The organism is Phreatobacter aquaticus, from assembly GCF_005160265.1.
Lineage (GTDB): Bacteria > Pseudomonadota > Alphaproteobacteria > Rhizobiales > Phreatobacteraceae > Phreatobacter > Phreatobacter aquaticus.
In genome coordinates, this window is sequence record NZ_CP039865.1 from 3719058 (window position 1) to 3775564 (window position 56507).

Here is a 56507-nt window from a genome sequence, read left to right on the forward strand (position 1 = left end):
ACGTCATAGTCGAGGCGGGCGGCGCGGATAGCGCACTGCCTCTTGTCATTGGACAGGTTCGTATTGGCTTCGGCGGTGGCGATGGCTTCGGCAAGCTGGCGCTGGCAGCGTTCGGCCTCGGCGCGATCTGCGGCGGTCACGCCACGCTCTGCGGCCATCTGGCGGCGGTAGTCCCGCTCAACCTCGGCGGCTGCCTTCAACTCGGCTTCGATGACGGCTGGGTCTCGGTGATCGGCGCAGAATGCCTGCGCAGCGCGGCGGGCGGCAAGCTCGATGCGGTCGGCGGTCGTGAGGTCGAAGGCGAAAAGGGCTGCCCTCATGTCGTCATAGGACAAGCTGGCGTCGCCCTCGATAGCGGCCCGCTCGGCGGCGATCTTGGCGCGCTCGATTGCGGTGGCAGCTTCGGCTTCAAGCCGCGCGGAATCTGCGAACGGCGCGAGGTCGGATTCGGTGAGCAAGGGGAGGGCATTAGCGGGCGGCAGGTCGCCTGCGGGCAGTTCCACGTCACCGGCGATGACGGACACGACATGCTCGCCGAAATGCCATCCGCGCTCGCTGCAGCCGAACGTCAGGGCAAAAGGATCGGCGGAGCGGAACCAGCGCACCTCGCGGCAGTCATTGGCGTCCGGCGGAATGGTTGCGGGGCTCTCGGGGAGGATGAAAAGGTGAGCCGGTGACGTCACCACGAGGGCGACATAAAAGTCATCGGGGACGTGGGTCCGCACGGCGGCGGCAGGCAGGCATTCGGTATTCACGGCATCGTCTTTCTGGCTGAAAATGTTGGCCAGAGAGGCTTGAAAACCGGTGATCGCTTACCAAATCAGGTCTGCGTCTTCCGCGCTTTCTGAGCCCTTCTTTGCACCAGCATCAGCCCGGTCCCATTTGCCGTGGGGCCGGGCATTTCTTTGCGCGCCGTGCGGGTCATCCGCCGGCATCGATCCGCAAGTGGGTGCCTGCGGAAATTTTCACAAGAACCCCGTTGACATTTATCTTGCAGTGTGATCCTGCCGCGTGTTCCCGGCAAATGTAACTGATCGTAACATGTAATTCCTTCCCCGGTTGATGATCTTGCCGATCCTTTCGATTTTTTCTTTCGAGCATATCTCATGGTCACCGGCAGCAAAGCCGAGGCAAAGAGAGACGGATATGACACTTCCCGAAAATTTTCTGACAGGTCAGGCGGCTGTGATCGCCAATGAAGCCGAAGCCGAATTGGCCAAGCTCAGCAACGAAATCATCAAGGCACTGAGTCTGCAGGTCTACGATGCTGCGGCACGCGATGAGTTCCACCGAGTTCATGTTATCGCTCACAAGCTGGCGCGCATCAGCGCGATCATGTTGGAGGACTGACATGGCCATCAATATCGCAGGCCGGCAGATGGTCGGCCTTCCCGAAATCGTTGACGAGACCGGCCTCACGCGGACGGTCCTTGCCGGCGCTGCGGAGCGCGCTGGCGTAACGCTGCGCAAGCTCGGCGGTCGGTATTGGTTCGATGCCGAAGCGCTCGCCGAAACGCTCTCAATCGAGCATGCCGACGCGGCCAAGATCATCAGCAGCATCGCAGCCAAGGAGTCGGCCCGATGAGCATCGTTTGCGCAATCGCCGAGGGCATGGACGAGGAACGGCTGCACGAGGTCACGGACGTCTGCAGGGCTTACAACGCTGCTTGTGCTCGGCTCGGAATCCAGTCGATCAAGCTCGCTGATCGTATCGAGGAACTGCACAACGTCGGCGTTCACGTCCGCAATGCCAGTCAGCGCGATCCCGATCTGGATGGACGCAAGGACTTCGTGTCGATCAACCGCGTCGCCGACGCGCTCGATTGGAGCCCCGAACTGATGGCCGAAGTCGGTCGCAGCCTTCGGGACGAAGATGACGACGTGTTCGGCTACCTGCAGCCGCTCAATCGCGATGACCGGCGCGCTTACCGTGACGAACAGCAGGAACTCGCGCTCAAGGGGCATGACCGGAAGTCCCGCACGATTCAGCTCATTGGCGCGCGCGCCTACGAATCCATCAACTTCTGAGGAGCCAACCATGGCCAAGATTCCCTATGACCGGGTCAGCGACTCGATCCGTACCTCTCACAACGGTGCACCGCTCGGTGCACCTCGTTCGACCGAAGGCCAGCGCGCGGTGCCGTCGACTCCGCGTGAACAGCCCCGCAATGAGCTTGGGTCAGGCCCCAAGCCGAGCTTTGCGCCGAGGCGCGCATGAGCGTCGCGGCATCGAATACCGTCTCGTACATCGTCGCCCAACGCCTGTGGCGCGAAGGGAAGGGCACGAAGCCCGATCCCGCTGCATTTGGCATGGATCAGGTGCCACAGGGTGCCAAGGCAGCCACGGTGACGGCCAAGGCGGCTGCCCCGGCACCATCGAAGTCACCGGCCCCGGTCGCGGCTCCCGCGGTCCCTCTGGCGGCTTCCGTGGCACTGCAGGCGGCAGCACTGGCACCGGCACGGCCGGCGGTCGATCCGCAGGCGGCACGGCTCGCTGAAATCAAGGCGAATATCCCGGCACACCTCCGCCGCAAGTCACCGGCCCGGCAGCTTGCCAAGGTCGAGACGGCCAACCCGGCGCATGCCGGCGGCATGTCAGCGGATCGTCTGGCGGAAATCCGAGCGGCGACTCGCTCGATTGGGCGCGGGCGTCGGTGACGCAGCGCTGATGCGAGCCGAGCCCGGATGAACGGCCGGCCGCATCGAAATTCCCTCGTGCTGTCAGCTTAATCCTCTGGAACAGTACGAGGTCTATGCAAGGCCCCGGACGCGGCGAACGTCCGGGGTCTTCGCATATCAGGCTGCCTGCTTGTCACTGCCAATCCAGAGGCAGGCCGCGTCGAGGCCCTGAGAAGCTGCCACGTCGCGCAAGGCGTCCATGGCAAGCACGATGGCTGCAGCGTTCGGCAGTGACAGGCGCGTGAACCCGACAACCTCGTCAAGCAGGCGCTCGCCGAGTTCGCGGCTGTCGATTGCCGGGATGTCGCGGGCAGGGGCGGTGTGGTGGATTTCGATGATCGTCATAGGTCTCGTTCCTTGGTTTGGTGACTGACAGGCTGACCATCGCCTCCCGGCTTAATGGCGTCAACCCATTGAAATGGCAGATGAAATTTTGACAGATTGGCAGGATCAGTGCAGCGATGCGAAGCGGCTGACGCTGGCGTCGGTGATGCGCACACCGGCCTTGCCGATCTTGATCTTATCGAGCCGGCCATCCTTGCAGAGACGCCAGAGCTGAGTGCGGCTAATTGAGAGGCGGCGGCAGGCTTCGGAGACGGTGTGAAGCGTGCGGCTCGGATTGTCGGGCGTCATGGGCAGGTCCCTTTGCGTTGGTGACCTGATGGAAGCTGACGAGTGCGCGTTCGGTTCGTCAATCGCTGGCACCGCAGAAAGCCGGCAAATCACGTCACCGGATGTCGCTCGCCGTCCAGCCGTGGCAGAATCGTGACACCGGGCTGTCGCACGTCGTTTCGGGCTGTAGCGCGCAACGGTGGCCCTGTGGTGGCCCTGCGAAACCGAAACACGTAATGATTTCAATAGATTGTGGCGGAGGAGGTGAGATTCGAACTCACGGTGGGCTTGCACCCACGGCGGTTTTCAAGACCGCTGCCTTAAACCACTCGGCCACCCCTCCGGACGGGCCTGTCTAGGGCGAGACGCCATGCCGCGTCAATCAGCGCCGCAAGGGATAGGCGCAGCCCATCCCGGGTATCGCCGGCAGGGGAGAAATGTGCGGGGGGTTGTGCTGGCAGCAGGCCCGTCGGAATGCGGGAAACATTAACCTCCGACTGCCATTCTGCGGCCCCCCGGGAGATTCCATGGTCGCATCGAACGCAACCCCGTCGCTGAAACTTCACCGGCACTTCCGGCCTCTTGCTCTGGGGTTGATCGCGCTGGTCTGCCTCTCGTTCCTCGGGCTCGGCTCCTGGCGCGAATGGGTCTTGCGCGATGTCGAGTTGCGGGGCGCCGAGACCGAGATCAGCAATCTGTCTCAATCGCTCATCCGTCACGCCGACGACACCGTCGAAATCGCCGATATCGTGCTGAGCGGGCTGGCGCTGAGGCTGGAGATGCAAGGCACCTCAGCCCCGGCGCTGCGGACGCTGAAGGACTTCATTGTTTTGCGCAAGCAGGCTGTTGGCCGCCTGCGCGGGCTATTCGTCTACGATTCCACCGGCAGGTGGCTAGCGGCCTCGGAGGAGGTCGATCTCAACCGCTTCAACAATGCCGACCGTGACTATTTTCGTCATCATCAGGCCAACTCCTCCAGCACCGTCCATGTGGGGCAGCCAATTCGGAGCCGTTCTGGCGGGCAGTGGATCCTGCCGATCTCGAAGCGCTTCAACAATCCGGACGGGTCGTTTGGCGGCGTCGTTCTGGCAACGATCGATGTCACGTTTTTCTCGGACTTCTTCCGCACGTTCGACCTTGGGCAACATGGCGTGATCGCTCTTGTCGCGGCGGATCGGGTGATACTGGCGCGCCATCCCATCGATGAGCAGGCGCTCGGTCGTCAGATCGGCATGACCGTCGCGGGGAGGGCGGAACCCGGTGAAACGGTCCGCCTGGTGACCCTGGTCTCGCCCGTCGATGGCGTCGAACGCGTCAACGCACTGCGCCGCAGTTCGATCAACCCCTTCTATATCGTCGTCGCCATGTCGCGCGACGATATCCTCGCGGCCTGGCGAAAGGGCGCAGCTGAGCGCATGGCGCTTTCGGCAGTGCTCACACTGATTGTCGCGCTCCTGGCCATATCGACGGTCCGCCGCGTCGACGAGCGGCACAAGATCCTGATGGCGCTGGCCTCAAGCGAAGCCGAGTTCCGGCTGCTGGCCGAAGGCGCCAACGACATGGTGACGCGGATCAATCCCGACGGAACGGTTGCCTATGCCTCGCCATCCTCGCTCGACGTGATCGGTTTGCACCCGGAGCAACTCGTGGGGTCCTCGACGCTCCCGAACATCCACCCGGACGACCAGCAGGCCGTGGCGACGCTGATTGTGGCTCTGCGCAGGGGCGATCTGGTCAAGACCAAGATCAGCCACCGGATGCGCCATTTGGAACGCGGCGAGATCTGGGTTGAAAGTTCACTGCGTGTCACGCGTGGCGGTGTTGACGGCAAGGTCAACGGCGTCATTGCGGTCACGCGCGACGTCACTCAGCACAAGCTGCGCGAGGTAGGGCTCGCCGACCTTGCCGGCAAGGATGGGCTGACGGGCATTGCCAATCGCCGGACGTTCGATCAGACCTTGGCGACCGAATGGCTGCGCTGCCAGCGCGAGCGTCAGTGCCTGTCCCTGCTGATGATCGATGTGGATCATTTCAAGCGCTACAATGATGCGCACGGCCATCAGGCGGGTGATGAATGCCTTCGCCGGGTCGCATCGGCGCTTGGCGTAACAATCCTAAGGCCGGCGGATCTTGTCGCGCGCTATGGCGGCGAGGAATTTGCGATCCTTCTGCCTGGCACCGATGCCGCTGGCGCTCGCGAGGTCGGCGAAAAGGTGCGCGCGGCCGTCGAGGCCCTGGCGCTGCCGCATGGCGCGGGAGGCTCGTTGCCTTTCGTCACAGCCAGCATCGGCTGCGCGACAGCCTGGCCAAAGGTGCTTGACCCGCTTTCCCATAACGATCTGGTCGAGGCAGCCGACAGGGCGCTTTACATGGCCAAGCATGCCGGTCGCAACCGGGTCGAGACCTCCCCGGAGCTGATCGGGGCGGGGCAACGGCGCCTCAGCGCCTGAGGATCAATGGCCGCCGCTGCCGGTGCCTGCGGGCTTGGCCCGTCTCATGAGCAGCACCAGCAGGACCATGGAGACGAACAGCACCGTCAGCACGGTGAACACGTCGCCAAGCGCCATGACCAGCGCCTCGCGCCGGACAATCGCGGCCATCTGCTTCAGCGCAGCGGCCTCCGCATCGGAGCCGAGTGACTGGAACTGCAGGGTGAGGGCGGCAAGCGTTTCCTCGGCGCGGAAACGGCCCCAGGCGACCGAATCCCTCAGCCGTTGCAGGTGAAGGTCGGTGCGATCGTTGATCAGCTGGTTGATCAGCGCGAGCCCCACCGCGCCGCCGAGATTGCGCGTGAGGTTATAGAGCCCCGCCGCGTTCTTGATGCGGGTGAGGGGCAGGGTGCCGAGCGTCAGGTTGTTGATCGGCACCATGCACATCATCAGGGAGAAGCCGCGCAGCACCTGTGGCACGATCAGTTCGCCGAAGGTCCAGTCCTTGGTGACGTAGGAGGCCTGCCAGGTGCCGGCGGCGAAACCCAGAAACCCGATGGCCATCATCAATCTGAGGTCCACCCGCGTTGACAGGCGGCCGACGATCGGGGCGGCGAGGAACATGCAGGCACCGGTGAGGAACATGGTCTCGCCGATCATCAAGGCTGAGAAGCCACGGACCCGGCTGAGATAGACCGGATAGACATAGGTGAGGCCGTAAAGCCCGATGCCCATGACGAAGGAGGCGAGGCACCCCGTCCAGAAATTGCGATTGGCGAAGGCCGAGAGATCGACGATCGGCAACTCGCGTGTGAAGGCCCGCCAGAAGAACACGATAGCGCCGCCGCCACAGGCGATGCCTGCGATCAGCACGGCCTCGTCGCGAAACCAGTCATGACCGGGGCCTTCCTCAAGCACATATTCGAGCCCGCCGAGGAAAAGCGCCATGGCGCCCAGGCCCCACCAGTCGAAATGCTTGAGGATCGAGAATTCCGGCTTGTCGAAATCGATATAGCGCCAGACCGTCGCCGTGATGATCAGGCCAGCCGGGACATTGACCAGGAACAGCCAATGCCAGGAGAACAGATCGGTGAGATAGCCGCCGACCGTCGGGCCTATCGTCGGCGCCATGGTCGCCACCATGCCGATGAGCGGCGAGACGATCGAGCGCTTGGACGGGGGAAAGATCGTGAACGAGGTGGCGAACACGGTCGGGATCATCGCACCCCCGACAAAGCCTTGCAGCGCGCGCCAGACGATCATCTCGCCGATCGACGACGACATCGCGCACATCAGGCTCATCAGGGTGAAGCCGGCGGCTGAGGCCGTGAACAGGATCCGCGTCGAGAAAGCCCGCGACAACAGGCCCGACAGCGGGATCATGATGACCTCCGCGATCAGATAGGCGGTCTGGACCCAGGAGATCTCGTCGGCGCTGGCACCGAGCCCGGCCTGGATCTCGGCGAGCGACGCCGAGACGATCTGGATGTCCAGGATGGCCATGAACATGCCGAACACCATGGCCGCGAAGGCGATGATGTGGCCGAGCGGAACGCGCTCTACGGCAGGTGCCGGTGCCGCCGGCGCCGGGATCGTCGATGGACTGGCGGCGGCAGCGGTGCTCATGCTCGCATCCCCGCAATGACTATCGCGACACCTGTCCGAGGCGGGCAGGCTCTGCTTCGCGATCGGTACGGATGGAGACCACCACCGACATGCCGGGCCTCAGACGTCCGGAGGCGACGGTCTGGGGATCGAGGACGATCCGTACCGGAATGCGTTGGACAATCTTGGTGAAGTTGCCGGTGGCGTTTTCCGGCGGCAGCAGCGAGAAGGTTGCCCCCGACGCCGGCGCGATGCTCTCGACCCGGCCCGTCAGCGTCTGCTCCCCGAATGCATCGACCTTCAGGGTTACCGGCTCGCCGGGACGCACGCGGGCGAGCTGCGTTTCCTTCAGGTTGGCTTCGACATAGATGGACGCGGTCGCCACCACGGCCAGCAGGCGCGTGCCGGGCTGGACGAACTGGCCGACCTGCACCGCGCGGTTGCCGACCACGCCGTCGACGGGCGAGCGGACCAGCGTGAAGTCGAGATCGCGCCGGGCGCGGGCGAGCGCATTGGCGAGTTCGACCTTCTGGGCCTCGGCCTCGGCACGCTGGCCGTTGAGGACACCAATCTGGGCCTCGGCGCTGGCAACACCCGCCTTGGCCTGTTCGACCTGGGCCAGGATGCGATCACGATCGGCCTTGGCCGTATCGAGCGCAGCCTGACTTGCGAACTCGTTGCGGATCAGCTGCTGGGCGCGCGCAAGAGCTGCTGTCGTCCGTTGGATATCCACCTCATAGACGCCAAGCTGCGCGCGGACCTGCTGCACGGCGGTCTGCTGGGCGGCGATCTGGGCATCAACACGGGCGAGAACCGCGTCCTGTGTCGCGACCTTGGCGGCCGCCGCCTCGACGGCGAGCCGATAGTCGCCGTCGTCGATCTTGGCGAGAATTTCTCCGGCCTTCACAGCCGAATTGTCGCGGACCAGCACTTCGGTGACATAGCCGGAGGCCTTGGCGGCGAGAATGGTCGTATCGGCCCTCACATAGGCATCATCGGTGGAGACGATGAACCGGCCCGTGGTCCACCAGTCCATGCCATACCAGCCGCCGGTCGCAACGGCGGCAAGGGCGATCAGGGCCAGAATGCGTTTGCGGCCCGTGCCGCGCCGGGCAGGGGGCGTGGCAGGCGCTGCCGGCGCCACAGCTGCTTTGGCGGGTCCGGCGGAGCGCGTCGGCTGCGCCGTTTCCGCGACGGGGGCCCCTCCCGGTACGGCCGGCTCATGAAGCGATGCATCGGACTTGGCGGCGGAGGAATCCAGCACGGAGGTGGTGTTCCGGAATGCGAGACGCGGGCAGGGTGCCGCCTCATGGTCCTTGACACATAGCACGTTTCCCTTGATGCTCAAGATCGAACCGAACGGTTCGGTCGGCATTCTCGCACAGGGCGACCTGTGCAGGGCGCATGGCTTGGACGCGGCCCACCCCGTTGTCCACCAGCTCACTTGAGGAATTATACGTAGGCATGTCCGACGATTTGGCCCTGATGCCCGATGCCGTCAGCCCGGAGCCCGGGAGCGGGGACGCACGTGCCGATGCGTCCGACACCGCCAAGAAGCGCCAGATTCTCGATGGCGCACGTCGCGTGTTCTTCGAGCATGGCTTCGAGGCCGCGAGCATGAACGACATCACGCGGGCGGCCGGCGTGTCGAAGGGCACGATCTACGCCTATTTCCCCAGCAAGGAGGCCTTGTTCGAGGCGCTCGTTAATTTCGAGCGCGAGGAACAGGTGGATCGGCTGGTGGCTTTCGATGTGACCCGCCGGGATATCGATCAGGTCCTGCACGAATTCGCGGTCAGGCTGGTCTCCGCCATGACCGATCCGCGATCGGTTGCGCGCCTGCGCATGGTTGTCGGCGTTGCGCCACGCTTTCCCGAGATCGGCCGCAAGTTCTTCGAAGCCGGCGCGCATATTTCGCGACGCAAGCTCGGCGACTTTCTGACGATCAAGGCGGAGGAGGGCCTGTTGGTGCTCGATGACCCCTCCGTGGCGGCACGGCAGTTCCTCGACCTAACGGTGGCCGACATCGTGCGGCGGGTCATCTTCGGCCTGGATACCGACCTGGGCGGCGAGGCAATCGCTCAGAATGCCACCCAGGCCACCGCGATGTTCCTCAAGGCCTATGGACCTGCCGCCACATGACAACGGCGAAAGCCCGGACTGACACACTGGAGCCAGGCTGATGATCTCGCACCTGTCGTTCGGCGTTGCCGACCTCGTACGCTCCCAGGCCTTCTACGACGCGGCCCTCGCGCCGCTTGGCGTGGTCAGGGTCTGGGATAACGCGAAGGGGGCGGGTTACGGATTGGCCGGCGGCAATGACAAGCTGGCGCTGTTCGCCAGACCCAACGACGTGTCGCCGCCAGGGCCTGGCTTCCACCTGGCCTTCGACGCTCCGAGCCGTCAGGCCGTCCGACTGTTCCATGCTGCGGCACTTGCAAGTGGCGGCCGTGACGATGGCGGCCCTGGCATCCGGGCGCATTACGGGCCGACCTATTACGCAGCCTTCGTGATCGATCCCGATGGCTACAAGCTCGAGGCAGTTTGCCAGCACGCATTGGACGCATGAGGGGAAGGACCGGACCCAGGGAGCAGTCCTGACAGCCCCATCCGCGATTCGCATAAGGTATATTATGGAACCACGATATGTGCCGCATTGGCTGGTGGCTGGCTTTGAAGCCGCGACGCTGGGTCTTCCGACACTGCCAGGCCGACAGCCGCATTCATCAATGACAGCCCGGCTGTGTCACGCGAGATCGATCGCCAGCGTCATTCCGTCATAGGCCGGCACAACGCCATCCGGCAGCCGCGCGGCCAATTGGCGATAGTCGACATCGGTATGGAGATTGGTGAGCACGGTCTGCTTCGGTCGATAGCGCGCGACAATGGCCAACGCCTCGTCGATGCTCAGATGGGTCGGATGCCGTGTGAAGCGCAACGCGTCGAGAATGAGCGTGTCGAGGCCTTCAAAATAGCACGAGGATTCATCCAAAAGAACATTAATATCAGGACAGTACACAACGTTGTTAAACCGAAACCCAAGCGCCTGATATGGCGCGCCATGCATCACCGGGAACGGAGTCGCGGCGATCTGTCCGCCGGGACCGGCAATTGCCAGCGGTTCGTGTGCTGTCATCGGATGCAGATTGATGATCGGCGGATAGTCGCTGCCCGGTGGCGAGACGAAGCAATAGGCGAAGCGCTGTGTCAGTGTGTCGGTTGTCGCTGTATCTGCATAGACTTCCACCCGTTTCCGCATGTGAATGGCGAGCGGCCGGAGATCGTCGATCCCGTGGGTGTGGTCGGCATGGTCGTGGGTGTAGAGAACGCCATCGAGACGGGTCACGCCTGCGCTCAGCAATTGGTCGCGCAGGTCCGGGCCGGTATCGACCAGCACCGTCGTGGTGCCGTCTGGCCCGCTGCGCTCGACCAGGATGGAACAGCGCCGGCGGCGGTTGCGCGGCTCGTGGGGGTCGCATTCCCCCCAACCCGATCCCACACGCGGCACGCCGCCCGAGGAGCCGCAGCCGAGGATGGTGACCTTTGCCGTCATGTCGGTCAGTCCGCGGCGAGCACTTGGGCGCGGTCCGCCTTGGCGAACAGCCGATAGAAATTGTCGGTGGTCTGGCGCGCCATCTCTTCCGGCGACACGCCCCGCGCCTCGGCGATCGCCTTGCCCGTCTCCACAACGAAGCTCGGCTCGTTGGTCTTGCCGCGGAACTTGCCCGGCGCGAGATAGGGCGCGTCGGTCTCGATCAGGATCCGGTCGGCGGGCAGCCTGGCTGCGATGTCGCGCAGGTTCTGGGCGCTGCGGTAGGTGGCGATGCCTGAGAAGGAGACATAGAGCCCGAGCTCGATGCCGGTGATGGCCAGCGCCTCGGACGCCGTGAAGCAGTGGAGAACGGCCTTGAAGGCCCCCTTCCCCATTTCCTCGGTCAGGATCGCCGCCGTCCGGTCGTCCGCGTCGCGCGCATGGATCACCAGTGGCAGGCCGGTTTCGCGCGCGGCTGCGATATGGGTCAGGAAGCCTTGTTCCTGAGCGTCACGCGGCGACTTGTCATAGTGATAGTCGAGGCCTGCTTCGCCGATCGCAACGACCTTCGGATGGGCCGACAACCGCACGAGATCGGCAACCGTCACGTCCAGTTCCTCGTGGGCATTGTGCGGATGGGTACCGACAGAGCACCAGATGCCAGGATTGTCTGCGGCAATCGGCAATATCTGGTCGAAGCGGCGCACCCGCGTCGAGATGGTCACCATGGACTGGAGGCCCACCGCCTGGGCGCGCGCGATCAGCCCGGCGCGATCAGCGGCCAGTTCCGGGAAATCGAGATGGCAATGGCTGTCGACCCACATCAGGCCGCTGTCTCCGGCTCGACATAGCGCGGGAAAACGCCCTGCGGCGGCGGCAGCGCGATGCCGCCGACGAGCGGCGTAGCGAGGCTCGCAAAGTCGCGCGCGTCCTCCGGCAGTGCCAGCAGGTCAAGCAGCTTCGGCGCGCCGATCGGCAGCGCCGGCTGGGCGAGGATCGCGGCCTGGCGGATGACTTCCGCCGTCACGTAGAGCACGGTCTCCATGCGGGCGAAGTCGGTCTTGCGGAGCGCCCAGGGCGCCTGCGCCGCGAAATAGCGATTGCACTCGGCTACCACGATCCACACGGCTTCCAGCCAGCGATGGATCTGCTGGGACCCCATCGCCTCGCGTGACGCATCGATCATGCCGCGCGCCTGCGCCAGCATGGCCTCGTCCTCGGCGGTGAAGGCGCCGGGTATCGGCAACACGCCCTCGCAGTTCTTGGCGATCATCGACAGCGAGCGCTGGGCGAGATTGCCGAGATCGTTGGCGAGATCGGCATTGGTCCGCGAGACGATCGCCTCATGCGAATAGGAGCCGTCATTGCCGAAGGCGACCTCGCGCAGCAGGAAATAGCGCATGGCGTCGACGCCATAGCTCTCGGCCATGACGAAGGGATCGACGACATTGCCGATCGACTTCGACATTTTCTCGCCCCTGTTGAACAGGAAGCCGTGGCCATAGACGCGCTTCGGCAGAGGCAGATTGGCCGACATCAGGAAGGCCGGCCAATAGACCGCGTGGAAGCGCACGATGTCCTTGCCGATGACGTGGAGGTCGGCCGGCCAATAGGCCCATTTCGGATCGGTCTCGTCGGGGAAGCCTGCGGCCGTGATGTAATTGGTCAGGGCGTCCACCCAGACATACATCACATGGCCATCGGCACCGGGCACCGGCACGCCCCAGTCGAAGGTCGTGCGCGACACCGAGAGATCGGCGAGGCCGCTCTTCACGAAGGAGATCACCTCGTTGAACCGGGTGTCCGGTCCGACGAACTCGGGATTGGCCTCGTAGAAGGCGAGCAGGCGGTCCTGATATTTCGACAAGCGGAAGAAGAAGGTCTCTTCCTTGGTCCACTCGACCGGCGTGCCCTGCCCGCCGACCCGCACGCCATCGGCCCCGACGGAGGTTTCCTCCTCGCCATAATAGGCCTCGTCGCGGACCGAGTACCAGCCCTCGTAGCCGCCGAGATAGATGTCACCGGCCGCCACCATCCGCTCCCAGATCGCCTGGCTCGCCTTGTAGTGCCTGGGCTCTGTCGTGCGGATGAAGTCGTCGTTCGAAATGGCGAGCGTCTCCGCCATGGCCCTAAAGCGATCCGAATTGCGGTCCGCCAGTTCGCGCGCGGTCAGATCCTCGCGCGCCGCGGTCTGCACCATCTTGAGGCCGTGCTCGTCGGTGCCGGTCAGGAAGAACACGTCCCGCCCGTCGAGCCGCATGAACCGCGCGATCGCATCCGTCGCGATCACCTCATAGGCATGGCCAATGTGAGGGGCGCCGTTCGGATAGGAAATGGCAGTCGTAACGTAGAAGCGAGGCTTCGCCATGGGATCGGTTCAAGCTGTTCGTCTGGGTCAGGTCGGGCGGCGGCCGGCTTCGGCAAGCCAGCCGAAAACCTGAAAGACGAAGGGCTTGCGTTCAAGATTGAACGCTTTGACCTGCGCCGATACGCCTTCGACCTTCTCCCATACCTCGGATAGGGGTGCAAGGCGGCGGGCACCAAGGCTTGCCTCCGCCACCAGGCGGCGATGCATGTGGTCGTTCACCGAGCGCACGAACAGTTCGAAGAGCGCGTCGTCGCGGCGCGCCAGCTTGTCGCCCAGTGCATGGAGCATGATTGGATCGGTTTCTGGCAACCTGGCGAGCGCCGCATCCAGCGCATCGGCGAATTCCGCCTGGCCACCATTGGCCAGCATCAAAGCCTGCCGAAGGCTGCCCTCACAGTGCCGGGCGATCATCGCGGCCTCGTTGGCGGGCACCTTGACGGTCTCGAAGCTCTGAAGCCCTTCGAGAATCTGGGCTTCGCTCAACGTTTGCAGCGTCAGGCTGCGGCAGCGCGAACGGATGGTCGGCAGGAGCCGGCCCGGCATGTGCGACACGATCAGGAACAGCGACCGCGCCGGCGGCTCCTCGAGCAGCTTGAGCAGCGCATTGGCGCTGGACCGGTTCATCTCGTCGGCGGAATCGACCAGGCAGATGCGCCAGCCGCCCTCGCCCGCCGTCGAACCGAAGAACCGGACGATCGCGCGCATGGCGCCGACCGAGATGTCCTGCGGGATCTTGTCCTTGCCCGCTTCCGCGATGCGCCGGAGCGCCAGCAGGTCCGGATGGGCGCCCGCGATGATACGGGCAGCGACCGGATTGTCGGTGGCGACCGACAGGTCGGTTGCCGCCTGAATGCGGTTCGGATCGGGATTGGCCAGGACGAAGCGGGCAAAGCGGTAGGCAAGCGTCGCCTTGCCGATCCCCTCCGGGCCGCCGATCAGCCAGGCATGGTGCATGCGCCCGCCGCGATAGGCATCGAGCAGTGTCTGTTCAGCCTTGTGATGGCCGATCAGCTGGAAGCGCTCGCGCGGATGCGGTGCGCCGTCCAGGCGGTCAGCGGCTTCCTCATCGATCATGTCGCGACCATACGCGGTGCGAGTTCGAAATGCGCGATCACCGTCTCGCGGATCGCGGCCGCAACGGCCGAGGCATCGCCGGTGGCATCGATCAGCTTGCACCGGTTGGGCTCGGCCTTGGCCAGCGCCTTGAACCCCTGGCGCAGCTTGGTGTGGAAGGCGAGGCCCTCGCGCTCGAACCGGTCGAGCGCGCCGTCGGAGCGGCGGGCGACACGGGCGAGCCCCACCTTCGGTGGCAGGTCGAGGATCAGCGTCAGGTCGGGGCGATCAGCGCCCACCGTGGCCCGCTCCAGCTTCAGAATGAAGTCGAGATCGACTTTGCCGGCAACGCCCTGATAGACCCGGGTCGAATCGGAAAAGCGGTCGCAGATCACCCAATCGCCGCGCGCCAGGGCCGGCAGGATGGTCTGATCGAGATGATCGCGGCGGGCACTGGCGAACAGGATGGTTTCCGCCTCGGGGCCGAAGGGGGCCGCAGCACCCGACAACAGCACTTCGCGCATGATTTCCGCCCCGGGCGAGCCACCGGGCTCACGGGTCATCACGCAGCGGATGCCGCGGTCTGCCAGCTCCTGCACGAGAAAGCGCGCCTGGGTCGACTTGCCCGCGCCCTCCCCGCCCTCGAAGGTGATGAACCGGCCGCGCCGGGCTGTTTCGCTCACGGCCGCGACAGTCCGGTGCGGAGCCAGCCTGAGGCGAGTTCGAGCGCGCCCTGCATGGCGCGCTGGGTCAATGTGCCGACCTCGACGCTTTCCGCCGCATAGACCGGGATTTCCAGCGCCAGCTGGCTGCCGCGCAGGACGCGCAGCTTGCCGACTTCGGTGCCGGCAGCAATTGGGGCCCGGATCGGGCCGCGATAGACGATCTGGGCACTGACGCGATCCGACTGGCCGCGCGGCAGGAGCAGCCGCACCAGCCGGTTGGCGGTCACGGGCACTTTGGACGCGGCCCCGCCGAAGACATTGACGCTTTCCAGGACCTCGCCCTCGGAGAACAGTTCACGCAACTCGAACGACCGGAACCCCCAGTCGAGCAGCTTGCGCGCCTCGTTCGAGCGTTCCTGCAGCGATCGGGCGCCCATGACGATGACGATCAGGCGCTGGCCGTTCTGCACGGCGGACCCGGCGAGGTTGAAACCGGCTTCCTCGATATAGCCGGTCTTCAGGCCATCGGCGCCAGTATAGGTGCCGAGCAGCGGATTGCGGTTCTGCTGGCGGATATTGTTCCAGGTGAACTCGCGCTCGCCATAGATCCGGTACTGCTCCGGATAGGTGCGGATGATGTGGTCGGCGATCTTGGCAAGTTCGCGGGCAGTCGAACGCTGCTCGGGATCGGGCAGGCCCGTCGCATTGCGGAACACCGAGCGCGTCAGGCCGAGATCGCGGGCGCGGCGCGTCAGCAAGGGCACGAAATTGGCCTCGGTTCCGGAAATCGCCTCCGCCAGCGCGATGGACGCGTCATTGCCCGACTGAATGATGGCGCCGCGGATAAGATCCTGCACCTTCACGCGCGAATTGACCGCGACATACATGGACGAGGTGCGGGACGGGGCCCCTCCCCGCCGCCAGGCGTCCTGGCTGATGACGACCTCCTGATCGGCCGCGAGGCGGCCCTGCCGCATCTCCTCGAACACCACCGCCAGTGTCATCAGCTTGGCGAGGCTGGCAGGCGCCTGAAGCTCGTCGGCGGCTTTCTCGAACAGCACCGATTCGGTGCCGACATCGACGAGGATGGCGTTGCGGACGCTGGTCTGGAACGCCTCCTGCGCGCGGGCATGGCTCAGTGGCACGAAAAGGCCAGCGAACGTCAATGCGGCCGCCAGCCCACCCGTGCGGAGCCAACCCGTCCCAACCTGCCGCGACCTGTCCATTGGCCGTCCCATGCCCTGCATGATCCATGCATGGGACGCCGCAGCCGCGAAATCAAGCGGCGCGGCAGAGCTGCGTCATATTCCCGGTGGAGATGGAGCGTCTTGGATCAGTAGAGGCTGCCGGCACCGAAGGCGGCGCGCGGCGCGGGCGCGCCCGGCATGGCGGCGAGGGCCGGAGCCTGGGCGGGTGCCGGCGCATAGGCGGTCGATGTCGGCAGCGTGACCGGTCGCGACGAGGCCGATGCGAGTGACGGCGCGGCCGGAGCGGCAACGGCGGCGGGTGCGGCAGCAGTCGTAACGGTGACCGTGCTGGAACCGCTCGTGCGGGTGGTGACAGCCGGCGGCTGGCTGACGGCGACCTGCGTGGTCATCACCTGCGCCGGCACCTGCTGGCGGGCGACCGTCGTCGTCGACGTGGGTTGGGCAAGCCCAAGGTCAAACGGCCGCTCGGGCGGCAGCGGCATGCCGCCAGCCAGCGGGCTGACGGGCTGGGCGGTCTCGACGATAGCCGGCTGGGCCGGGCCGCGTGGAACGAAACGCGGCTCGGCCGACGCGATCATCGTGTTGGAGAGGTTGGCCGGGCGCGGAGCAGCGGAGCCATCGGTGCGCAGCGTTGCCATCAGCACGCGGTCGTCGGATCCCTCGAGCGGGGCCCGGCCGACATATTCAACCTTGACCCGCGCGACGCCATGACCGCGAAAATCCAGCAGATGGGCGGTGCGGCTCGACAGGTCGATGACGCGGTTGGCATGGAACGGACCGCGATCATTGACGCGCACGATCACCGAATGACCGTTGCGCATGTTGGTGACGCGGGCATAGCTGGGCATCGGCATCGTGCGGTGGGCTGCCGACAGCCCATGCATGTCATAGGCCTCGCCATTGGCCGTCAAACGGCCGTGAAACTGGCGTCCGTACCAGGACGCGACGCCGACTTCGGCATGACCTTCCGGCTTTTCAAAGGGAACGTAACGGCGGCCGGCGACCGTATAGGGACGTCCGACGCGATAGACGCCGCCACCGCGGGGCACCGGCTGGCCCTCTTCGACGACCCGCGGGCTGGAGGCAACGCCGAGGCGCTGGTTGTAGCGATCGACCGGGCCGTTCTGTGTCGCGAGACGATCCTGCGTGCCACAGCCGCTCAACGCGATGCCGACGCCGCACAGCAGCGCCAGCCGAAGCGCAGCGGAGCGATCGCCAAACACGGATACGCCCGAAAGGGCGCGCGAGACGGTGGTCGTCGCGGATGATGTCAAGCCGTTCGCTCCATGCCCGTGCGGACTCATTGGACCGCATTGCGCCGGTGGTCTTAACCGACCTTTAGCGCCGGTCCCATGTTGGGGTCAAATGGGTCCAAATCGTGGCACCTCTCGGGCCGCGGGGCCATGATGGTTAATGGGAGGTGTGCGGCCACCTGCCCGCTTCCTGTGGATGCAGGCCTGCCAAAAGCTTGCATTCGCCGCGTTTTGGCAGCCCATGGGAGCGAAACAGGCGGAAAACATCATGGACCAGCCAAACTCTGCCCTTGCGCCGTTGCCGCCCCTGGAGGACATGGCGCCGTCATCCGACATCCGGCGTTTGATCGAGATCATGGCCTGGTTGCGGTCGCCGGTTGGCGGCTGCCCCTGGGACCTGGAGCAGGATTTCGCATCGATCGCGCCCTACACGATCGAGGAAGCCTATGAGGTGGCCGAGGCGATCGAGCGTGGCGATTTCGCCGATCTCCGCGACGAACTGGGCGACCTTCTGCTTCAGGTGGTCTTCCACACACGCATGGCCGAGGAGCAGGGCCTGTTCGCCTTTCCCGACGTGGTCCGCGCCATCACCGAGAAGCTGATCCGCCGCCACCCCCATGTGTTCGATGCCGCCCATGACCTGTCGCCCGAGGAGGTGAAGGGCCAGTGGGACAAGATCAAGGCCGAGGAGAAGCGCGCCAAGGCCGCTGAACGCGCCAAGCTCGGGCTGGCCGAACCGGTTGCCGCCGGGATTCTTGCCGGCATCCCGCACGCCATGCCTGGGCTGATGCGCGCGCTGAAGCTGCAGGAGAAGGCTGGCAAGGTCGGCTTTGACTGGAACGATGTCGGCGCCGTGCTCGACAAGATCACCGAGGAAGCCCGCGAGATTGTCGAGGCGCGCGCGTCAGGCGCCGGCCAGGCGGCGATTGCCGATGAGGTCGGCGATCTCCTGTTCGCCGCGGTCAATCTCGCCCGTCACCTCGGCGTCGATCCGGAGGCGGCTCTGCGCGGCACCAATGCCAAGTTCGAGCGGCGCTTCGGGTCGATCGAACAGGCGCTGGCCGCACGTGGCAAGAGCCCGCAGGAGGCTTCGCTCGACGAGATGGATGCGCTCTGGAACGAGGCCAAGCGCCAGGAGCGCGAGACGCGCTGATCAGTCGACGGCCGGCAGCCGCCGTTCCAGCTGGCCGCGCTTGGTTGGCGCGATGCGCAGCGTCACCTCGGTTTCGCCGCTCTCGAGCGCGCGGCGGCTCTCGACTTCCGCATTTTCGTGGATCCAGTGCAGCGTCCCGCCATCGGCAGCCGGCACCGTCACCACCATGCGCTCATGGGCGGCCCCCACCTTGGCCTCGATGGCCGAGAGCAGTTCGGGTAGCCCCTCGCCTGATATCGCCGAGACGAAATGCGGCCGTTGGTCCGGCTCGAAGCGCGCGGCGCGGTTCAATATCTCGACGCGCTGGGTCTCGTCCAGCAGATCGACCTTGTTCCAGACCTCGATCAGCGCCCGGCTTGCCGGATCCACGCCGAGATCGGCCAGGATCGCCGCGACATCGGCGGCCTGCGCCTCGGTATCGCCGTGGCTGACATCGCGCACATGCAAGATGACGTCGGCCTCGATTACCTCTTCCAGCGTCGCGCGGAAGGCCGCCACCAGCATGGTCGGCAGATCCGAGATGAAGCCGACCGTATCGGAGAGGATCGCCTTCGTGCCATGCGGCAGCTTGAGCTGGCGCAGTGTCGGGTCGAGGGTGGCAAACAGCATGTCCTGCGCCAGGACGCCCCCGGTCGTCAGCGCGTTGAACAGCGTGGACTTCCCGGCATTGGTGTAGCCGACAAGGGCCACGATCGGATAGGGCACGCGCTTGCGGCTCTCTCGGTGAAGCCTGCGGGTGCGCGTCACCTGCTCCAGTTCGCGCTCAATGCGCATGATCCGTTCCTGGATCATCCGCCGGTCGGCCTCGATCTGGGTTTCACCGGGGCCTCCGAGGAAGCCGAAACCGCCACGCTGGCGCTCGAGATGGGTCCATGAGCGGACCAGCCGGCTCTTCTGATAGCTGAGATGGGCCAGTTCGACCTGCAGCGCGCCTTCCTTGGTGCGCGCACGACGGCCGAAGATTTCGAGGATCAAGCCGGTCCGGTCGACGACCTTGGCATTCCAGGCCTTCTCGAGATTGCGCTGCTGCACCGGCGAGAGCGCCGCATCGACGAAGATGAGGCCGGCCTCGTGCTCGGCGACCAGCGCGCCAATCTCTTCCACCTTGCCCTTGCCGATCAGCGTGGCGGGCCTTGGCGTTGCCAGTGACACGATCAGCGAGGCCGCAACCTCAAGCTCGATGGCCGCGGCAAGGCCAACCGCCTCGTCGCGCTTGGCTTCTGATGACCGCGCGCCCTCGCCTGCTTCCGTGGCGCGGCCGCGCGCGGGCCTGACCGGCACCACGACGACGACCCGCGTCGGTTCGCCGCGCGGTTCGTCGGCACCCTCGGGGTGCGATCGGGCAATGATGTCAGGCCGGCGTATGTCCAAAGGCTGCTCGCTGGGAGTTGATCAGCCCTTGTCGTCTCCGTCCTGCGGTTCGAACAGCTGGACCGGCGCGCCGGGCATGATCGTTGATATGGCGTGCTTGTAGACCAATTGCGAGTGGCCGTCGCGCCTGAGCAGCACGCAGAAATTATCGAACCAGGTGACCACGCCCTGCAGCTTGACGCCGTTGACCAGGAAGATGGTCAGAGGGACCTTGTTCTTGCGAACGTGGTTGAGAAAGGTGTCCTGGAGGTTCTGAGCTCGTTCCGCCATTGTCGTTGTCCGTTTGTTGCCGCGGCTGAAGGCTGGCCGCGAAGGTTGGTCGTTTGGCTTGGGAGACTGCCTGCGACTGAATGATCTTCTTGAGAGTGATGCACTGCACGTCTTGGCCGGCCCCGCCATTCCAGCGCACGGGGCCGATGGAGGAAGAAAGGATCAGGCCGCGACTTCCGCGACCTCGTGGAACTTGGCCCTGAGGCCGGTCGCGATGGACCCCGGCGCACCATTGCCGATCGGACGCCCGTCGATCGAGACGATGGGCATGACGATCGTCGTGGCCGACGTGAGGAAGCACTCACGCGCTTCCTGGGCCTCGGCGACCGTGAATTGACGCTCCTCGATCTTCACACCTTCGCGGGCGCAGAGGTCGAACAACGTGGTGCGCGTGATGCCCTTCAAGATGCCGAAATCGGTGAAACGGGTGACCAGCACGCCGTCCTTGGTCACGATCCAGGCATTGGTGGACGAGCCCTCGGTGACGAAGCCGTCCTTGTCGACGAGCCAGGCCTCATAGGCGCCAGCTTCGCGGGCCGCCTGCTTAGCCATGCAGTTCGGCAACAGGCCGACTGACTTGATGTCGACGCGCTCCCAGCGGTTGTCGGGGCGGGTAATGACGCCGACGCCCTTGGCGGCATTGGCCTCGCCCTTGCGCGGATCGACCGACTTGGCGGTGACGACCAGCGCCGGCGGCGTGCCGGGCTTGGGGAAGGCGTGGTCGCGACGGGCGACGCCGCGCGTCACCTGCATGTAGACCAGGCCTTCGCGGACGCGATTGCGGCGCACGGTCTCGCGGAGCACGATGCCGAGCGCCTGACGCGACATCGGCATGTCGATGCGCAATTCCTTCAGCGAGCGCTCCAGCCGGTCCATGTGGCGGGTCTCGTCGATCAGGTGGCCATGCCGGATCTCGCAGACCTCGTACACGCCATCGGCGAACTGATATCCGCGATCCTCGATGTGAACGGCCGCCTCGCCATGAGGCACATAGCTTCCGTTGACATAGGCAATGCGCGACATCTGCGCCTCCTTGTTTTCGTTACGAAGGATACGCCGGCTCGGATGATCGGATCAGACCGAAGTCGCGTCGCATCGTGCGCAATGCGCTGGGTGCACTGCAACACCAATCTTGCACGCTTTGCCTGTCCGCCAAAGAGGCACCGCGCAAAATATGCGCAAAGCGGCCCTGTCGAATTTGCGGGGCGACGCCATTCCTCGGCACACAACGATGTGAAAGCCGCGCGTCTTCCGGGGCGCCGGTGATTGTTGGATGGTCCTCACGAACGGCCGCGGGCGGCCGGCATTGATCGGGAGACAGGAATGGACAGGCGCACATTCGGACTGGGACTGGCCGCGGTTCCGGCTGCTGCGGGTGCAGCCTCGGCGCAGGCATCGACGCTGGAAGCCAACAAGCGCACCGTGGTCGATTTCTACGAAAAAGGCTTGAACCAGAAGGACTTCGAGGCAGCTGCCGTCCATTTCGGTCCGCGCTACATCCAGCACAATCCGGTGGCACCCGACGGCATCGAGGGCTTCAAGGCTTTCATCGCCTTCCGCAAGGAGCGCACGCCGCAGGCACGCGGCGAGATCAAGCGCGTCTTCGCCGAGGGCGACTTCGTCATCCTCCATGTCCATGCCAAGCGCGATGCCAATGACCGCGGCACGGCCATCGTCGACATCTTCCGGCTCGAGGCCGGCAAGATCGTCGAACACTGGGACGTGATCCAGCCGATCCCGGAAACTATGGCGCACGGCAACGGCATGTTCTGACGAGGGCTGCCGTCAGTCGACGCCCAACGCCTTCAACTTACGGTGGAGCGCCGAGCGCTCCATGCCGATGAATTCGGCGGTGCGCGAGATATTGCCGCCGAACCGGTTGATCTGGGCCGCCAGATATTCCCGCTCGAAGGCCTCGCGTGCTTCGCGCAGCGGCAGCGCCATCAGGTGCTCGCCGCCATGGCCATTGGGCATGGAGGGCGCGGCCGAGCCGACATCGGGCGGCAGCATGGACACGTCGACCACCGCGTCGGGATCGCCGCCGGCCAGGATCAGCACGCGCTCGATATTGTTGCGGAGCTGGCGGAGATTGCCCGGCCAGTCATGCGATTGCAGCACCGCCATGGCGTCGTCGCCGATCCGCCTGCGCGGCAAGCCCGAGACGGTCGCCAATTGCTCGACGAAATGCTCGACCAGTTCGGGGATGTCCTCGCGCCGCTCGGCAAGGGACGGCACCTTGATCGGAACAACCGCCAGCCGGTGGAACAGGTCCTCGCGGAAGCGGCCCTCGGCAATCTCGGTCTGCATGTCGCGCGCCGTCGACGAGATGATCCGCACGTCGACCTGCACCCTGGTCGTGCCGCCAAAGCGCTGAAAGCTCTGGTCCACGAGAACGCGCAGGATGCGGTTCTGCGTCTCGCGCGGCATGTCGGCCACTTCCTCGAGAAACAGCGTGCCGCCATGGGCCTCTTCCAGCGCGCCGACCTTGCGGACAACACCCTCGCCGGCCTCGGTGCCGAACAGTTCGATCTCGAAGCGCTCAGGCGTCATGGCCGCGGCATTCAGCACGGAGAAAGGACCGTTGGCGCGCGCCGATGTCGAGTGAATGGTGCGTGCGGTCAGTTCCTTGCCGCTGCCGGACGCGCCGAAGATCATGATCCGGCTGTTGGTCGGCGAAACCCGCTCGATCGTCTGGCGCAACTGGTTCATCGCGGTCGACCGGCCGACCAGACCTGCCGCCTGCCCCGAAATCTGCCGGAGCTCACGGATCTCGCGCCGGAGCCTCGACGTCTCGATCGCCCGCTCGGCCACCAGCACCAGCCGGTCCGACTTGAACGGCTTCTCGATATAGTCATAGGCGCCGCGCTTGATGGCGGAGACGGCGGTCTCGATATTGCCGTGGCCCGAGATCATCACCACCGGCATGTCCGGGTGGCGCTCACGCACCACGTCGAGCAGCTGGAGGCCATCGAGCTTGCTGCCCTGCATCCAGATGTCCATGAAGATCAGATTCGGACGCCGGGCCTCGATCGCCGCCAGAGCCTCGTCGGAATGACGCGCCGTCCGGGTCCGGTAGCCCTCGTCGTCGAGAATGCCGGCAACCACGTCGCGGATATCCGCCTCGTCGTCGACTATCAGGATGTCGCCTGCCATGGGTCGATATCCGCTCCGTTTCTTATTCTGCCGCCACGACGGATGTCGCGGAGGTCTTTTGGTCCTGGAAGCTCAGCCGGATGCAGGCGCCGCGCTGGCGCCCATCGGCGTCCGGCGGGGCATCGAACAGGCCGAGGCCGCCGCCGTGTTCCTCCAGGATCTTGCCGACGATCGCGAGACCCAGTCCGGTCCCCTTCTCGCGAGTCGTGACATAGGGTTCGAGCAGCCGATGACGGTTTTCCTTGGGCAAACCGATCCCGTTGTCGATGACATCGATGGAGAAGTGCGGCGCATTGGCGGTCAGCCGCACGATGATGCGGCCCTTGCCGCGATCCGCTTCGGGCACGCCGGCAATGGCCTCTGTGGCGTTCTTGATGATGTTGGTCAGCGCCTGGCTGATCAGCCGGCGATCGAAGGCTGCAGGAAGCGCGCCCTCGGGGACATCATCGATGATGTCGATCTCCGGATAGCCGACCCGCATCAGGAACACCGCCTGGCGGACCGTGTCTGCGACGTCCTCGCGTTCGAACACCGGCTTCGGCATCCGCGCGAAGGATGAGAACTCATCGACCATCCGTCCGATATCGCCGACCTGGCGGATGATCGTGTCGGTGCACTGGTCGAACACCTCGCGATCTTCGGTGATCACCCGGCCATAGCGCCGTTTCAGCCGCTCGGCGGAGAGCTGGATCGGCGTCAGCGGGTTCTTGATCTCGTGGGCGATGCGCCGGGCAATGTCGGCCCAGGCCGAGGTGCGCTGCGCGACCACCAGATCGGTGACGTCGTCGATCGTCACCACGGCGCCATGCTCGCCGGCATCGTCGGCTTCGGGCGCCACCCGCACCACCAGCGTCTTCTCGCGGCCACCGCGCACAACCATGACCTGGCCCTGCACGATGACGGCGTCGCCGGCCAGTGCCCGGGCGATCAGTTCGCCGAGCTCCGGCGCCTTTTCGGCCAGCACCTGGCCATTCAGTTCGATTTCCGTCAGCCCCAACAGCTCGATGGCAAACCGGTTGAGCAAGGTCACCCGGCCCTCCGGGTCGAGGCCAACCACGCCAGCGGTCACGCCGGCCAGCACGGCTTCCGTGAACCGCCGGCGGCTGTCGATCTGGTCGCGGGCGCTGATCAGGTCTTCCCGCTGCTCGCGCAGCTGGGAGGTCATTTTGTTGAACGTGTCGCCGAGATTGGCGAGATCGCCCTCGGACTTGCGAATATGGACCTCGACATTGAGGTCGCCCGCCGCCACCTGGTCGGCAGCCCCGATCAGCCGGCGGATCGGCTGCACCAGCCGGTTGGCGAAGCTCAGGCCCAGATAGACCGCCGACAGCGTGACCAGAAACGCGATCAGCGCGAACATCAGCGCGAAGGCGACCTGCAGGCCGAACCGGCGTTGGTCGAGCTGCTGATATTCGAGCAGGCCGAGCTGGGTTGCCCTCAGATGCTGTCCGATCTGCTGGTTGATGGGGCGTACGACATAGACATATTCGTCGCCGCCGCGTCGCAGCTTCCAGATCGCCTCGATGAAGTCGCGGTCGCCACGCGAGGCCACGTTGATGATGATGTCGTCGGTCTTGGCGACCTCTTCCAGCACGGCGGCTGGCACGTTGAACTCGCCCTGGACCGGAGTTTCCGCCCGCTCGATCACCGTCCCGTCGGGGCGCAGCAGGCGCAGCACCGGGAAGGCGCGGACCATGGCCTGCGCCGACAGGTAACGCCGCATGTCGATGGCCGGGTTGGCGGCGGCCCGCATCCGCTCGATGTCCTGCGTCAGCGAACCCGCCTGCTCGCGCACCAGCTCCAGCTGCTCGCGCATATAGGCATTGGCGACCTCGGAGGAGGCTTCGACCGCCCGGCGAACGCTGCCGGTGAAAATGCTGTCGAGCCCGCGGTCGAGCGTGACAGCCGCGGCAATGGCAATGACTGCCACCGGAATTGACGCAACGATGGCGAAGAGGCGCACCACGCGTTCATGCAGGCGCGAGGCCGCCTGGCCGGTCCGGCGGGCCCGGCGCAGGGCCAGGATCTCGCGCACGATCATGAAGATCAGTGCCAGGACGAGGACCGCGTCGATCGACAGGACCGTGAGCACAACCTCGTGGGTCGGCACGATCGGCAGGAGGCCGGTCACGGTCAGGAAGGTCATCAGGCCGAAGAGCAGCGCGATTCCGACCAGAATCGGCCCCGCCCGGCGCGACCGGAGCCGCGGCAAGGCCGGAGCCGTGTCGGTGCTCGGGGCTGGCAGGGGCAGGCTCTGTCCTGTCATGCGGTCATTCGTCTCCCGGGCGACGCCGCGGCGCCATCAGCGGCATCCGCGACCCTGCCCCAGCGGAATCGTGCGGCTCTCATACAACAGCTGTGACAGAAAAGTCACGCGACAGGGGGACACAGCTGCGCGAGCCGAACCATCACCAGCCATGCGGCACGCACAGGCGCACGGCCCGAAAAATGCCGTGTTCCATTGGGCAGCTGACGCCCCGCCGCACCTGCCCTGCAACGTCAGGCAGGCCTAGGAAGCCGGCTGCCTGACGCTTCGGATCCGGATCACCTGGACGTCCGGATCACCTGGATATCGAGGTCGCGAACCTTCTTGCGCAATGTGTTGCGGTTGACGCCCAGGAGGTCGGCCGCCTTGATCTGGTTGCCACGGGTTGCAGCCAGCGCTGCCGAGATCAACGGGATCTCCAGTTCCTTGAGCACCCGGTGATACAGGCCGGGCGGCGGAAGATCGTCTCCGAAGCCCTTGAAATAATTGCCCATATGGCGTTCGACCGAGGCCATCAGCGTCTCGTCCTCGCGCGGGCTGTCGGTGCTGGGCGCGGGCTCCGGCGTCGACAATTCGTTGTCGACGATTGGCGCGGTGATCACCTCCTGCGGATAGAGCGCGGTCAGGCGGCGCACCATGTTCTCGAGTTCGCGCACATTGCCCGGCCAGCGATAGCGCTTGAGCTTCTCCATGGCGGCCGCGTCGATCTGCTTCGACGGCAGGCCCTCACGCTCGGCAGCAGCGAAGAAGTGGCGCACCAGATCCGGGACGTCGTCGGCGCGTTCGCGCAGCGGCGGCAGGCGCAGCGGCACGACGTTTAGGCGGAAGAACAGATCCTCGCGGAACAGGCCCTGCTGGATCTGCTGGCGCAGGTCCTTGTTGGTGGCCGCCACGATGCGGACATCGGCCTTGATCGGGGTCCGCCCGCCAACCGTCGTATATTCGCCCTGCTGCAACACGCGCAGCAGACGGGTCTGCGCCTCCATCGGCATGTCGCCGATCTCGTCGAGGAACAGCGTGCCGCCCTCGGCCTGCTCGAACCGGCCGGCCGAGCGCGCCTGGGCCCCGGTGAAGGCGCCCTTCTCATGGCCGAACAACTCGCTCTCGATCAGGTCGCGCGGAATGGCCGCCATGTTGATCGCGACGAAGGGGCCGTTGCGGCGCTTGCCGTAATCATGGAGCGCGCGGGCGACCAGTTCCTTGCCGGTGCCGCTCTCGCCGACGATCATCACGGTCAGATCGGTCTGCATCAGGCGGGCGAGGACCCGGTAGATATCCTGCATGGCCGCGGAGCGGCCGACCAGCGGGATGGCATCGGCATCGGAAGGCGCCGCCTTGCCGCTGCCCTTGCCCTTTGGCTCCGACAGGGCGCGCCCGACGATCGCCACCAGTTCCTTCAGGTCGAAGGGTTTCGGCAGATAGTCATAGGCGCCACGCTCGGAGGCCTTGATCGCGGTCATGAACGTGTTCTGCGCGCTCATGACCACCACCGGCAGGTCAGGACGCAGCTTCTTGATCCGCGGCAGCAGGTCGAACGCGTTCTCGTCCGGCATCACCACGTCGGTGATGACGAGATCGCCGTCCCCCTGGGACACCCAGCGCCACAGCGTGGTGGCATTTCCGGTAAGGCGGACGTCGTAACCCGCCCGCGACAAGGCCTGGTTCAAGACCGTCCGGATCGCAGCATCGTCGTCGGCGACCAGGATTGTTCCCGTCGGCATGGAGAAACCTCGTCAGAGAGCTTTGCGGCCATTCATGTCGACTTGCGACACGCGGGCCATGGGCAGAAGGATCCGGAACACTGTCTTCCGGGGCTGGCTGTCACATTCGACGATCCCGCCATGGTCGCCGACGATCTTGGCAACCAGTGCCAGGCCGAGGCCCGTGCCGGAGCTTTTCGTGGTGACGAAGGCGTCGAAGAGATGGGGCACGAGGTCGTCGGGGACGCCCGGGCCATTGTCGCGCACGCAGACCTCAAGCGGCAGGGCGACCCGGCTCGAGACGCCCGGCATTGTCAGCCGGACACCGGGACGGAATGCGGTCGACAGCAGGATCTCGCCATCCGACGTCTGGTCACCGATTGATTCAGCGGCATTCTTGACCAGGTTGAGGAACACCTGGATCAGCTGGTCGCGATTGCCATAAACCGGCGGCAGCGAGGGGTCATATTCCTCGACGAAGCGGATGTGGCGGGCAAAGCCCGACTGGGACAGCCGCTTCACATGTTCCAGCACGACATGGATGTTGACGGGCTCGCGCTCGACCGGCCGCTCGTCGGAGAACACCTCCATCCGGTCGACCAGCTTCACGATCCGGTCGGCCTCGTCGCAGATCAGCCGGGTGAGCGTGCGGTCCTCGTCATTGACCGAGGTTTCCAGAAGCTGCGCCGCGCCACGAATGCCGGAGAGCGGATTCTTGATCTCATGGGCGAGCATGGCGGCCAGCGCGGTGACCGACCGGGCAGCGCCACGATGGGTCAGCTGCCGGTCCATCTTGTCGGCAATGGTCCGCTCCTGGAGCATGACGACGACATCGCCGTTCCGCTCCGGCATCGGTGCGACATAGATGTCGACGACGCGCTCGTGGCCGTTGCGCGGCGTGCCGATGTCCACCTTGTACTCGTTCACCGGCGCACCGCGGTCGCGCACCTGCTCGATCAGCGCCAGCAAGGGCGAGCCGAACGGCACCAGTTCGCGCAGCTGATGGCGGCGCAGCACCGGGATCGACGCCTGGAAGAAGGTTTCGGAGGCGACATTGCCGTCGAGCACGGTGCCGTCAGCGGCAACGCTGATCACCGGATGCGGCAAGGCATTGAGGATCGAGTCGTGGGACACGACCCGCGTGGCGGCGATATTCATGCGGCGGCCTTCCAGGAAAGAGCGCCGAAGGCCTCGGTCAGCGCCTGTGCAACGGCTTTCGGATCATCGGATGTCAGAACCCTGCCGCGCGCCGCCGACAGGTCCTGCGCCGATGCGCCGGTCGCGGCTGCGGCGCTGTCGAGCGCCCAGCCGAGATGCTTGCGGGCATGGCGGACACCGACCGCCAGTCCGTAATGGGTGAGCTGCTCCTCATAGAGCTCAAGCGCCACCGCCAGCTGTTCGGCAAGTGGCGGATCGGCGGCAACAGGGGTGCCGGCAAGATCGGCCGCCACCTGCGCCGGAAACCACGGCCTGCCTTGCGCACCGCGGCCAATCATCACTGCATCCGCGCCGGACGCCGCGAGGGCCGCGCGGGCGTCAGCGCAGGAATTGATGTCGCCATTGACCACCAGCGGCAGCGAAACCGCATCGCGCACCGCGCGCACCGCGGCCCAGTCGGCCCGCCCCTTGTAGAATTGCTGCCGCGTGCGCCCATGAACCGTGATCAGCTGCACGCCAAGCGCCTCGGCACGGCGGGCAAGCTCGGGCGCATTCAGGCTGTCGTGGTCCCAGCCGAGCCGCATCTTCAGCGTGACCGGAATAGACACAGCCGAGACCGTTGCCGCGATCAGACGCTCGGCCTGGTCGAGGTCGCGCATCAGCGCCGAGCCGGCATAACCGCCCGTGACCCGCTTGGCCGGGCAGCCCATGTTGATGTCGATCACGTCGGCGCCGGCTTCGGCCGCGACCCTGGCACCTTCGGCCATCCAGTGCGGCTCGCAGCCGGCGAGCTGGATGACATGGAGATCAAGCCCCTCGCCTTCCGCGCGCAGCCGCGCTTCCTCGCCGCCCTGGGCGAGATCGTCGCCGGGCACCATTTCGGATATGGTCCAGCCGATGCCGAACCGCGCGACCATCCGGCGGAACGGCGCATCGGTGATCCCGGACATCGGCGCAAGCGCAACCGGCGCCGCGATCCCATGCGGTCCGAGAGTGATCGCCACAGCCGGGGGCCTTGTGGTCGAATCATGAGCCATGCCGATGCCTAAATCCTGTGCGCTCTCGCGAATGCCTACACTTTAGCCTTTCTTTATCGCACTGCACAAGTGCGCTGCTCATGATGTCGACAGGAAGACAGCGGCGCTCTGCCGGGCTAGTTAACAACGGCGCAGAATGGGGATTTGAATGAACGGCACGCGCCAGATTGCAGCCTTGGTTGTGGCGGCCGGACGGGGAAGCCGCGCTGGCGACGGGCTGCCGAAGCAATATCGTGTCCTCGGCGGCAGGCCGGTCCTCGCCCATGTGCTCGACGCCTTCATGGACCATCCGGCCGTCGGCGCGGTCTGCGTGGTGATCGATGCAGCCGATGAGGCGCTGTTCAGGGAGGCGGCCGGCGATCATGCGGCCCGCATCATCACGGCCCATGGCGGCGCAACCCGCCAGGCCTCGGTTGCGGCCGGGCTCGCCGCGCTTGGCGGATCGGCCAAGGTGCCAGGCATCGTGCTGGTCCATGACGGTGCCCGGCCCTTCGTCTCGCACCCGCTGATCGACCGCGCCATTGGTGCCATCGAGGCGGGGCATGCGGCAGCCGTGCCGGGCGTGGCTGTCACCGATACGATCAAATTGGTGGACGGGGGGAGCCACGTCACAGAGACACCCGACCGGTCCGCGCTCCGCGCCATCCAGACTCCCCAGGCCTTCGCCTTCGACGCGCTTGTTGACGCCCATCGGGCCGCGGCTTTCGCCGGGACCAGCGTCACCGACGATGCCGGCGTGATGGAAGCGGCCGGCCATCCGGTACTGGTCTTCGAGGGCGATCCAGGCAATATCAAGCTGACCTATCCCGCCGATTTCGAGGCGGCCGAACGCCGTCTCGGGACCCCTGCCATGCCCCCTGCCCTCGACGACATCCGCATCGGCCAGGGCTACGACGTCCACGCCTTCGGCCCCGGTGATCACGTTATGCTCGGCGGCATCCGCATCCCGCACGGCCAGGGCGTCATCGCCCATTCCGACGGTGACGTGGTGCTCCACGCCGCAACCGATGCGCTGCTCGGTGCGATTGCGGACGGCGATATCGGAACGCATTTCCCGCCGAGCGACCCACGCTGGCGGGGTGCTGCCTCCGATCAGTTTCTCGCCCATGCCGCAATGTTGATCACGAAGCGCGGCGGCCGCGTTGCCCATCTCGACATCACGGTCGTCTGCGAGGCTCCGAAGGTTGGCCCGCACCGCGACGCGATCCGGGCCCGGATCGGTGAAATTCTGGGCATCGGCCCCGACCGCGTTGCGATCAAGGCGACGACCTCGGAGAAGATGGGCTTCACCGGCCGCCGCGAGGGTCTGGCGGCGCTCGCGATCGCAACCGTCCGCCTGCCGGGAGCCTGACCGCCATGTTCGACGCGAAGATCACCGCGCTTGCGACCGAAGTTCTCGAACTGGCGCGTGCGCGCGGCCTGATGGCGGCAACCGCCGAGAGCTGCACCGGCGGACTGGTGGCAGCCGCACTCACCGCCATTGCCGGGTCGTCCGACGTCGTCGACCGCGGCTTCGTCACCTATACCAATGAGGCCAAGCGCGAGATGCTCGGCGTGCCCGAGCAGGTTCTCGCGACCGTCGGCGCCGTGTCGCGCGAAACGGCGGAGGCCATGGCGCAGGGCGCACTTCACGCCTCACGCGCCCAGATCGCCGTCTCGATCACCGGCATTGCGGGTCCCGGCGGTGCAACACCTGACAAGCCGGTTGGCCTGGTCCATTTCGCGGGAGCCAGCCGGTCCGGCACGCTGATCCACGAGGAACGCCGCTTCGGCGCCATCGGGCGCGATCAGGTGCGTGCGATGAGCGTTATCGTCGCGCTGGAGATGCTGAAGCGGCTCGCCGTCTCAGGCTGAGGGCAGCGCGGCCCCAGGCACTCCATAGACCTTGTCGGCGCGCGCTTCGAAGGCCTCGGCAAAGCGCCGGAACGCGGCGTCGAACACCGCCCCCATGACCAGGGCCAGGGCGCGGGAGCGGAACTCGTAGTCGATCGAGAAGGTCACCACCGTGCCGCCGCCGGGCTGCGCCACGAAGCGCCAGTGGTTCTCAAGCTTCGAGAACGGCCCGTCGATATATTCCGCCAGAATGTGCAGGCGCGGCCGGTCGAGCGTCACGCGGCTGGTGAAGGTCTCGCGGATGAACTTGTAGGCGACCGTCATGTCGGCGACGAGGATCTCGATGCCGTCATCGCCGGCATTGACCCGGCGGCGCACCTTCAGCGCCTCGCAGAGCGGCACGAAGGCCGGGTATTGGTCGACATCGGCCACCAGATCGAACATCTGCGCGGGATCGTGGCGTACCCGCCGTTCGGTCTTGAACACCGGCATGGATCAGGCCCGTCCCGCAGGTGGAACGGCCGCCAGGAAGGCGTCGGCATCGGCGCGGGTGGTGAAGGTTGCGAGGCGCTGGTCGTCGCGAAGCCCGCCGACATACGCCAGGAGCTTCGGATGCTGGACGTCGCGATAGGTCCAGACATAGCGATAGAAGCCGAAATCGACCTTCTCCGGGCATCCCGGCGCCATCTCAGGTCGCACCCGGCCATAGCTGGCGATGCTGCGCCGGATCACGCCGGCAAGGCAGGTGAGCCGGGGCAGGTCAAAGAGGCAGACCGTATCGGCCCGGTCCCGCCTGATCGCGCCGGCATGGCTGGTATAATTGCCGTCGATGACCCAGGAATCGTGTTCGGTGACGGCTGCGACCTCAGCGGCGAACTCGGCCTTGTCTGGCTCAACCCAGCCCGGCTTCCAGAACATGCCGTCCAGCGACACATAGGGCACAGCGAGACGCGCGGCCAAAGCCGTCGCGAAGGTCGACTTGCCCGAGCCCGAACAGCCCATCACCAGAACCCGCCGCATGGAATGACCGGCACTACCGCCCGAGCCGGGCGAAGCGATTGGCCTTCAGCCGGGCGAAATCCTCGCCGGCATGGTGCGACGAGCGGGTCAGCGGGCTCGACGACACCAGCAGGAAACCCTTGGCATTGGCTATCGTCTCGAAGCCCTTGAACTCGTCGGGCGTCACGAACCGCACGACCTCGTGGTGCTTGCGGGTCGGCTGCAGATATTGGCCGATGGTGAGGAAATCGACGTCCGCCGAGCGCAGGTCGTCCATCAGCTGGAGCACCTCGTTCCGCTCCTCGCCCAAGCCCACCATGATGCCGGACTTGGTGAAGATCGAGGCGTCCAGCTCCTTCACCCGCTGCAGCAGGCGGATCGAATGGAAGTAGCGGGCGCCGGGGCGCACCTTCAGATATTTCGACGGCACCGTCTCGAGATTGTGGTTGAACACATCGGGCTTGGCCGCAACCACCACTTCGAGCGCGCCTTCCTTGCGCAGGAAGTCGGGCGTCAGGATCTCGATCGTGGTCTTCGGCGAGCGGGCGCGGATCGCCCGGATCACCTGGGCAAAGTGCTCGGCGCCGCCATCGGCGAGATCGTCTCGATCGACCGACGTGATGACCACGTGCTCGAGGCCGAGCTTCTCGACTGCAATCGCGGTGTGCTCGGGTTCGTTCGGATCGAGCGGGCCGGGCATGCCGGTCTTCACGTTGCAGAACGAACAGGCGCGCGTGCACGTGTCGCCCATGATCATGAAGGTCGCGTGCTTCTTCTCCCAGCACTCGCCAATGTTCGGGCAGCCGGCTTCCTCGCACACGGTAACGAGGCCGTTTTCCTTCACGATGCGCTGCGTCTCCGCCCATTTGGGCGAACCCGGCGCCTTCACGCGGATCCAGTCGGGCTTGCGCTGGATCGGTTGATCCGGGCGATGGGCCTTTTCCGGGTGCCTCGGGCGATTGTCCCTGCTCAGCGTGTCGATCAGCGTGGCCATGACGGGTTCCGTGGGGCGGATCGCTTCATTAGGCGTGGCATGGGGGCTTTCGCAAGGGCGAAGGCATCAGGCCGCAGGGCTGGCATTCGGGTGGAGCGTGCGGGAGGAAGCCAGAAAGTCCTTCGAGGCTCGGGCTTTCAGCCCTCGCACCTCAGGATGAGGAATGATGAAACTGCGCCCTGTGGAAAGGCAAATCCGGATATCTCCACCCTCATCCTGAGGTGCGAGCGTCAGCGAGCCTCGAAGGATCCTTGGGCCAAGTACAGAAGCGCGATCGACACCTCACCCCCGCTTGGCCGGATCGAACCCCTCGACGAACTTGATCAGCGCGGCCACAGCCAGCCCCATATCGCCGACGGTCGCGAACTCTGCCGGGTTGTGGCTGATGCCGCCCTTGCATCGGACGAACAGCATGGCGAAATCGGTGATCTTGGCCATGGACTGGCCGTCATGGCCGGCGCCGGACACCAGCTTCGGCGCCTTGAGCCCGAGCGAATCCAGGCTCTGTGTCAGCCCGTCCTGAAGCCAGGGCGCACAGGCCGCCGTCGGGCAGTCGTGATACGTGTCATGGGTCATCGAACAGCCGCGCGCGGCCGCGATCGCCTCGGCCTTGGCGATGAACTGCTTCAGGGCCTTCGCGCGGGGCGCATCGGAAGCAGCCCTGAGATCCAGAACGAACTCGACGTGATCCGGGATCACGTTGACCGCACCCGGCATGACCTTGATCGTGCCAACGGTTGCCACCATGGCATCGTCAGGATGGGCCTTGGCGATCGCCTCGGCGGCGAGCGCCATCTCAGCGGCGGCCAGATAGGCGTCCTGGCGGAGTGTCATCGGCACGGTGCCGGCATGGCCGGCGACGCCGCGCACATTCACCCGGGTGCGGTTCTGCCCAGCAATCGAGGTGACCACGCCGAGCGGCAGGTCGCCATGCTCCAGCACCGGCCCCTGCTCGATATGCACCTCGACATAGGCGAGCGCCTCTTCCTGCGTCAGCGCCGCGGTGCCGACCGCTGCCGTGTCGAGCCCGTAATCCGCCATCGCCTTTTCCAGGCTGATGCCGTCGCGGTCCACACCCTTGAGCCAGGCCGTATCGAAGGCCCCCGCAGTCGCCGCCGAGGACGAGAGGACAGTCGGGAACCGGCTCCCCTCCTCGTCGCCGAAGGCCAGCACATCCACCGCGAAGGGAAAGCGCTGGTTCTGGTCGCGGAAATGCTCGACCGCCAGAATACCGGCGACCACACCGAGCATGCCGTCATACTTGCCGGCATTGAGGACCGTATCGATATGCGAGCCGATCAGCAGACGCGGAACCCGGTTGGCGCCTTCCGGCTCGCCATCGCGCGCATAATGGCCGCGCACGGTCCCCAGCGCGTCCTCAGCTGCCACCATGCCGGCTTCCTGCATCCAGCGGCCGACGAGATGGGCGGCCCGCTTGTGCTCGGGCGTCAGGAACCGCCTGGTCAGACGATCGGGCTCTTCCGAGATCGCCGCCAGCTCGTCCAGCATGGCCTCGGCCCGACGGCCGAGGCGCTCGATATCCAGTGTCATTTGATGCTCGCGAGATAGGCACCGAGTTCAGCTCGATGGCTATCGGTCATCCCGCTCTCGTTGCCAAGGGGCATGGCGTTGGATTGCACGGCCTGCTGGACGATCTGCTGGGCATAGCGGCGAAGATCGGCCGCCGTCTCCAGCGTCACGCCCTTCGGCGCCTCGGTGAAGCCTTCATGCTTGGGGCGGCGCGCATGGCAATTGGCGCAATGGGTCGCCGTCAGTTCGAGCGCCCGGGCTTCCGTCACCTGCCCTGCCGCTGCAAGGTCGAGCTTGGGGCGCTGCGCCGTCACGAAGATGGCAACCACAAGGGCGATCGCCGAGACCGGCACGGCCCAGCCATAGCTTTGCCAGGGGTCGCCCGCTTCGTGACGATTGATCGTGTGCTGCACCAGCGCGCCGATCACCACCACCAGGGCCACGACCAGCCAGGAATGGGGATGGCCGTAGAGCATCGGATAATGGTTCGACACCATCATCAGGAGCACCGGCAGGGTCAGGTAATTGTTGTGGGTCGAGCGGGTCTTGCCGATCTTGCCGTATTTCGGGTCCGGTCTGCGCCCCGCGATCAGGTCACCGACCACGATCTTCTGGTTCGGCACGATCACCATGAAGACATTGGCCGCCATGATCGTACCGACGAACACGCCGACATGGATGAAGGCGCCGCGGCCGGAGAACACATGGGAGAAGGCCCAGGCGGCCCCGATGATCAACAGGAAGACGATCGTCGACAGCACGGCAGGGAAGCCGGCGAGCGGCGACTTGCACAGCTGGTCATAGATGATCCAGCCGGCGACGATCCCGCCAAGCGAGATGGCGATCGCCTGCCAGGGCTCGATCTTCGCGACTGTCGGATCGATCAGGAAGCCGCGGGCATTGAAATAATATTGCGCGACCAGCAGGCAGAAGCCGGAGACCCAGGTGAGATAGGCAGCCCAGCGGTGCCAGATCAGGTCCGGCGGCAGGTTGGGCGGTGCGACCAGGTACTTGTCGACATAGTAGAAGCCGCCACCATGGACCTCCCAGGCGGTGCCGCCGGGGCCGCCCGGCGCATCGGCCGGCTTCGGCTTCAGCTGGTAGTCCAGCGACATGAAGTAGAAGCTGGTGCCGATCCAGGTGATCCCCACCGTGATGTGGAACCAGCGCGACAAGAGGTTGATCCAGTCGGCGGCAAGGGCGAAGTCCATCGAAATTCCGTTCCGGCTCTTGTCGTGGTGATGAGGGTCGTCGGGGGCTCGCGGGCGGGGGAGATCAACTCTGGTCGAAGGCGGCAGGGAGGCGGAGCGAGCACTCGCTCCTGTTCCACGAAAGCTCCTGCGCGGGTGTCACGCCGGAGAGGACTCGGATCTCACGATCCGCGATAGGTCGAGTAGCTGTAGGGGGCGAGCAACAGTGGGATGTGATAGTGCTGATCGAGCGCTGATACGCTGAACCTCAGCTCGACAATGTCGAGAAACGGCGGGTCAAGCACCGGCATTCCAGCTGCCCGATGATAGGCTGCCGCATCGTATTGCAAGGCGTATGGGCCGGGTTTGATCGTTGCAGGCGTCAGAAGCGGCTTGTCCACGCGGCCATCGGCATTGGTGGTGCCTTCGGACACCAGCGTGCGGTTCTCGCCGTCCATGCGGTACAGCCTGTAGCGGATGCCGACTGCCGGGCGGCCAAGCGCGACGTCGAGAACATGGGTCGTCAAATGTCCAGGCATGGGCCCCTCAAATGGCACTGATCGCCCATATTGACGGGCCGCCATGGGATTTGCACGACGAAAGTACAGGCATTCCGCAGAGGCAATTCGTATTGAGTTGCCAGAGGCGAAGGCAATGGCAGCGCCCGGCGGGCCCTAGACCTCAGGTTCGAGGTGCCGGATCACGAACCCGATGCCAACGAAATAGACGCTCGCAACCCCCAGCCCAGCCTTGATCCAGAGATTGGGCTGAAGGTCGGTCACAATCGCCGCGAGGGCCGCGAGCGACCAGAGCGCCAGCATGGCCAGCGTCAGCGGCCGGAACCGGCGCACCCGGATCGGATGGACCATCATGATCGGGGCAAACATGGCTGCCACCAGCACCACGATCGCGCCTGCGTTGGCCCAGGACGGCGCATCGAAAGCGAAAATGAGAAAGGCGGCGATGTTCCAGGTGGCTGGAAAGCCACGAAACCCGCCTTCCGGGGTCTTCATCGTCGTATCGGCGAAATAGAACGCGGACCCGATCAGGATCGCGGCCGCCAGCACGCCTTCATAGCCGCGCGGCAGCATGCCGGATGCGAACAGGGCATAGGTCGGAACCACCACATAGGTGGCGAAATCAATCACCAGGTCGAGGATTTCGCCAGAGAAGCGTGGCAAGGCTTGCCGGACATTGATGAAACGCGCGAGCGAGCCATCCACGCCATCGACGATCAGGGCCACAGCCAGCCAGAAGAACATCGCGGCGTGGCGCCCGTCGACGGCGGCCTGCAGGGCAAGCAGCGCCAGCACCGCGCCGGTGGCGGTGAACAGGTGAACCAAAAGGGCCAGAAACCGCCAGGTCCTGAGGATCTGCTTCTCGTCCAACCAACACTCTCCCCGGCCACGAATCCCTGCCGTCGCCGTGCCGCCTTAGAAGCCCCAGCCTGCGGCATCGTCAACCGGCGAACCGGCGCGCCTTTCGCCACCGGCGTCAGAATGATATGTTATGGGCCACGGATCAAAGCAGGAGAGCGTGTCCATGGCGCGCGAAAAAAGTGCCGCCCTCGACGTCCCGACACGGACCGATCTGTGCATCGTGGGCGGCGGTCCTGCCGGTTTTTTTTCTGCCCTCGCTGTCCGGTCGATTGGTCTCGATGTCACGCTTCTGGCGCCGCCGGCAGGCCCTGACCGGCGGAGCAGTGCCCTCATGGATGGGTCGGTGCGCGCACTCGACGCGCTCGGCGTCTGGGCCGCACTGGCCGGCAAGGCGGCGCCTTTGCGGGTCATGCGGCTGGTCGACGATACCGGCCGGTTGATCCGGGCGCCCCTGTTTGAAGGCCGCTCGTCAGAGATCGGCCTTGATGCCTTCGGCTACAATCTTCTGAACACCGATCTGAATGCCGCCCTGCGGCTTGCAGCGGAAAAGGCCGGCGTCACAATCCTCGCCGAAGCCGCAACCGCGATCGAGATTGGCGAGGCCGATGTCGGGATCACGCTGGCGTCCGGCCGGCGGTTGAATGCCCCGCTGGTCGCTGGCGCGGATGGTCGCCGGTCGCTCGTGCGCCAGGCAGCCGGCATCGATATCATCGAGGAACGCTATCCGCAGACTGCCGTCACGGCGAATTTTGCCCATTCCAGGCCCCACAACGACGTCTCCACCGAATTCCATACGCCGTCCGGTCCTTTCACGCTGGTGCCGCTGCCGGGTGACCGATCGAGCCTGGTCTGTGTGGTGACGCCGGACGAAGCCAGCCGGTTGCTGGAACTCGAGGACGCAGCATTCGCGCGCGAGATCGAGCGCCGCTCGCAGGGCATTCTCGGCAAGGTGACCGTGGAGCCCGGTCGCGGCCGCTTCGACCTCGCCGTGATAACCCCGACCCGCTTCGGTGTGCCACGCGTGGCGCTGGTCGGCGAGGCCGCTCACGTCGTGCCACCGATCGGTGCCCAGGGCTTGAATCTCGGCCTGCGCGATGGCGCCGCACTTGCCGATTGTCTGGCGGATGCCCAGCGTCAAGGCACCGATCTGGGAGGCGCCGACACCATGCGCGCCTATGACATGGCAAGGCGCGCCGACATCGTCAGCCGCTCGGCCGCGATCCATGCCCTGAATCGCTCGCTTCTCTCGGAATTCATGCCGGTCAACAGCGCCCGCGGCATGGGTTTGTGGCTGATGGATCAGATCGGCCCGGTTCGCCGCGCCTTCATGCGCGAGGGCCTGCAGCCCAGCCACGCCCTGCCCCGGCTGATGCGGGGCGAGCGGCCACAAGCGGCTTAGCCAGCGAAGAGATTGATCGGCAGAAGGTCATTCTTCACCAGGTAGAGCACGGTCGTCAGCGTGAACACCGAGACGACGGTGCCGAGCAGCACCGCGTTCGACGCTTCCTCCACCCAGGTGTCGTACTGGCGCGCGATGATGAAGACGTTGAGCGCCGGCGGCAGGCAGGCCATGAGCGCCGCGGTGTGGACCCAGGACGGCTCGAACCGCCCGAGCAGCGACAGGATGCCGATCACCAGCACCGGATGAACCAGCAGTTTCAACGCCAGGATCGGTGAGATCGACGCCGCGACCCGGCCGAGTGCCGCGAAACTCTCCATGCGGATGGCGACTGTCACGCCAAGCGTGAAGAGTGCCACGGGCGCCGCCGCGGCCTGCAGGAACGCCAGCAGGCGATCAAGCATCTCCGGTGGCTCGAACTGGACGAAGGCCGACACCACACCGGCAACGGTTGCCAGGATGAACGGGTGGGTCACGATCCGGGTGACGGTCTCGCGCAAGATGGACCAGCCGGACCGCCCGCCCCCTTCCGACAGTGCCATCAGCAAGGGCACCAGCGAGAACAGCAGGATGTTGTCGAAGCAGAAGATCAGCGCGACCGGCACGGCCGCTTCCGGGCCAACGGTCGAAAAGGCAAGGCCAGGCCCCATATAGCCGATATTGCCATAGGCGGCGCAGATGCCGGCGGCCGTGGCAAAGCGCATGTTCCCACGCGATCGCCAGATCATGTAGGCGAAACCGAGGGCGAAGATCAGCCCGGTCGCCAGCGTCGTGCCGGCGATGAACGGGACGTTGTTCAGCTTCTCCAGAGGCGTCTTGGCGAGGATCCGGTAGAACAGGGCCGGTAGCGCGATATAGATCAGGAGGAAGTTCATCCACCCGAGGCCGGCCTCCGGGATCGGCGTTCCGCGCCACATCTTGAACCGGGCGGCACCGAAACCGAGCGCGATCAGCCCGAAGAACGGCATCGCGAGATTGAGAACCTGGATCATCGAGGGCCTTCGGTCGCCGCCCGTGGCGACTGGTCGCGGCGATGGCTAGTCAACCGCGGTGCGCCCGTCAATCCGTGCGGCGGATGGCTCTACTGCAGATCGACCGAGCGTGTGCGGTACTGGCCGGTATCGTCTCGGTCGAACACCTCGTCGACCTGCGGATGGCGGATGGGATCGCCACTGTTGTCAGGGACCAGGTTCTGCTCGGAGACATAGGCGACGTATTCCGTCTCCGAATTCTCCGCGAACAGATGGTAGAAAGGCTGGTCCTTCGACGGCCTGATATCCGCTGGGATCGAATCGTACCATTCGTCGGTGTTGGAGAATGTCGGATCGACGTCGAAGACCACGCCACGAAACGGATATATCCGGTGGCGGACGACCTGGCCGATCTTGAACTTGGCGACCCTGAGCTTGTCCATGGACCTGTCTCTTCGCCGCAGGCGAGCGGGCGGATTTAAGGGGCGGGACAAAACTCCCTCGCCGCCGTCCTGTCAACGCGGCAGTTGGGTCTAAGGGGCTCAGGACCGGTGTTTTCCTGTCCGAAGCCCCTGTTCGGCGATCACATTGCGTAGCGCGCGGCGAAATCCGGGTCCTTGGCGGCAACGATCCGGGCAAGGTCAACCATCACCTTGGCCTGTTTCCAGGTGGCGTCGTCCTGCATCTTGCCATCGATCATCACGGCGCCCGAGCCATCCGGCATGGCCGCCAGGATCTTCGCGGCGAAGGCGACTTCGGCGGGATCCGGCGAATAGACCTGCTTCGCGATGCCGATCTGACTGGGATGAAGGGTCCAGGCACCCGCGCAACCCATCAGGAACGCGTTGCGGAACTGGGTTTCGCAGGCGACGGGGTCGGAGAAGTCCCCGAATGGTCCGTAGAAGGCCTTCAACCCATTGGCGGCACAGGCATCGACCATCTTGGCGAGCGTGTAGTGCCAGAGATCCTGCTGATAGCTCGCGCGGGGCCCCTCGCCCACCGCATCGGCCACCATCTTGTATTCGGGGTGGCCGCCGCCAACGCGGGTCGTCTTCATGGCCCGAGAGGCGGCCAGGTCGGCCGGCCCAAGGCTCATGCCATGCATACGCGGCGATGCCTCGGCGATCTGCTCGACATTCTTGACCCCCTCGGCGGTCTCGAGGATCGCGTGGATCAGGATAGGCTTGCGCACGGCATGGCGCGCCTCAAGCTGGGCCAGCAACTGGTCGAGATAGTGGATGTCCCAGGCACCCTCGACCTTGGGCAGCATGATCACATCGAGCTTGTTGCCGACCTTGGCGACGATCTCGGTGAGATCGTCGAGGATCCACGGCGAGTTCAGAGCGTTGACGCGGGTCCAAACGCCCGTCGATCCAAAATCGGTGGCCTGCACCATCTCGATGAAGCCGTTGCGGGCCGCTTCCTTGGCGTCGAGCGGAATGGCATCCTCGAGATTGCCAAGGACCACGTCCACGGTCTTGGCCAGCTCAGGCACCTTGGCGCGCACCTTGTCCAGATGCGGCGGCACGAAATGGATCATCCGCTCCAGCCTGACCGGCAGTTCCCGGTAGGGATCCGGCGCACCGATGGCGAGCGGTTTGTAGACGTTGCGCGGCAGCTTCATGAGACCCTCCGAGACCCATCCGGTATCGGAGCATCGCACCTCCGGCAATTCGGTTGAAGGGCCGATGTTGCGGCGCAAACAAAAACGGCGCGGACGGGGTCCGCGCCGTTCGGATTGCAGATGGGTATTTGATCAGCGCTGCGGTGGGGCCAGCGGCGCGCCTGCCGGAGCGGGCGGCACGGGGACACCGGGTGCGGGCGGCGCACCGGGCGCGCCACCCTGCTGCTGGAGGCGGCGCTGGGCTTCCTCGCCGCGGCGCTGAAGCTCTTCCGCGAGCCGGCGCTGGCTCTCCTCATAGGCCTTCGGGTCAACCGGCTGGCCGTCATAAGAGGCGGCGAAGCCCTGCAGCGACATCGCAAGCGAAATCGCGCGGTTGTTCATGTTGACGACCTGGATGTTCAGGTTGTTCGAACGCTTCATGCGGGTGAGGAACTCGGGGGCGAGCTCCATCTGGGCGAAGCAGGCATTCGGCAGGCAGACCTCATAGCGCATGGCCTGCGGCTGGGCCTGACCCTGCCCTTCGAGCACCACGCGGATACCGGGCTGCAGCGACATGCCAACTGGCACCGCAATGATCAGGCGCGGCTTCTCACCCTCGAGGTCGCGGATCTGGACCGATGCGAGCATCTGCCCGTTCTCGGCGCGGGTCTCCTGCACGACCATGCAGAGCTTCTTGGTGGTCGGCGGCGTGCGCTCATCGACAGGGACATTGTCGCAAAGCTTGACCCACGGGGTCTGCACAGCCTGCATGTTCTCGGCATTGGCCGCCGCCGCGGCGGCACCGGCCGGTGCTGCGGGCGCCGGTGCGGCCGGTGCCGCAGGAGCGGCCGGACGGGGCTGAGCCGGACGCGGTGGCGTCGTCTGGGCGAAGGCAACAGCCGGCGCGAGGAGAAGCGCGGCGCCAAGCCAGAGGCGGGCCTGGGCGGAGACTGGGCGGGACATCAAGATGGTCCTTTCGGGCTTGTCCCGCGGCGCACGCTTCGAACGGCTGCAGATCGGAACATCGGGAATCTGTTTCGGACGCGCTCTTTCGCCACCGAACATGGCGACACTTGGGCGCTCCCGACCGACGGGTTGATAACGGCTCCCCCGCAGGTTGGAAAGCGGGAATCGCATCGACGTCATGTTAGGCTGATGCCTAACCCTAACGTGAAAACCCATGCACGCTCGTTTTCTGTCTTTTGCTTTCAGTCTTCTTCTAGCCGCGGCGCATGGCGCCAATGCGGCGGACTGGCCGCGCGCCGAAATCCGCCCAGGTATCGCCATGCAGGGCGAACCCGCGACCAGCCCCGACCTCGCCCACAGGCGCTACGTCAATCCGGATGCACCCACGGGCGGCAGGATCGTCTTCGGCAATACCGGCACCTTCGACACGCTCAATCCATTCGCTGTCCGAGGCCTCTCCGTCCCCGGCCTGCGTCCCTATCTCCATGAGACGCTCCTCACCCGCTCCTACGACGAGCCCTTCACGCTCTACCCGCAGATCGCCCGGGGCATCGAGGTCCCCGATGATCGCTCCTGGGCAATCTTCCACGTTGATGAGCGAGCCCGCTTCTCGGATGGCCGGCCGGTCACTGCAGAGGATGTGCTTTTTTCCTTCGAACTGTTGCGCGAACGAGGTCGTCCCAACCACCGGACCTATTATCGCAAGGTCGTACGCGCAGACGTGATCGATCGCCTGACAATCCGCTTCGACCTTTCGGGCGATGACGACCGTGAAATGCCGATGATTCTCGGCCTCATGCCGATCCTTCCGAAACACGCCATCGACGTTGCGACATTCGAAGAGACATCGCTGACGCCGCTTGTCGGGTCGGGCCCCTATGTTGTTGTCGAGGCAAAGCCAGGCGAGAGCCTGCTCATCCGCCGCAATCCCGATTGGTGGGGCCGTGACCTGCCGATCAATCGAGGCATGTTCAACTTCGACGAGATCCGGTTCGATTTCTACCGCGACGCGAATTCGCTGTTCGAAGCCTTCAAGAAGGGCCTTGTCGACGTCCGCTTCGAGACCGATCCGGGTCAATGGGCCTCCGCCTATGATTTTCCAGCGATCCGCGATGGCCGCGTCATCAAGACAACTGTCCATCAGAGTACACCGAAAGGCATCCGTGGCTTTGCGATGAACACCAGGCGCACCGTCTTCCATGACGTTCGTGTGCGTGAGGCGCTCGGTCTCCTGTTCGATTTCGAATGGACCAACCGCAATCTCTATTCGGGTGGCTTCGGGCGCACATTGTCGATCTTTGAGGATTCGCCCCTTTCCGCCCGCCGGCAACCGGCCGGCGATCAGGAGCGTCAGCTGCTTGGGGAGGTTGGCGCCGATGTCCGCGCCGACATTCTCGAAGGCCGATACGACGCGCCACGCTCCGATGGAACGGGGGCTGACAGGACGAGGCTGAGGGAAGCACTCGCTCTCTTCCATGAATCGGGATGGGTGCTTCAGGCAGGTGTGCTGCGCAACCGGTCGACGGGGACACCGTTCTCGTTCGAAATCCTGGTGACGCTGAAGGAACAGGAACGGCTGGCGCTCGCCTATCAGCGGTTTCTGAAGCGTGGCGGCATCGACGCAAGAATTCGCACGGTTGATGCGGTTCAGTATGACCGGCGCGTGCGGGACTATGATTTCGACATGATCGACTACCGGTGGTGGAACGTCTCGCTGTCACCCGGCAACGAACAGGCCTTCTACTGGGGCACCGAGGCGGGACGTTCGCCCGGCAGCCGCAACGTCCCCGGTATCGCCGATTCCGCCGCCGATCGCCTGATCACCCGAATCACCGAAGCCCGCAATCCAGCCGAACTAAACCGCGCCGCCCGCGCGCTGGACCGTGTTCTGATGGGTGGCTTCTACTGGGTTCCGCTGTTTCACCAACCGGCGCAGTGGATTGCGCGCTGGAATCATATTGGAGTCCCTGCCGAATCATCGATTTTCGGCTATCTCACAGAGACATGGTGGCGTGACCAGCCTGGGGGGGCATTGCGGCAGTGATCTTGACCGGACGACGGACGGGAACGGCGAAGACAGCCGAACCGGGCTTTGCTGGCCGGGCGACGGTCGACAGCCTGCTTCGCCGTGCGGCCGATATTCGTCCCGACATCGGGGCGCTGGCCGATGCATCCAATCGCACGGCATTGATCGGCGGCGAGCCTCGCCGGCTCGATTGGGCAAGCCTGGATCGCGCCGTCGATGTGCTGGCAGCCCGGTTTCAGGCGCTCGGCTTCCCGCTTGATAGCGTGATCGCCACTCAGTTCCCCCTTTGCACTGATGCGGTCGTGGGCTTCCTGGCCATTGCGCGCGCTGGGCTGATCTCGGCGCCAATCCCGCTTGGCTGGGGAAGGCGTGAGACGGTCGCCCACCTTCAGCGTGTGGGTGCTCGCGGCATCCTGACCTGCGGACGCGCCGGCCCGCTGGAATGCGCCGACATGATGCGGTTTGCTGCGGCTGAAACCTTTTCCGTGCGCTTTGTGATGTCCATCGGCGGTCCGTCACTCGACGGCGTGGTGTCGCTCGACGACATCTTTGACCACGATGGTCCGGCCGACCGGATCGAGATCACCCGGCCGGGCAATCCGGCGGATCATGTCGTGATGGTCACCGCAGAGACGGCGGCGGATGGGCTGTATCCTGTGCCGCGCAGCCACAACGAACTGATTGCCGGTGGCCTTGGCGCTTTCATGGCTGGAGTTCCAGACGAGACCTCGGTGCTCGCGGCTAGCCTCGCCCCCGACTCGTTTGCCGCCATCGCGCTGCAGATCGTGCCCTGGCTGATGAGCGGTGGTCGTCTGATCGTGCATCCGCCGCTTGCTCCTCGCGTGCTGGCCGACGATCTCGGCCCCGCTGGCGTGACCCACGTCATCCTGCCGGTCGCTGCCGGCGCGATCATCCTGCGTCCTGCGCCCGAGAACCGGCCGGTCTTGCGCCACCTGACGCTGCTCGCTCGGCGGGGTGATGAACTCGGTCTGGCTTTGGCGCTTCGCCCAGAGGGAGTAGCCGTCGATTCCTTCCTTGCCATTGGTGAGGCAGCCCTCACCCGCATCGTGCCGGGAGGTGGCGGCGCCGCCATTCCGCTTGGCCCCGACACATTCGCGACAGGCGCCGGACAGGCGCCGATCCTGGTCGAGACCCGCGTCACCGCGGGAGGAACCCTGGCTGTCAAAGGCGCGATGGTGCCTTCGGCCGCCTTCCCGCCGGGCGCGGAGCGGGATGTGCCGCCGGTCTGGCTGGTCGACGCGCAGGGCTATTTCGATACCCAACTGCCGGTCAGCGTGGACAAGGCCACCAAGACACTGTCCGTATCCGGTCGCACCGCGGGAGTTGTTTCGGTCGGTGGCCGTCGCCTGGCCGAGCGAGACATCAAGCAGGCGTATCAGGACGCCGGTGGCGACATCGCGCCGGTCATCAAGGATGATGCGGTTCTTGGCCAGCGGGTGTCCGGCGTCATCGGCGATGGACGCGCCATCGTGGGCCTCGCGCTGCGCCTTGAGGCGACGGGCCTCACGCCCTTGGGCATTCCGGGCGCCGCTCGGCAAGGCACGCGGGTGCCGTTCGAAGATACCCGGCCGAAGGAGCCGGAGTCCCCTCGCGATGCGCTCGCCGAGACACAGGCAACGCTCGAACAGCTCCTCACCATGGCGCGGACGGCCATCGCACGCTAAACTCGTGGTTTCCTCAGGGAGGCCCGCATGTCCGTTCAGCCGCTCTCGGTCGATGTCATTTCCGACGTCGTCTGTCCCTGGTGCTTCATTGGCAAGCGCCGGCTCGAGAAGGCTCTTGGGCTGGTTCCTGAGATCGCCGTGGAAATCCGGTGGCGCCCTTACCAGCTGGCGCCGGAACTTCCGGCCGGCGGCATTCCCCGGGACGAGTACCTGACGGCCAAGTTCGGCAGCGTGGAGCGCAGCCGCCAGTTGTTCCAACGGGTCGTTTCGGCCGGCGCGGAAGATGGCATTGCGTTCGCCTTCGACCGAATCGCGATTTCTCCGAACACGCTGGACGCGCATCGCCTGATCCTCTGGTCGAGGACTGCTGGCACCCAGGACGCCCTGGTCGAAGCGCTCTTTCGGTCCTATTTTCTCGAAGGCGCCAACCTGGCCGACCGCGACACATTGATCGCGATCGGCGTGGCCCACGGGCTCGATACCGCTCTTTTGACTGAACTGTTCGGCTCCGATGCCGACATCGACCGCACGCAGCGAGATATCGCCTCTGCCCGCAACATCGGTGTCACTGGCGTGCCCTTCTTCATCATCGGCGGCCGCTATGGCATTGCCGGCGCCGAAGCGCCTGAGACAATCGCTGGCGCGCTTCGCCAGGCCGCGAGTGAACAGCACGAAGCAGCCAACGCCTGACGAACAGGCCACCCCTCCAGGCTTGCCCGTTGCAGTGCAAGACATCTGCGGCTACGTCCTGTGCATGGCGCAAGGAACAGTGCTCACCCACCTCGACCCCAGCGGTCAGGCCAACATGGTCGACGTGTCGGCAAAGCCGGCGACCGAGCGTGTCGCTGTCGCTGAAGGCCGCGTCGTGATGCGGCCGGAGACACTGGCCATTGTTCGCGCGGGAGAGGCCAAGAAGGGCGATGTGCTCGGTACGGCCCGTCTCGCTGGCATCATGGCGTCGAAGAAGACCCACGACCTGATTCCTCTCTGCCACCCACTCCTGCTCACCAAGGTCGCCGTCGACATCGTGCCGGACGACGCCCTGCCTGGCGTCCGGGTCAGCGCGATTGTCAAGGTGTCGGGGCAGACCGGCGTCGAGATGGAAGCGCTGACGGCTGTTTCCGTGGCTTGTCTCACGGTCTACGACATGGTCAAGGCCGTCGATCGCGGAATGCGGATCGAGGGCATCCGGTTGATCGAGAAATCCGGCGGAGCCTCCGGACCGTTCCAGGCCGACTGACCATGGCTGACCTCCTGCCGGTTGGCGACGCTTTGGCCCGCATCATCGACGGCAAGGATGCCTTGCCGGAAGAATGGGTGCCGCTCGACCAAGCCGATGGGAGGGTTCTTGCCCGCGATCTCGCCGCCAGGCGGACACAACCGCCAGGCGACGTCTCTGCCATGGATGGCTATGCCGTCCGCGTCGCCGACCTTCCTGGCATTCTCCATGTTGTCGGCGAGTCAGCAGCCGGCAGACCGTTCGCAGGGTCAATTCCCGCCGGCGGTGCGGTCCGCATCTTCACGGGCGCGCAAGTGCCTGAAGGCGCCGACTCAGTCGTGATGCAGGAGGATGCGCATCGTGACGGCTCCGCTGTGCGGATCACCGCGACTTCGACTCCAGGGCGTCATATCCGTCCGATGGGCCTCGACTTCTCCGAGGGCATCGTGGGTCTGCGCGCCGGCACAAGACTCAATCCGCGCAGCCTCTCGCTTGCGGCAGCCATGAATCATGGCGAGCTGCCCGTGCATCGGCGTCCCAGGGTTGCCATCCTCTCGACGGGCGATGAACTCGTCGAGCCGGGATGCGAACCTGGACCAAGCCAGATTGTGTCCTCCAATGCGACTGGCCTCGCTGCCTTTGTCCGGCGCGAAGGCGGCGAGCCCATCCCGCTCGGCATTGTCGCTGACCGGATCGACGACACGCTTGCCGCTGTCAGACAGGCCCGGGCCGCGGGCGCGGACGTTCTCGTGACATCCGGTGGCGCGTCCGTCGGCGAATATGACCTTATCCGTGATGTGATCGCTCGGGAGGGAGCGGCGCTGGGCTTCTGGCGGATTGCCATGCGCCCGGGCAAACCGCTGATGATGAGCGACCTTGGACCGATGCGGTTGCTTGGCCTTCCCGGCAATCCTGTCGCCTCGTTCGTCTGCGCGACGATCTTCCTTGGCCCCTTGCTTCGCAGGCTCTCCGGCCGCAGCGACTGGCAATGGAAGACCGAAGCTGCGACTTTGGGGGCGGCGGTGCGGGCCAATGACTTTCGCGCCGACTTCCTCAGGGCGAAACTGAGCGGCAATGGGCAAGCCTTGATCGCAACCGCCTTTGCCATCCAGGACTCCTCGATGATCCGGGTCCTTGCGGACTCGGACGCCCTCATCATGCGTGCCCCCTTTGCGCCAGAGGCTCCAGCGGGTTCGGCCTGCGAGATCATTCGCCTCGCCGACTAAACTGTTCACGAAATCTCAATGCTTGCGGAACACATAAAGAACGGATAGTGATCGTTCATGATATGTTCGTCCGATTCGATTGGACGTAGCACAGAGGGCCGCATCCCGATGTTGACGCGCAAGCAACACGAACTCCTTCGTTTCATCCAGGAACGGCTGACCGAAAGCGGTGTGCCGCCATCCTTCGACGAAATGAAGGAGGCCCTCGATCTCAAGTCCAAATCAGGCATCCACCGTCTGATCACGGCGCTGGAAGAGCGGGGCTTCATCCGGCGGCTCCCGAACCGCGCAAGAGCGCTCGAGATCATTCGCCAGCCAGAGCAGTCTGCAGGCCCTGTCCGCGGTCGCTTTTCGCCGAGTGTCATCGAAGGGTCGCTCGGGCGCGCCCGCCCCTCGGCGCCCGACGATGACACGGTCATGCCGGTGGCCGTCCCGCTCATGGGCCGCATCGCCGCAGGTGTACCGCGCGAAGCCATTGAGCACCGCGTCAGCACCATCTCCGTGCCCCCTGAAATGCTGACCCGCGGCGAACATTATGCCCTTGAGGTCCGGGGCGACTCGATGATCGATGCCGGCATTCTCGAAGGTGATCTCGCACTGGTCCGCAAGACAGATTCCGCTGAAACCGGAGACATCATCGTGGCCCTGATCGACGATGAAGAGGCAACGCTCAAGCGACTGCGCAAGCGCGGGACCTCGATCGCGCTGGAAGCGGCCAATCCGGCCTACGAAACGCGTGTTCTCGGCCCTGACCGCGTGCGCATCCAGGGCAAGTTGGTGGGGCTGATCCGCCGCTACTGATCTCACTGCGCGGGATCGGCCTCCTCCGTGCTTGGCTCCGCCGCGGCGGGTGCGACGACCACTGGTCCGGCTGTTGTCGGCTCTGATAGCAACGCAGGCATGGCTCCAGAAGGCCGCGGACGGTGCCACGGACGGGCTCCGCCGGCAGCCGGCCGGGCAGTTTCGATCCGATAGTTGGTCCCCGCACGATGAAGGGTGACGGCACCGGTCCAGGCGATTGCGCGCAGGTCGATCACCCGGGCTGCGCAAGGAACTGGCGCCGGTATCCTCGTCACAACGAAACGGGCCTCCCGGCAATCGTCCGCAAGGCCCTCTGGATCCGTCGACACGACGATGCGATCGCCTCCCGGAAGAATCGCACCGCAGCCCTGGGGATCGCAGGTCACTCCTGACCGGATCGTGTCATGGGCCGGCTGTCGCGCATCACCGTCCGACAAGAGCCAGCGTTGCAGCGTGAAGCGATTGCCTCTGGGTGACAGCGCTCGCAGGCGGCCGTCGCTGCCACGGACGGCAATACTGCCGCCTTCGCCATCGATCAGGATATCCGGCGGGTCCCGCAGCGGCAGGACGCCAAGACCGACCAGGAAGATAGGCACTCCGGCCCAACGCAGGGGTGTCGTCAGCAAAGCGAGCAGGATGATGCCGGCCGAGATCAGCGCCAGCGACAAGGGCGAGAACGAGGGCACGACAATGCGTCCGCCCGGCCAGGACGCGACCCATTCCATCAGCCAGACGAACCAGTGGATTCCCGAGCCGACGAGGCTCCACACGGGCTGATCGAACCCGAAGGGCCAGAGCAACAGCGCCAGGATTTCCAGCGGCATCACGACGAACTCGATGATCGGCGCGCCTAGGAGATTTCCCGCGACGCCGAAGAGTTGCAGCGTATTGAAATGATAGGCGGAATAGGGCGTCGTCGCGAGGGATGCGACGAAAGAGCTTGTCGCCAGGCCCGCAATCCCGTTGGTCAGCGAGAGAAGCGCACGCCCGGCCCCTGCCCTGTTCTCGGCGTGGCGCTCGGCCCATGGCCTCAGCATCCCGTACCCCGCGACGAGAGCGAGCGTCGCGGCAAAAGACATCTGGAAGCTCGGACCAATGATGCTTTCCGGGCTCAGGGCCAGCACGACCAAAGCAGCGAGAGCCAGTGTCCGCAACGTGAGCGCACCTCGGTCGAGCGCGACCCCGATGAGAACAACGGCTATCATGATCCAGGAGCGTTGGGTGGCGACCTCAGCGCCGGAAATCACCAGATAGGCCGTAGAAACCACCAGGGCGACCAAGGCTGCCAGTGCCTTCACGCGCCGTCTCAGCGCGAATGACGGGAAGAGGGCGAGCGTTCCCCTGACCAGAGCGAAGACCAGCGCCGCCACCAGCGCCATGTGGAAGCCCGAGATCGACAGGATGTGGTAGGTACCGGCCGCCCGCATGGCCTCGTTGAGACCTTCGGGAATGCCATCCCGCTTGCCTGTGACCAGTGCATCGGCAATGGCGCCCGCGGGTCCCGGTATCGCGGCGCGGATGCGCTCGCTGATCGCCGAACGCAGCCGATCGAGCGCCGCCCGCAGGCGGATTGCCCGAGGGGCCTCGCCGGCATTGGCGGCGGCAACCTGCCCGATAACAAAGCCGGTCGCGCCAACACCCGAATAGAACGCGTCGCGGCCGAAATCGAAGAGGCCGGGTGCGGCTGGATCCGCCGGCGGCCTGAGCCTGGCGGCTATTGCAATCGCCGACCCGGTCTTGGCGCCACTCGCCGCCCGCGCCGTGGCGCGCAGTCGCTCTATTCTGACGGGCAAGGCAGGTTCCGCACTGACCACCAGCAAGGTCAGCCTGTCGCCGCCTTCACGCCGCTCGACGGCTTCCACCCAGGCTGTCAGCCGGACGTACGGAACCTCCGTTCCGAGGACCGGATGTGCCACCCACGCCGATCGGAGCGCACCCACCGTGAAGCCGCAGCTAACCATTGCCGCACCTGCCAGAGCGAGAAAGGTTCCATGGTGCGTGCGCAGCCGGAAGGTCAATCCCGCCAGCAGGATCGTCAGCGCGAGAGGAGCCAACAGGGTTGGTTCGTCAGGAGCCGCGAAATAGATCAGGATGCCGGAGCCGAACGCGATCGGAAGAAACAGGAAAGCGCGGCCACGTTCCAGTTCAAGCGCCCCCCAGACCTGGAGGCGCTGGACCAAGTCCCCGAAGACAGCCGAAGCACCACCCGCGAGCGAAGGGTGTGCCCCCTGCCCGATCACCTGAGCGATGGCGCGCACCCGTGCCCTCAACCCATGCTCCCCAAGCCGTCCGCAACGTGCTACAGGCACGCGCCTCCTGGCCCGAGACTAATGCGGGCCGTACCACTCTGTCCCGTTCGGATGAATCATGACCGTCGTCGCCCGCTTTGCTCCATCTCCGACGGGTTTCCTTCATATTGGAGGCGCGCGTACTGCCCTGTTCAACTGGCTTTATGCCAAGAAGACCGGTGGCAAGATGCTGCTTCGGATCGAGGATACCGATCGGCAGCGCTCGACCAACGAAGCGATTGCCGCGATCCTCGATGGGTTGGAATGGCTCGGCCTCGCATGGGACGACCAGACGATCTACCAGTTTGCCCGCGCCGATCGTCACGCAGCGGTCGCCCGTGACCTGCTGGCCGCCGGCAAGGCCTATTATTGCTATGCCACGCCGGCCGAACTCGACGCCATGCGCGAGCTTGCGATGAAGGAGGGGCGCCCGCCCCGCTACGATGGGCGCTGGCGCGACCGCGATCCCGCCGAAGCCCCGGAGGGCGTGAAGCCGGTCGTCCGTCTTAAGGCCCGGCAGGACGGCGAAACCGTCGTGAACGATCTTGTCCAGGGCCGCGTGGTCATTCCGAACAAGGATCTCGACGACCTCATCCTGCTCCGCTCCGACGGCACCCCAACCTACATGCATGCCGTGGTCGTGGACGATCACGACATGGCGGTCACTCACATCATCCGCGGCGTCGACCATCTCACCAATGCGGCGCGCCAGACCCAGATCTATGAGGCGTGCGGCTGGGCCGTGCCGGCCATGGCGCATATCCCGCTGATCCATGGGCCCGACGGCGCCAAGCTGTCCAAGCGGCACGGTGCGCTGGGCGTCGATGCTTACCGCGCCATGGGCTACCTGCCCGAGGCGCTGCGGAACTATCTTGTCCGGCTTGGCTGGAGCCAGGGCGACCGCGAATTCTTCTCGACCGAGGAGATGATCGAGGCATTCGACCTGTCATCCGTGGGGCGGTCGCCGGCGCGGTTCGACTTCGCCAAGCTCGAGGCGGTCAACGGCCATTACATTCGTCATGCCGACGATGCCCGCCTGATCGCGGCAATCGATACGATCCTGCCGCACATCGAGAATGGCGATGCGATCGCAGCGACGCTCACACCCAAGGTTCGGGAGCAGTTGCTGAAGGCCATGCCTGGCCTGAAGGAGCGCGCCAAGACCGTCCTCGATCTGATCGACGGAGCACGGTTCATCACGGCCATGCGTCCGTTGCCGATGGAAGAGAAGGCAGCAGCCCTGCTGACGCCCGATGCTCGAAGCCACCTCGGCGCCCTGCATACGCGGCTTGCGGCCATGCCGGAGTGGAGTGCCGCGTCAGCAGACGCGGCGGTACGCGCAGAAGCAGAGGCACAGGGCGTCAAGCTCGGCGCCATTGCGCAGCCGCTGCGTGCCGCGGTGACCGGGCGGACCACGTCGCCAGGCATTTTCGACGTCCTCGACGTGCTCGGCCGCGACGAAAGTCTAGCGCGCATAGCCGATCAGATCGGCGGCTGAAACCGCCACTTTTGGGGCGAACGGCGCGCGGTTTGCGCGCGTCGGGGCAACCATGCCCATAAGCGCGGGCCCGCGCTTGCCGCGGTGCGAAAAAGCGTCTATCGGAGCAGAAGGGCACGTCGGGCGATCGGTATCGGCCGCCATAGGCGAGAAGCCAGGATTCGCGACGTATTTTCAAGAGGTTGCCTATGTCCGGAAGCAACAAGACGGCTACTTTGACCTATGGTGACAAGACGGTTCAGTTTCCCGTATCTGAGGGAACCATTGGGCCGTCGACAGTCGACATTGCCAAGCTCTATGCCCAGACCGGCATGTTCACCTACGATCCTGGCTTCACCTCGACCGCCAGCTGCGAAAGCAAGATCACCTATATCGACGGTGACGAGGGCGTGCTCCTCTATCGCGGCTACCCGATCGAGCAGCTCGCCGAACACGGCGATTTCCTCGAGACCTGCTACCTCCTCCTCTATGGCGAGCTCCCGACCGCCAACCAGAAGGCAGATTTCGACTACCGCGTGACGCGCCACACCATGGTCCATGACCAGATGTCGCGCTTCTTCCAGGGCTTCCGCCGCGACGCCCATCCAATGGCGGTGATGGTGGCAGCTGTTGGCGCCTTGTCGGCCTTCTATCACGACTCCATCGACATCGCCGATCCGCACCAGCGCATGGTGTCGTCGATCCGGCTGGTCGCCAAGCTCCCGACGCTCGCCGCGATGGCTTACAAGTACACGGTCGGCCAGCCGTTCGTGTATCCGGAGAATTCGCTCGACTATGCGTCGAACTTCCTGCGGATGTGCTTCTCGGTGCCTGCCGAGGAATACAAGCCGAACCCGGTTCTGGCGCGCGCGATGGACCGGATCTTCATCCTCCATGCCGACCACGAGCAGAACGCCTCGACCTCGACAGTGCGTCTTGCCGGTTCGTCGGGCGCCAACCCCTTCGCCTGCATCGCCGCCGGCATTGCGTGCCTCTGGGGCCCGGCCCATGGCGGCGCCAACGAGGCCGCGCTGAAGATGCTCGGCGAGATCGGCTCGGTCGAGAACATTCCGAAATTCGTTGCCAAGGCCAAGGACAAGAACGATCCGTTCCGCCTGATGGGCTTCGGGCATCGCGTCTACAAGAACTACGATCCGCGCGCCAAGATCATGCAGAAGACCTGCCACGAGGTCCTGGCAGAGCTCGGCATCAAGGACGATCCGCTGCTCGACGTGGCAGTCGAACTCGAGCGCATCGCGCTGTCGGACAGCTATTTCATCGAGAAGAAGCTCTATCCGAACATCGATTTCTATTCGGGCATCACGCTGAAGGCGATGGGCTTCCCGACATCGATGTTCACCGTCCTGTTCGCGCTCGCGCGCACCGTCGGATGGATCGCGCAGTGGAAGGAAATGATCGAGGATCCGGACCAGAAGATCGGCCGTCCTCGTCAGCTCTACACCGGCGAGGCGCGCCGCGACTTCGTGCCGGTCTCCCGTCGCAAGTAAGGCGTCACAACAAGAATGTGTCGGAATGGGGCGCTTCGGCGCCCCTTTTCGTTGGGTGTCAGCCGGCGCTCGACCGGGACGCCGTATGGAGCACGACCCGCGCCGCCTTGCTGCTTGGGTCTTCGCCACCAAAGCCCATGATCGTGTCGAGGCGGCTGAAGGCATGGATCTGCGCATCGCGCGCCGGGCCGTCCAGGATCACACTGGCAAGCGCCGGCGCGATGGCATCGGCGGTCGCGAACTCCTGAAGGAATTCCGGCACGACGTTCTCGCCGATCACCAGATTGGCGAGCACCGCGGTATCAGCGGTGATCAGCCGGCGGGCGATCTGCGCTTCGAGCCACCCAGCGCGATAGGCGACAACATGGGGAACATCCGCCACCGCCAATTCGAGCGTCACCGTCCCGGAACAGGCGAGTGCCGCCCGGGCGCTGCGGAAGGCTTCGAACTTCTGCTGTTCCGTGGTCAGGATGCGCGGCTTGACGGGCCAGCCCGCGACCTCCTGACGGATCAAGTCAATCAGGTGCGGGACCGCAGGCAGCACCCAGTCGATCGGGCCGGCCGATGCGTCGACGCGCTGGAGCACCTCGGCGAAGATCGGCGACAGCCGCGTAATCTCCAGCCGGCGGCTACCTGGCAGCACCAGCACCGAGGGCGGACGTTCTGCACGCCGCGCAGCCTCGGCTATGCCAGGGCGAATGTCGGCGACGCGCTCGGAAATCGGGTGGCCGACATAGGTGCAGGGCGGACCGCCAAGCTTCTGGTGAATGGCTGGTTCGAACGGCAGCAGCGCCAGCAGATGGTCGACATAGGGGCGCATCTCGCGCGCGCGGCCTGGCCGCCAGGCCCACACCGATGGCGAAACATAGAACACGATCGGAATCTGCGGGCAGAGGGTTCGGATCGCGCGGCCGACCCGCCGGGTGAATCCGGGGCAATCGATCAGCACCAGCACATCCGGCGGGTTGGCCTTCAGGGCGGCGACCATCTCGCGCACACGCCTCAGCACCTTCGGAATATGCACGATGATCGAGGTGATCCCGAACAGGGCGATGTCGCTCATCGGAAAGCGCGAAACGAGCCCCCTCGCCTCCATGCGCGGACCGCCGATACCGCGAAAGGTCGCGCCGGCAGGTGCCATGGTGGCCAATGCGTCCATCAGATGCGCCGCGAGCTGATCGCCGGACTCCTCGCCCGCGATCATGAACACGTCGAGCGGCTTCCGATCAGACATGCGCTGCCCTGCCAGCGGGATCGACGCCAACCAGGAACAAGCCATGGCCGTCGGCAATGCGGATCATCTCCTGGGCATCGACCATCAGGGTCGAACCGGCAACGACCGCGATACCGCGCAACTTGGCTTGGGCCGCGCGCTCGACGGTCGCCGGGCCGATAGCTGGAAGGTCAAGCCTGCGATCCTGACCGGGCTTCGGCGCCTTGACCAGAATGCCCGTATCGGAGGTCCAGTTGAGACGTCTCGACTGTCGCATCGCTGCGCATCGCTCAAGCATGCCGTCGGTTCCCTCAGCCCCTTCGACGGCGACGATACGTCTAGCACCGATCACCATGCCTTGACCGACATCATAGGGTCCAAGCGCAGCAATCGCCCCAAGGCCATGGGCAATGTCGGCGGCATCCTCGGCACTTGGCAGCCGCCGTGCGAGCGGACCCACCGGCATGAGCAATTCCGGTGCAACGTCCTGAGCGGCCAGCAACCGGAAGCCCTCGCGCTCGAACAGGCCCGCAATGCCGCGCAGCAGATGGTCGTCGCCACCGCGATAGAGCCGGATCATCTGCGGCGCGATGCGGATGGCCGCAAGGTCGGGGATGGTCGTCCAGAGATTGGGGCGGACAAGCGAGCCGATGAAGACCAGGTCGCGGCAACCGGCGCCCTTGGCTGC

The 56507-nt window shown here is 65.3% G+C and carries 54 protein-coding genes and 1 tRNA gene (2 of these 55 cut by a window edge); 20 read left to right on the forward strand and 35 right to left on the reverse strand.

Features of this window, described 5'->3' with window-relative positions; translation table 11 throughout:
• On the reverse strand, nucleotides 1–755 hold the start of the coding sequence (locus E8L99_RS17645; protein ID WP_137100780.1) for a lipase chaperone. 1441 nt of this gene lie to the left of the window's left edge; the window shows 755 of its 2196 coding nt (coding positions 1–755); it begins with the start codon at nucleotides 753–755; its stop codon lies beyond the left edge, outside the window.
• A gap of 391 nt (nucleotides 756–1146) precedes the next feature.
• Here E8L99_RS17645 and E8L99_RS17650 point away from each other — a divergent pair, with 391 nt between their 5' ends.
• From E8L99_RS17650 to E8L99_RS17665, 4 genes are all read left to right on the forward strand, one after another.
• Nucleotides 1147–1350, forward strand: a complete 204-nt coding sequence (locus E8L99_RS17650) for a hypothetical protein (RefSeq protein ID WP_137100781.1) — start codon at nucleotides 1147–1149, stop codon at nucleotides 1348–1350.
• Nucleotide 1351: 1 nt separating this feature from the next.
• Nucleotides 1352–1585 (forward strand): hypothetical protein, encoded by a 234-nt coding sequence (locus tag E8L99_RS17655; protein WP_137100782.1) that lies wholly within the window; start codon nucleotides 1352–1354, stop codon nucleotides 1583–1585.
• Complete coding sequence (locus E8L99_RS17660; protein ID WP_137100783.1) at nucleotides 1582–2028, forward strand: hypothetical protein; 447 nt, start codon at nucleotides 1582–1584, stop codon at nucleotides 2026–2028. The genes E8L99_RS17655 and E8L99_RS17660 overlap by 4 nt, the downstream gene beginning before the upstream one ends.
• A 186-nt stretch (nucleotides 2029–2214) precedes the next feature.
• Nucleotides 2215–2658 carry a hypothetical protein gene (locus E8L99_RS17665; RefSeq protein ID WP_137100784.1) on the forward strand — a complete coding sequence of 148 codons (444 nt, stop codon included), beginning with the start codon at nucleotides 2215–2217 and terminating at the stop codon, nucleotides 2656–2658.
• Nucleotides 2659–2796: 138 nt separating this feature from the next.
• Here the strand turns inward: E8L99_RS17665 and E8L99_RS17670 are convergent, their stop codons facing one another.
• From E8L99_RS17670 to E8L99_RS17680, 3 genes are all read right to left on the reverse strand, one after another.
• A complete protein-coding gene (locus tag E8L99_RS17670) occupies nucleotides 2797–3024 on the reverse strand; it encodes a hypothetical protein (protein WP_137100785.1) in 228 nt (75 codons plus the stop codon).
• A 105-nt stretch (nucleotides 3025–3129) separates the two neighbouring features.
• On the reverse strand, nucleotides 3130–3312 hold the full coding sequence (locus E8L99_RS17675; RefSeq protein ID WP_137100786.1) for a helix-turn-helix domain-containing protein: 183 nt from the start codon (nucleotides 3310–3312) through the stop codon (nucleotides 3130–3132).
• 232 nt (nucleotides 3313–3544) lie between these two features.
• Nucleotides 3545–3634, reverse strand: a tRNA-Ser gene (locus E8L99_RS17680).
• 184 nt (nucleotides 3635–3818) lie between these two features.
• Between E8L99_RS17680 and E8L99_RS17685 the strand changes: the two genes are divergently transcribed.
• A complete protein-coding gene (locus E8L99_RS17685) occupies nucleotides 3819–5741 on the forward strand; it encodes a diguanylate cyclase domain-containing protein (protein WP_168201714.1) in 1923 nt (640 codons plus the stop codon).
• 3 nt (nucleotides 5742–5744) lie between these two features.
• On the opposite strand, the gene E8L99_RS17690 is transcribed toward E8L99_RS17685, so the two are convergent.
• Complete coding sequence (locus tag E8L99_RS17690) at nucleotides 5745–7346, reverse strand: DHA2 family efflux MFS transporter permease subunit (RefSeq protein WP_137100788.1); 1602 nt, start codon at nucleotides 7344–7346, stop codon at nucleotides 5745–5747.
• Nucleotides 7347–7365: 19 nt separating this feature from the next.
• Nucleotides 7366–8589, reverse strand: coding sequence for an HlyD family secretion protein (locus E8L99_RS17695; protein ID WP_215907012.1), 1224 nt, complete (start codon nucleotides 8587–8589; stop codon nucleotides 7366–7368).
• A gap of 164 nt (nucleotides 8590–8753) precedes the next feature.
• On the opposite strand from E8L99_RS17695, the gene E8L99_RS17700 reads away from it, so the two are divergent.
• Both E8L99_RS17700 and E8L99_RS17705 read left to right on the forward strand, forming a co-directional pair.
• On the forward strand, nucleotides 8754–9467 hold the full coding sequence (locus tag E8L99_RS17700; RefSeq protein ID WP_210421773.1) for a TetR/AcrR family transcriptional regulator: 714 nt from the start codon (nucleotides 8754–8756) through the stop codon (nucleotides 9465–9467).
• A 40-nt stretch (nucleotides 9468–9507) separates the two neighbouring features.
• Nucleotides 9508–9894 carry a VOC family protein gene (locus E8L99_RS17705; protein WP_137100791.1) on the forward strand — a complete coding sequence of 129 codons (387 nt, stop codon included), beginning with the start codon at nucleotides 9508–9510 and terminating at the stop codon, nucleotides 9892–9894.
• Between the two features lie 177 nt (nucleotides 9895–10071).
• Here E8L99_RS17705 and E8L99_RS17710 read toward each other — a convergent pair whose 3' ends face one another.
• From E8L99_RS17710 to E8L99_RS17740, 7 genes are all read right to left on the reverse strand, one after another.
• Nucleotides 10072–10878 (reverse strand): MBL fold metallo-hydrolase, encoded by an 807-nt coding sequence (locus E8L99_RS17710; RefSeq protein WP_137100792.1) that lies wholly within the window; start codon nucleotides 10876–10878, stop codon nucleotides 10072–10074.
• 5 nt (nucleotides 10879–10883) lie between these two features.
• On the reverse strand, nucleotides 10884–11681 hold the full coding sequence (locus E8L99_RS17715; protein ID WP_137100793.1) for a TatD family hydrolase: 798 nt from the start codon (nucleotides 11679–11681) through the stop codon (nucleotides 10884–10886).
• Nucleotides 11681–13225: a methionine--tRNA ligase gene (metG, locus tag E8L99_RS17720; protein WP_137100794.1), complete on the reverse strand. Its 1545-nt coding sequence runs from the start codon at nucleotides 13223–13225 to the stop codon at nucleotides 11681–11683. The genes E8L99_RS17715 and metG overlap by 1 nt, the downstream gene beginning before the upstream one ends.
• Before the next feature lie 27 nt (nucleotides 13226–13252).
• The gene (locus tag E8L99_RS17725; protein ID WP_137100795.1) at nucleotides 13253–14299 is read right to left on the reverse strand and encodes a DNA polymerase III subunit delta'; all 1047 of its coding nucleotides are present in this window, start codon (nucleotides 14297–14299) and stop codon (nucleotides 13253–13255) included.
• A complete protein-coding gene (gene tmk, locus E8L99_RS17730) occupies nucleotides 14296–14988 on the reverse strand; it encodes a dTMP kinase (RefSeq protein ID WP_391527497.1) in 693 nt (230 codons plus the stop codon). The genes E8L99_RS17725 and tmk overlap by 4 nt, the downstream gene beginning before the upstream one ends.
• The gene (locus tag E8L99_RS17735) at nucleotides 14958–16109 is read right to left on the reverse strand and encodes a D-alanyl-D-alanine carboxypeptidase family protein (protein WP_252511145.1); all 1152 of its coding nucleotides are present in this window, start codon (nucleotides 16107–16109) and stop codon (nucleotides 14958–14960) included. Before E8L99_RS17735 ends, tmk begins: the two co-directional genes overlap by 31 nt.
• 167 nt (nucleotides 16110–16276) lie before the next feature.
• Complete coding sequence (locus tag E8L99_RS17740; RefSeq protein ID WP_391527454.1) at nucleotides 16277–17425, reverse strand: septal ring lytic transglycosylase RlpA family protein; 1149 nt, start codon at nucleotides 17423–17425, stop codon at nucleotides 16277–16279.
• A gap of 295 nt (nucleotides 17426–17720) precedes the next feature.
• Between E8L99_RS17740 and mazG the strand changes: the two genes are divergently transcribed.
• On the forward strand, nucleotides 17721–18557 hold the full coding sequence (gene mazG / locus E8L99_RS17745) for a nucleoside triphosphate pyrophosphohydrolase (RefSeq protein ID WP_137102173.1): 837 nt from the start codon (nucleotides 17721–17723) through the stop codon (nucleotides 18555–18557).
• On the opposite strand, the gene hflX is transcribed toward mazG, so the two are convergent.
• The 3 genes from hflX to E8L99_RS17760 form a co-directional block, all read right to left on the reverse strand.
• Nucleotides 18558–19922 (reverse strand): GTPase HflX, encoded by a 1365-nt coding sequence (hflX, locus tag E8L99_RS17750; protein WP_391527499.1) that lies wholly within the window; start codon nucleotides 19920–19922, stop codon nucleotides 18558–18560.
• Between the two features lie 27 nt (nucleotides 19923–19949).
• Complete coding sequence (hfq, locus tag E8L99_RS17755; RefSeq protein ID WP_137100800.1) at nucleotides 19950–20198, reverse strand: RNA chaperone Hfq; 249 nt, start codon at nucleotides 20196–20198, stop codon at nucleotides 19950–19952.
• Between the two features lie 162 nt (nucleotides 20199–20360).
• The gene (locus E8L99_RS17760) at nucleotides 20361–21221 is read right to left on the reverse strand and encodes a D-amino-acid transaminase (protein WP_137100801.1); all 861 of its coding nucleotides are present in this window, start codon (nucleotides 21219–21221) and stop codon (nucleotides 20361–20363) included.
• Between the two features lie 300 nt (nucleotides 21222–21521).
• Here E8L99_RS17760 and E8L99_RS17765 point away from each other — a divergent pair, with 300 nt between their 5' ends.
• The gene (locus tag E8L99_RS17765) at nucleotides 21522–21971 is read left to right on the forward strand and encodes a nuclear transport factor 2 family protein (RefSeq protein ID WP_137100802.1); all 450 of its coding nucleotides are present in this window, start codon (nucleotides 21522–21524) and stop codon (nucleotides 21969–21971) included.
• A gap of 12 nt (nucleotides 21972–21983) precedes the next feature.
• On the opposite strand, the gene ntrX is transcribed toward E8L99_RS17765, so the two are convergent.
• The 5 genes from ntrX to dusB all read right to left on the reverse strand — a co-directional run bounded on the left by ntrX (nucleotide 21984) and on the right by dusB (nucleotide 29512).
• Nucleotides 21984–23351: a nitrogen assimilation response regulator NtrX gene (gene ntrX, locus E8L99_RS17770; protein ID WP_137100803.1), complete on the reverse strand. Its 1368-nt coding sequence runs from the start codon at nucleotides 23349–23351 to the stop codon at nucleotides 21984–21986.
• A gap of 22 nt (nucleotides 23352–23373) precedes the next feature.
• Nucleotides 23374–25617 (reverse strand): sensor histidine kinase, encoded by a 2244-nt coding sequence (locus E8L99_RS17775; RefSeq protein ID WP_137100804.1) that lies wholly within the window; start codon nucleotides 25615–25617, stop codon nucleotides 23374–23376.
• Nucleotides 25618–25895: 278 nt separating this feature from the next.
• Complete coding sequence (ntrC, locus tag E8L99_RS17780) at nucleotides 25896–27338, reverse strand: nitrogen regulation protein NR(I) (RefSeq protein WP_137100805.1); 1443 nt, start codon at nucleotides 27336–27338, stop codon at nucleotides 25896–25898.
• Nucleotides 27339–27350: 12 nt separating this feature from the next.
• The gene (locus E8L99_RS17785) at nucleotides 27351–28475 is read right to left on the reverse strand and encodes a two-component system sensor histidine kinase NtrB (RefSeq protein ID WP_137100806.1); all 1125 of its coding nucleotides are present in this window, start codon (nucleotides 28473–28475) and stop codon (nucleotides 27351–27353) included.
• A complete protein-coding gene (gene dusB / locus E8L99_RS17790; protein WP_137100807.1) occupies nucleotides 28472–29512 on the reverse strand; it encodes a tRNA dihydrouridine synthase DusB in 1041 nt (346 codons plus the stop codon). The genes E8L99_RS17785 and dusB overlap by 4 nt, the downstream gene beginning before the upstream one ends.
• A gap of 148 nt (nucleotides 29513–29660) precedes the next feature.
• Here dusB and E8L99_RS17795 point away from each other — a divergent pair, with 148 nt between their 5' ends.
• Nucleotides 29661–30863: a bifunctional 2-C-methyl-D-erythritol 4-phosphate cytidylyltransferase/2-C-methyl-D-erythritol 2,4-cyclodiphosphate synthase gene (locus tag E8L99_RS17795; protein ID WP_137100808.1), complete on the forward strand. Its 1203-nt coding sequence runs from the start codon at nucleotides 29661–29663 to the stop codon at nucleotides 30861–30863.
• 5 nt (nucleotides 30864–30868) lie between these two features.
• Entirely contained in the window at nucleotides 30869–31366 is a 498-nt protein-coding gene (locus E8L99_RS17800; protein ID WP_210421774.1) for a CinA family protein, read from the forward strand.
• Here the strand turns inward: E8L99_RS17800 and E8L99_RS17805 are convergent.
• The 7 genes from E8L99_RS17805 to E8L99_RS17835 all read right to left on the reverse strand — a co-directional run bounded on the left by E8L99_RS17805 (nucleotide 31358) and on the right by E8L99_RS17835 (nucleotide 37446).
• The gene (locus E8L99_RS17805) at nucleotides 31358–31837 is read right to left on the reverse strand and encodes a type II toxin-antitoxin system RatA family toxin (protein WP_137100809.1); all 480 of its coding nucleotides are present in this window, start codon (nucleotides 31835–31837) and stop codon (nucleotides 31358–31360) included. The two genes, E8L99_RS17800 and E8L99_RS17805, sit on opposite strands and share 9 nt — an antisense overlap.
• A gap of 3 nt (nucleotides 31838–31840) precedes the next feature.
• Nucleotides 31841–32365, reverse strand: coding sequence for a P-loop NTPase family protein (locus E8L99_RS17810; RefSeq protein WP_137100810.1), 525 nt, complete (start codon nucleotides 32363–32365; stop codon nucleotides 31841–31843).
• 13 nt (nucleotides 32366–32378) lie between these two features.
• Nucleotides 32379–33338 (reverse strand): lipoyl synthase, encoded by a 960-nt coding sequence (gene lipA, locus E8L99_RS17815; RefSeq protein WP_137100811.1) that lies wholly within the window; start codon nucleotides 33336–33338, stop codon nucleotides 32379–32381.
• Nucleotides 33339–33620: 282 nt separating this feature from the next.
• A complete protein-coding gene (locus tag E8L99_RS17820) occupies nucleotides 33621–34889 on the reverse strand; it encodes an allantoate amidohydrolase (RefSeq protein WP_137100812.1) in 1269 nt (422 codons plus the stop codon).
• The gene (locus E8L99_RS17825) at nucleotides 34886–36079 is read right to left on the reverse strand and encodes a urate hydroxylase PuuD (protein WP_137100813.1); all 1194 of its coding nucleotides are present in this window, start codon (nucleotides 36077–36079) and stop codon (nucleotides 34886–34888) included. The genes E8L99_RS17820 and E8L99_RS17825 overlap by 4 nt, the downstream gene beginning before the upstream one ends.
• 161 nt (nucleotides 36080–36240) lie before the next feature.
• Nucleotides 36241–36597: a hydroxyisourate hydrolase gene (uraH, locus tag E8L99_RS17830; RefSeq protein WP_137100814.1), complete on the reverse strand. Its 357-nt coding sequence runs from the start codon at nucleotides 36595–36597 to the stop codon at nucleotides 36241–36243.
• 135 nt (nucleotides 36598–36732) lie between these two features.
• A complete protein-coding gene (locus E8L99_RS17835) occupies nucleotides 36733–37446 on the reverse strand; it encodes a CDP-alcohol phosphatidyltransferase family protein (protein WP_137100815.1) in 714 nt (237 codons plus the stop codon).
• Between the two features lie 154 nt (nucleotides 37447–37600).
• Here E8L99_RS17835 and E8L99_RS17840 point away from each other — a divergent pair, with 154 nt between their 5' ends.
• Nucleotides 37601–38836: a UbiH/UbiF family hydroxylase gene (locus tag E8L99_RS17840; RefSeq protein WP_137100816.1), complete on the forward strand. Its 1236-nt coding sequence runs from the start codon at nucleotides 37601–37603 to the stop codon at nucleotides 38834–38836.
• On the opposite strand, the gene E8L99_RS17845 is transcribed toward E8L99_RS17840, so the two are convergent.
• The 4 genes from E8L99_RS17845 to E8L99_RS17860 form a co-directional block, all read right to left on the reverse strand.
• Complete coding sequence (locus E8L99_RS17845) at nucleotides 38833–39828, reverse strand: AEC family transporter (protein ID WP_137100817.1); 996 nt, start codon at nucleotides 39826–39828, stop codon at nucleotides 38833–38835. The genes E8L99_RS17840 and E8L99_RS17845 overlap by 4 nt on opposite strands.
• Before the next feature lie 89 nt (nucleotides 39829–39917).
• Nucleotides 39918–40250 carry a heat shock protein HspQ gene (gene hspQ / locus E8L99_RS17850; protein ID WP_137100818.1) on the reverse strand — a complete coding sequence of 111 codons (333 nt, stop codon included), beginning with the start codon at nucleotides 40248–40250 and terminating at the stop codon, nucleotides 39918–39920.
• A 140-nt stretch (nucleotides 40251–40390) separates the two neighbouring features.
• Entirely contained in the window at nucleotides 40391–41431 is a 1041-nt protein-coding gene (locus E8L99_RS17855; protein ID WP_137100819.1) for an HpcH/HpaI aldolase/citrate lyase family protein, read from the reverse strand.
• 132 nt (nucleotides 41432–41563) lie between these two features.
• Entirely contained in the window at nucleotides 41564–42373 is an 810-nt protein-coding gene (locus tag E8L99_RS17860; protein WP_168201716.1) for an invasion associated locus B family protein, read from the reverse strand.
• Nucleotides 42374–42590: 217 nt separating this feature from the next.
• Between E8L99_RS17860 and E8L99_RS17865 the strand changes: the two genes are divergently transcribed.
• The 6 genes from E8L99_RS17865 (at nucleotide 42591) to lexA (ending at nucleotide 49333) form a co-directional block, all read left to right on the forward strand.
• On the forward strand, nucleotides 42591–44420 hold the full coding sequence (locus tag E8L99_RS17865; RefSeq protein WP_137100821.1) for an extracellular solute-binding protein: 1830 nt from the start codon (nucleotides 42591–42593) through the stop codon (nucleotides 44418–44420).
• Between the two features lie 2 nt (nucleotides 44421–44422).
• On the forward strand, nucleotides 44423–46087 hold the full coding sequence (locus E8L99_RS17870) for an AMP-binding protein (RefSeq protein WP_168201717.1): 1665 nt from the start codon (nucleotides 44423–44425) through the stop codon (nucleotides 46085–46087).
• A gap of 27 nt (nucleotides 46088–46114) precedes the next feature.
• Nucleotides 46115–46777: a DsbA family oxidoreductase gene (locus E8L99_RS17875; protein WP_137100823.1), complete on the forward strand. Its 663-nt coding sequence runs from the start codon at nucleotides 46115–46117 to the stop codon at nucleotides 46775–46777.
• A gap of 64 nt (nucleotides 46778–46841) precedes the next feature.
• Complete coding sequence (gene moaC, locus E8L99_RS17880) at nucleotides 46842–47327, forward strand: cyclic pyranopterin monophosphate synthase MoaC (protein ID WP_137100824.1); 486 nt, start codon at nucleotides 46842–46844, stop codon at nucleotides 47325–47327.
• Between the two features lie 2 nt (nucleotides 47328–47329).
• The gene (locus E8L99_RS17885) at nucleotides 47330–48532 is read left to right on the forward strand and encodes a molybdopterin molybdotransferase MoeA (RefSeq protein ID WP_137100825.1); all 1203 of its coding nucleotides are present in this window, start codon (nucleotides 47330–47332) and stop codon (nucleotides 48530–48532) included.
• A 108-nt stretch (nucleotides 48533–48640) separates the two neighbouring features.
• Nucleotides 48641–49333, forward strand: a complete 693-nt coding sequence (gene lexA / locus E8L99_RS17890) for a transcriptional repressor LexA (RefSeq protein WP_137100826.1) — start codon at nucleotides 48641–48643, stop codon at nucleotides 49331–49333.
• Between the two features lie 2 nt (nucleotides 49334–49335).
• On the opposite strand, the gene E8L99_RS17895 is transcribed toward lexA, so the two are convergent.
• The gene (locus E8L99_RS17895) at nucleotides 49336–51513 is read right to left on the reverse strand and encodes a ComEC/Rec2 family competence protein (protein ID WP_210421775.1); all 2178 of its coding nucleotides are present in this window, start codon (nucleotides 51511–51513) and stop codon (nucleotides 49336–49338) included.
• Between the two features lie 187 nt (nucleotides 51514–51700).
• Here E8L99_RS17895 and gltX point away from each other — a divergent pair, with 187 nt between their 5' ends.
• Entirely contained in the window at nucleotides 51701–53119 is a 1419-nt protein-coding gene (gene gltX / locus E8L99_RS17900; protein WP_137100828.1) for a glutamate--tRNA ligase, read from the forward strand.
• A gap of 188 nt (nucleotides 53120–53307) precedes the next feature.
• Nucleotides 53308–54606 (forward strand): citrate synthase, encoded by a 1299-nt coding sequence (gene gltA, locus E8L99_RS17905; RefSeq protein ID WP_137100829.1) that lies wholly within the window; start codon nucleotides 53308–53310, stop codon nucleotides 54604–54606.
• A 58-nt stretch (nucleotides 54607–54664) separates the two neighbouring features.
• Here gltA and lpxB read toward each other — a convergent pair whose 3' ends face one another.
• Both lpxB and E8L99_RS17915 read right to left on the reverse strand, forming a co-directional pair.
• Nucleotides 54665–55840 (reverse strand): lipid-A-disaccharide synthase, encoded by a 1176-nt coding sequence (lpxB, locus tag E8L99_RS17910; RefSeq protein WP_137100830.1) that lies wholly within the window; start codon nucleotides 55838–55840, stop codon nucleotides 54665–54667.
• A protein-coding gene (locus tag E8L99_RS17915; protein ID WP_137100831.1) for an LpxI family protein crosses the window boundary here: on the reverse strand, nucleotides 55833–56507 show its 3' portion. 186 nt of this gene lie beyond the right edge of the window; only the last 675 of its 861 coding nucleotides appear in the window; its start codon lies off the right edge, out of view; its stop codon occupies nucleotides 55833–55835. The genes lpxB and E8L99_RS17915 overlap by 8 nt, the downstream gene beginning before the upstream one ends.

Coding starts and splice junctions, on each gene's coding strand:
- E8L99_RS17650 (WP_137100781.1), top strand. CDS start 1,147: ATGACACTTCCCGAAAATTTTCTGACAGGTCAGGCGGCTGTGATCGCC.
- E8L99_RS17655 (WP_137100782.1), top strand. CDS start 1,352: ATGGCCATCAATATCGCAGGCCGGCAGATGGTCGGCCTTCCCGAAATC.
- E8L99_RS17660 (WP_137100783.1), top strand. CDS start 1,582: ATGAGCATCGTTTGCGCAATCGCCGAGGGCATGGACGAGGAACGGCTG.
- E8L99_RS17665 (WP_137100784.1), top strand. CDS start 2,215: ATGAGCGTCGCGGCATCGAATACCGTCTCGTACATCGTCGCCCAACGC.
- E8L99_RS17670 (WP_137100785.1), bottom strand. CDS start 3,024: ATGACGATCATCGAAATCCACCACACCGCCCCTGCCCGCGACATCCCG.
- E8L99_RS17675 (WP_137100786.1), bottom strand. CDS start 3,312: ATGACGCCCGACAATCCGAGCCGCACGCTTCACACCGTCTCCGAAGCC.
- E8L99_RS17685 (WP_168201714.1), top strand. CDS start 3,819: ATGGTCGCATCGAACGCAACCCCGTCGCTGAAACTTCACCGGCACTTC.
- E8L99_RS17690 (WP_137100788.1), bottom strand. CDS start 7,346: ATGAGCACCGCTGCCGCCGCCAGTCCATCGACGATCCCGGCGCCGGCG.
- E8L99_RS17705 (WP_137100791.1), top strand. CDS start 9,508: ATGATCTCGCACCTGTCGTTCGGCGTTGCCGACCTCGTACGCTCCCAG.
- E8L99_RS17710 (WP_137100792.1), bottom strand. CDS start 10,878: ATGACGGCAAAGGTCACCATCCTCGGCTGCGGCTCCTCGGGCGGCGTG.
- E8L99_RS17715 (WP_137100793.1), bottom strand. CDS start 11,681: ATGTGGGTCGACAGCCATTGCCATCTCGATTTCCCGGAACTGGCCGCT.
- metG (WP_137100794.1), bottom strand. CDS start 13,225: ATGGCGAAGCCTCGCTTCTACGTTACGACTGCCATTTCCTATCCGAAC.
- E8L99_RS17725 (WP_137100795.1), bottom strand. CDS start 14,299: ATGATCGATGAGGAAGCCGCTGACCGCCTGGACGGCGCACCGCATCCG.
- mazG (WP_137102173.1), top strand. CDS start 17,721: ATGGCGCCGTCATCCGACATCCGGCGTTTGATCGAGATCATGGCCTGG.
- hfq (WP_137100800.1), bottom strand. CDS start 20,198: ATGGCGGAACGAGCTCAGAACCTCCAGGACACCTTTCTCAACCACGTT.
- E8L99_RS17760 (WP_137100801.1), bottom strand. CDS start 21,221: ATGTCGCGCATTGCCTATGTCAACGGAAGCTATGTGCCTCATGGCGAG.
- E8L99_RS17765 (WP_137100802.1), top strand. CDS start 21,522: ATGGACAGGCGCACATTCGGACTGGGACTGGCCGCGGTTCCGGCTGCT.
- ntrX (WP_137100803.1), bottom strand. CDS start 23,351: ATGGCAGGCGACATCCTGATAGTCGACGACGAGGCGGATATCCGCGAC.
- E8L99_RS17775 (WP_137100804.1), bottom strand. CDS start 25,617: ATGACAGGACAGAGCCTGCCCCTGCCAGCCCCGAGCACCGACACGGCT.
- ntrC (WP_137100805.1), bottom strand. CDS start 27,338: ATGCCGACGGGAACAATCCTGGTCGCCGACGACGATGCTGCGATCCGG.
- E8L99_RS17785 (WP_137100806.1), bottom strand. CDS start 28,475: ATGAATATCGCCGCCACGCGGGTCGTGTCCCACGACTCGATCCTCAAT.
- dusB (WP_137100807.1), bottom strand. CDS start 29,512: ATGGCTCATGATTCGACCACAAGGCCCCCGGCTGTGGCGATCACTCTC.
- E8L99_RS17795 (WP_137100808.1), top strand. CDS start 29,661: ATGAACGGCACGCGCCAGATTGCAGCCTTGGTTGTGGCGGCCGGACGG.
- E8L99_RS17800 (WP_210421774.1), top strand. CDS start 30,869: ATGTTCGACGCGAAGATCACCGCGCTTGCGACCGAAGTTCTCGAACTG.
- E8L99_RS17805 (WP_137100809.1), bottom strand. CDS start 31,837: ATGCCGGTGTTCAAGACCGAACGGCGGGTACGCCACGATCCCGCGCAG.
- E8L99_RS17810 (WP_137100810.1), bottom strand. CDS start 32,365: ATGCGGCGGGTTCTGGTGATGGGCTGTTCGGGCTCGGGCAAGTCGACC.
- lipA (WP_137100811.1), bottom strand. CDS start 33,338: ATGGCCACGCTGATCGACACGCTGAGCAGGGACAATCGCCCGAGGCAC.
- E8L99_RS17820 (WP_137100812.1), bottom strand. CDS start 34,889: ATGACACTGGATATCGAGCGCCTCGGCCGTCGGGCCGAGGCCATGCTG.
- E8L99_RS17825 (WP_137100813.1), bottom strand. CDS start 36,079: ATGGACTTCGCCCTTGCCGCCGACTGGATCAACCTCTTGTCGCGCTGG.
- uraH (WP_137100814.1), bottom strand. CDS start 36,597: ATGCCTGGACATTTGACGACCCATGTTCTCGACGTCGCGCTTGGCCGC.
- E8L99_RS17840 (WP_137100816.1), top strand. CDS start 37,601: ATGGCGCGCGAAAAAAGTGCCGCCCTCGACGTCCCGACACGGACCGAT.
- E8L99_RS17845 (WP_137100817.1), bottom strand. CDS start 39,828: ATGATCCAGGTTCTCAATCTCGCGATGCCGTTCTTCGGGCTGATCGCG.
- hspQ (WP_137100818.1), bottom strand. CDS start 40,250: ATGGACAAGCTCAGGGTCGCCAAGTTCAAGATCGGCCAGGTCGTCCGC.
- E8L99_RS17855 (WP_137100819.1), bottom strand. CDS start 41,431: ATGAAGCTGCCGCGCAACGTCTACAAACCGCTCGCCATCGGTGCGCCG.
- E8L99_RS17860 (WP_168201716.1), bottom strand. CDS start 42,373: ATGTCCCGCCCAGTCTCCGCCCAGGCCCGCCTCTGGCTTGGCGCCGCG.
- E8L99_RS17865 (WP_137100821.1), top strand. CDS start 42,591: ATGCACGCTCGTTTTCTGTCTTTTGCTTTCAGTCTTCTTCTAGCCGCG.
- E8L99_RS17875 (WP_137100823.1), top strand. CDS start 46,115: ATGTCCGTTCAGCCGCTCTCGGTCGATGTCATTTCCGACGTCGTCTGT.
- moaC (WP_137100824.1), top strand. CDS start 46,842: ATGGCGCAAGGAACAGTGCTCACCCACCTCGACCCCAGCGGTCAGGCC.
- E8L99_RS17885 (WP_137100825.1), top strand. CDS start 47,330: ATGGCTGACCTCCTGCCGGTTGGCGACGCTTTGGCCCGCATCATCGAC.
- lexA (WP_137100826.1), top strand. CDS start 48,641: ATGTTGACGCGCAAGCAACACGAACTCCTTCGTTTCATCCAGGAACGG.
- gltX (WP_137100828.1), top strand. CDS start 51,701: ATGACCGTCGTCGCCCGCTTTGCTCCATCTCCGACGGGTTTCCTTCAT.
- gltA (WP_137100829.1), top strand. CDS start 53,308: ATGTCCGGAAGCAACAAGACGGCTACTTTGACCTATGGTGACAAGACG.
- lpxB (WP_137100830.1), bottom strand. CDS start 55,840: ATGTCTGATCGGAAGCCGCTCGACGTGTTCATGATCGCGGGCGAGGAG.